Genomic DNA, 57,671 nt, shown 5'->3' with positions numbered 1-57,671 from the left:
CTTGTGGTATTGCAATTCTTTCTGCTGCAAAACCTATGGCGATTGACAGTATCGGCATGACGACTGTTCAAGCAGCCGCATTAGTTGGTGTCCTTGGTATCTTTAACGGTGCTGGAAGACTTGGTTGGGCTACGATATCAGATTATATTGGTCGGCCAAACACGTATACCACGTTCTTCGTCATTCAGTTAGTTCTGTTCGCTATTTTACCATTCACAACGAATGCGATTATTTTCCAAGTCATTCTAGCCGTGATCTATACATGCTACGGTGGAGGTTTCGCTTCGATTCCTGCATATATTGGTGATATTTTTGGAACGAGACAACTTGGTGCTATCCACGGATACATACTAACAGCTTGGTCAGCGGCTGGCGTGGCCGGACCGATGTTTGCTGCGTGGATGAAAGATACTACCGGAAGTTATGAAAGCAGTCTGCTATTCTTTGCCGGCTTATTCGTAGTCGCGCTTATTATTTCTTTACTCATTCGGGTCGATATTAAAAGACTACGCAATGAAAAAGAAGGTATTGTAGCGGTTCAGCCTGCTATTGCAGCAACAAAATAAAAAACACGAACGTCATTCTATTAACAGAATGATGTTCGTGTTTTTTATTTTTCAGTTTGTTTAAATGTATCTCCACCATTAATCGTTCCTAGTTCAAAACCGTGTTCGAACCAATAAGTTCGTTGCTTAGCTGTGCCGTGCGTGAAACTTTCAGGTACGACATATCCTCTTGCACGCTTTTGAATCGTATCATCACCGACTGCACCAGCTGCTGTAATCGCCTCTTGCAAATCTCCTTGTTCCAAATATCCTTGACCTTGTGCATGATGTGCCCAGACACCCGCAAAATAGTCTGCTTGTAATTCAAATCGCACTAAATACTTATTAAATTCTTCTTCGCTCATTTTTTGTCGCAACGGCATGACTTGATCAGAAATACCAAGCAATGTCTGCACGTGATGCCCTACCTCATGTGCCACTACATAAGCCATGGCGAAGTCTCCAGGTGCTTTAAATGACCCTTGCAATTCATCGTAAAACGATAAATCAATATATAATTTTTGATCACCAGGACAGTAAAAAGGACCTGCAGCTGCACTTCCGAAACCACATGCTGTATCTACTTTTCCAGAATACAGTACAAGGGTAGGATTTTCATACTGAATGCCCTCTTGAGCGAATAATTCTGTCCAAACATCTTCTGTATCTGCGAGTACTACCGAAACAAAATCGGCCAACACTTTATCTTGTTCCGTCTCTACGTACGGCTGATCTGGCACGGCTGAACTGCTATCCAATAAATCACCTGGGTTACCACCTAGAATAAGAAATAATATAATTCCAACGATACCAAGACCGCCACCGCCTAATGCGATAGCACCTCCGCCCCCACCGCTTCGCCCTCTTCGATCTTCGACATTCGAACTTTTTCTTCGTCCATCTGTTTTCACACTAACTCCCCCATTTCCTCTTCAGATAAGTTGAATTTTAAATATGTATATAGGTGCTACTTGATTACAATTTACCCATCTTTGCGAAGAAGCAAACAAGACAGCCATGCTAATTGAGTGAGCTATTTATTGTGAATTAGCAGAAAGCTATTCCACCTATTCGTTTTTTCATATATACTTTACTTTAGAGTTGTAAACTACTGAAGGAGTGATTTTGTTGAGTGATCAAAAGTCTGTCTATAATTTTAATGCGGGTCCATCTGCTCTTCCAAGCGAAGTTCTTGAAAAAGCACAAGCTGAATTGGTGAATTTCAAAGCTTCAGGAATGTCTATTATGGAAATGAGTCACCGCAGTGCAACTTATGAAGAAGTACATAATCAAGCCATTTCTCGTCTGCGTTCTTTATTCCAAATACCTGAAAACTATGAAGTGCTATTCCTGCAAGGTGGAGCAAGTCTCCAATTCGCAATGGTTCCAATGAACTTTTTGCCTGAAGGAAAAAAGGCGAGTTATATCATGTCCGGTGCTTGGTCTGACAAGGCGTTAAAAGAAGGAAAAACTATCGGAGAAGTCTACGAAGCAGCTTCTACAAAGGATTCAAATTATAATCATGTCCCTTCAACAGAAGAAATTAGATTTGAGGAATCTGATGCGTATGTTCACATCACATCAAACAACACGATCTTCGGTACACAATTCCACGAGTTTCCTTCAACTGGAAATGTTCCGTTGATTGCTGATATGTCCAGTGACATTCTATCAAGACCAATTGACGTTAGTAAATTTGGTATGATTTATGCTGGCGCACAGAAAAACCTCGGTCCTTCAGGCGTTACAGTTGCCATCATTCGAAAAGACTTGTTGGAAAATGCTAATAGCGAAATTCCAAGTATTTTAAAGTACAGCACGCATGCTTCAAGTAACTCTTTATATAACACACCCCCATCTTTCGGTATTTATATGTTGGGTGAAGTTTTGGGCTGGATGCAAGAACAAGGCGGCTTGGAACAAATCTCAAAACGCAACGAAGAGAAAGCTAATTTAATCTATGATGTGATTGATAACAGCAATGGTTTCTATACAGGTCATGCTGAAAAAGATAGTCGTTCATTGATGAATATTACATTCCGTGTAGCGGATGAAGAATTAGAAAAGCAATTTTTACAAGAAGCTAAAGAAGCAGGATTTGTTGGATTGAATGGTCACCGTTCGGTAGGTGGTTGCAGAGCCTCTGCATACAATGCTGTACCATACGCAGCATGTGAAGCATTGCAACAATTCATGCTTGATTTTCAAGAAAGTCATAAATAATCAAAAAAACCAGTACACTTTACATCAAAGTGTACTGGTTTTTCAATGTTTTCTAATTGAAAATTCTTTTGAAAAAGCCAATTGCAATGAACTGAACGTTTGGATATTCGAAAAATCCAATCCGAGCTCTGTTGATGCATGCGCAATTTCTGGACGGATTCCCGTAATCGTGCATTTCGTTCCTAATAGAGACAGCACTTTTGTAATTTGATAAATCTGCTGCGCTACCAATGTATCAATTACAGTAACTCCTGATAAATCGATAAATAAATGTTCGATATCAGATTCTAAGCTCTTCTCTGGGATGCTCTCCAACATAATACGAGCGCGTAGTTCATCCAAATCGCCAATCAAGGGAACAACACCAATCGTTTCGGTTATTTTGATGACTGGCGAACTTAACTCATTGATTAAACTTTGTTGAATATCGAACCTGCTATTGATGTATTCATTATACGTTTCTGCAAACTCAATATAAATTTGATCAAATGCATTATTAAGTGTTTCACTCCAGCGCACATAATCTTCAATCGTGATCTCATTTTCGTTTACGAAGTGAAATTCTTTTATGAAACGCCAATACGTTAAACGCACCTTACTTAATGCCTCAATTACATCTTCTATTGGAGTATTGCTGTTTACTCTACTAAGAGCTACGACAGAAGCCCATTTCTTTTTGTTTTTCTCAAAAATTTCCTGATCATCAAGTAAACTACTAGTGATAGTTAGATTCGTTAATTTGTTTTGTTCCCGAAGAGTTTCTTCCATTTTCGGACAAGCATTGAGTGAATAAATAGAGTCCTCTTCTACCTTTCTCATAGACAGCCAAGAAGTCGTAATTTCAGGTAACTTTGCCAATAAATATTCATATAGCTTAATATCAAGCTGTTTCATCTAACATCCTCCTGGATACGTTCATCGTTCTTATTGAATGTATAAAATTAATTGATTAGTATCAAAATCAAATATATTTAATATGATCCCAAATGCGGTTATGTATTTGTATATTGACTCATAATAAGTCGTACCATACTCTTTTTCATACTAAGCCATTGGATAAATATAAGATTCTTCGGAAGGATTAGGTAAGAACTTCCACGGTCTTGGAGATTCATTAGATTTTTCGGCATGGGCCTCTACTAAAAGATTATAAAAATCTTTTACCTTTTCTTTAGGAAAATCATAATATAGAACAGATTCATTTTTCTTTATAGGCTTCAAATTTTCTTGTATCCAATGGACAATCGGATGCTCAATAGGTGCCGAATGAACACGTCTTAAGTATTGTTCGGATTTCAATCCGTTTTGAATATATTCTTTCTCACAAAACGTCATATACAAAAATTTCATACATGCCTCTCCTTTGTAAAAGGTCTTATTCATAACAATTCATTTTACTAGTATACCTTATACAACACCTATTTATATAATTTCTTAATATTTTGTCCCACCGTCTCCATATTCTTCAAGTAGTTCCTCAAAACTTTTATTCTTTTCACGTTCTTTACGCTCTTGAATACGTTTTTCCTTTTCTTTTTCTAGTTTCGTTTCTTCTACAACCTTCATTTCTTGCTTCATCTCTTTTAACTTAGCTAATACATCCTCATCCATTAAATCTGAAAGTATAGGAGCAGAATGTTCTACAGTATTTCCCTTTTGGTTACTAGATGCTTTTCGTTGTTTCTTTGACATATTAATCACTACTTTCTGTATGATGATAGAATGGCCCTCTTTACTTTATCCAGTTAAATTTTAGGGGTTTTACATTGCTCTTCCCCACTTTAATTACGTACAATAGAATGAGGGAGGGATGTTTATGTCTAGCTTACCAAAAAACGTAACATTAATCGAGGTTGGCCCACGTGATGGCTTACAAAATGAAAAAAACAGTATTCCTACTGATCAAAAATTAGCTTTTATCCACGCTTTACAGCAGGCGGGGCTCCATGAAATGGAAGTCACTTCATTTGTATCGCCTAAGTGGGTTCCACAAATGTCCGATTCCATGGAAATTATGGCTAATATAAGAAAACAAGGCAGACAACTTGTTCTTACACCGAATGCACGTGGCGTCGAGAATGCTCTCAGAGCTGGTGCAGATAGCATGGCGGTCTTTGTGGGTGTCAGCGATACATTTAATCAACACAACATCAATCGCACCACTGAAGAGAGTGTTGAGACACTAAGACCAATTATAGATCAGCTGAAAAAAGATCATCATTTTGTCAGAGCTTGTATTTCAACCGCATTTCACTGTCCATATGAAGGCTTCATTCCGCAAGAACAAACACTCTCTCTTTGCAGGCAATTTGTTGATATGGGCGTGGATGAATTAAGTGTGGCAGATACAGACGGCATGGCAAATCCTTTGGCAAGTTTCACCCTATTTCAGGAACTGAAGCAACAGTTTCCAAATATTTTACTTACTGCGCATTTTCACGACACGCGCAAATTAGGTTTAGCCAATATTTATGCCTCTTTACAGGCGGGCGTTGATCGATTTGATACATCTGCTGGTGGTCTAGGTGGCTGTCCTTTCGCTCCTGGTGCTACAGGTAATGTTGCTACGGAAGATGTTTTATATTTATTGGAGTCTCTGAATATAGAAACAGGTGTTGATATGGACAAAGTATGCTTAGCTGTTGATGAAGTCGCACCCTATCTGTCACGTCCAATCGAAACAGCTATGTACAATTTATATAAAAGAAGAAAGTAAGAGGAAAGGAGAATTCTGTTGAAACGTAGAGTAGTGTATATTTTAGGAATCGTCTCCAGTATCATAACAGCGCTTCTTACTATTTTCGGTATTCTTGTCACCAATCGATTAATGTATTTAAAAACGAAAGACTCCGAATTCATTTTACAGCGTGAAATGATTGCGAAACGATTTGATCGCCAATGGTTTGAAACCGTTAGAAAAGATGATATTTGGATTCCTTCTCCTAATGGCTATAATTTACGTGCTATATTTTTGAGACCGTTAGATACAACAAGAACGGTTGTCATTTGTCATGGTGTAACAGAAAATAAAGTGAACTCGATTAAATACGCTCGTCTATTTGAACGGCTAGGATTTAATTCGGTCATTTTTGACCATCGTCGTCATGGTGATTCTGGCGGCAAAACAACAAGTTTTGGGTTTTATGAAAAGATGGACTTAAAAGAAGTTGTGAGGGCTATTCGTGAACGGGTAGGAAAGCGCGCTTTAATTGGCATCCACGGCGAATCTATGGGAGCCGCCACTACGCTGTTGTACGCAGGTACGTACGAAGATGAAGCCGATTTTTATATATCCGATTGTCCGTTTTCGGATTTCTCCGAGCAACTATTGCACATTATCCGGACAGAAATGCCTTTCAAGACTTCCATGAGCTTGCGAGTCGCCAATTTGTTTCTAAAAATTCGTGATGGCTATACATCTGCAGCCGTTTCGCCACGTGAAGTGATGAAGTTTATCGATAAACCTGTATTATTCATCCACAGTATGGAAGACACGTTCATTTTGCCCCATATGACAGAAGAGTTGTATGATTTAAAGGAAGGCGATAAAATGATGAAACTTTTCGCCAAAGGGGCACATGCCAAATCGTATAATGATAACCCAGATGAATATTTACAAACCGTACAACGATTTTTAAATCGATTTCGTTTATATTGAGAATTAAACAATTCTCTATAAAAAAAGCTCCGTGTTAGCAATTTTGCTGATCACGGAGTTTTGCTTATTTTTTTTTAGCTGGCTTGTCTTGCACCTTGTTCATCTGAGCCATCATTTGGTTAATTTTCTTTTGTGAAGGTTTCTGTCCCATTTGCATCATCATCATACGTAACATTTGCTCATTAATTGGCGGATTTTCCTTCAAATAATTCATCATATATTTACGTGCTATGAAAAAGCCGAGAGCTACTCCGCCGATCAAAGCGACGACGATCAATAAAATTGCTATCCATAAAGTCATTGTTGCCAAACCTCCCTCATTAAACATAGTTCAATTACATACTACCAAGAGAGATTATACAACATAGCACCAGTGAATAGCAATGACTGTACGCAAATTGTGCGGAAGTTTTTACATCATTGTATTTTCCAGTATCATGCGTTCTGAGTATTTAATAGGTTTAAGCCATCCGCATTCTTCCTGTTCATTCATGATTGCAAAAAAACGATCTGTTGAAGTAGATAACGCTACAAATAAATCTAAGTCTAGCATTCGAGAACCTTGGCAATACACTTGAATACTATGTGTCCCCATTTTAATGAATACCTCACCTTTAATTAAATGTGTTAATCGATATTCATTATGATAGGAATCCAGGTTATCAAAACTTTTCGCCAAATTATGCTGAATGATGGAATCAAGTTCTCTTTGATTTAACTGGTCACATAAGTATTCAATTTCCTGATAGTTTGTAGAAGGGCCAACCGTTAGAAGTTCAAATAACAAACGTTCACGCCCCATTATGAAGGATTGATAGGCTGACTTAATTTTAAATATTTCATACTTTCTCATAAAGAACACCTCCTGCTATCTATCATAGGACGTGTAGTAGATAAATCATGTCAGTTTGCGGAAAACTTCATCACTATTATTGTCGTAAAGCTGCGCAAAAAAACACACGACTCTTTAGAACTTAGAGTCGTGTGCCCAAAATAATTAGTTATTTAGTAAATTTTTCATTTCTTTAACAACGTTTTCTACAGTGAAGCCATATTTTTCAATGACTAAGTCACCTGGCGCACTTGCACCGAATGTGTCGATTGCCATGACAGTACCTTCATCACCAGAGTATTTATGCCATCCAAGTGAAGCACCCATCTCAATCGCTACTCTCTTCTTGATATTCTTTGGTATAACAGAATCTTTGTATGCTTGATCCTGCTTCTCAAAGAGATCCCATGAAGGCATTGAAACGACACTGACGTCGATATCTTGTTCTTTAAGTGCTTTCTGTGCTTCCACAGCAAGACTTACTTCAGAGCCGCTTGCTAGCAGTAAACCATCTGCTTGCTCTTTAACAGCAGGTGAAATGACGTACGCACCTTTTGGAACGTATTCCATAGCAAGCTCTTGTGATTTTGGCAATACTTCAAGATTTTGTCTAGACAATACCAACACAGTTGGTGTGTCTTTTGAAGTAGCAGCTGTATGCCAAGCGGCAGATGTTTCATTTCCGTCAGCCGGACGAATGATAGACAATCCAGGCATCGCACGTAATGAAGCCAACTGTTCAACAGGTTCATGTGTTGGGCCGTCTTCTCCGACTGCAACGCTGTCATGTGTAAAGACGTATGTCACAGGTAATCCCATTAGCGCTGAAAGACGAATAGCAGGTCGCACGTAATCGCTGAACACGAAGAATGTTCCGCCGAAAACTTTCACTCCGCCATGAAGAGTCATACCGTTAAGTGCAGTCCCCATCGCGAATTCACGTACTCCAAACCAGATATTCCGTCCCGAATAATCACTAGCGGAGAAATCACCCGTATTTTTAATTGTTGTCTTATTTGATCCTGCAAGATCCGCACTACCCCCAAATAAAGCGGGAACAGCTTTCGCTAATGCATTGATTGAATCACCAGACGCAGAACGTGTCGCCACAGAAGCACCTGCTTCATAAACTGGCATTTGGTCCTTTAAGTCAGCTGGAAGTTCATTTGCAATCGCTTGTTTAAATTGTGCAGCTAATTCTTTGTGTTCGTTTTGATAACTTTCGAACAAGTCATTCCATTGTTGCTCTGATTGCACGCCTAATTGATCTGTTGCTGAATTGAATCGGTCATAAACTTCTTCAGGAACATGGAAGTCTTCTTCGAACGTCCACTTATAATACTCTTTTGTAAGAGCCATTTCATCTTCACCTAGTGGCGCTCCATGTGCATCGGCCTTACCAGATTTGTTTGGTGAACCATAACCAATGACAGTTTTCACTTCAATGATTGTCGGTCCGCCTGTGTTGCCTTTTGCTGCTTCAATTGCATCTGAAACAGATTTTATATCATTGCCATCTTCTACTCTTGAGTAGTTCCAGCCATAGGATTCAAAGCGCTTTTTAATGTTTTCAGAGAAAGACATATCCAAGTCGCCATCTAAAGAAATATCATTACTGTCATATAATACGATCAATTTATCTAATTGAAGATGGCCAGCCATAGAAATAGCTTCCGCTGCTACGCCTTCCATTAGATCGCCATCACCACAAAGTGCGTATGTGTAATGGTCTACAATATCAAAACCTGGTTTATTGTACGTTGCAGCAAGATGTTTCTCTGCCATTGCCATACCTACAGACATACCAATTCCTTGTCCAAGAGGTCCTGTAGTCGCTTCCACTCCTGCTGTGTGTCCGTATTCCGGATGTCCTGGAGTTTTTGAATCCCATTGTCTGAAGTTCTTTAAGTCATCAATACTCAAGCCATAGCCGCTCAAGTGTAACAAGCTGTAAAGTAACATCGAGCCGTGACCCGCTGAAAGTACAAAACGATCACGATTGAACCATTGTGGGTTGGATGGATTATGATGCAAATGCTTCGTCCATAATGTATAAGCCATCGGTGCTGCGCCCATCGGTAATCCTGGGTGACCTGAATTTGCTTTTTCAATCGCATCGATTGATAATGTTCGGATTGTTGTTATTGCCAGTTGATCGATTTTTTCGGTCATGCTGTACATCCTTTCCGTCCTGTCTCATATGAGTGTTTTATAGTACATATTCCTACTCTAGTGTAGTCAATTCCAACGCTAATTACAATATTAATCCTTTACCTATCATCAATTTAGCGGTTTTTGGTTCGCACGAGCTTGTTTGACTTTTTCAGGTGTTACATCATTTCCTTCTGGATCCAACACTTTGACCGATTCAATTGTCTCACGCATACTTGAACGGAATGTTTCTAAGTATTCTTTTCTTAGTTGCGTTTGTTCTTTGGCTTCTTCAATCGATAATCCTGTTGTTTTCTTTTTTTTCGCAAGTTCATTGATACGTTGTATTTTCTTTTCTGATAGCATTATTAAAAGCCTCCATAAATAAGTCGTTTAGTAAAATGTAAACAACCTGGAGGAAAAGTGCAACCTATTAGTGTTGCTGTGTTATAAACTCCCTATACCTTCTATGAACCGTCGCTTTGCTAACCGCATGACCTAACCCATTTAATACAGTTGCAATTTCTTCGTATGTTAGACCTTTGTTGCGTAGTGAAACAATTTCTTCTATTGGAAGCTCAAGTCGCTCACGCCCTGGAGCTTGGTCGATATTACGTAAATTCTTCGAAGGATCATACCCTTTGTCAACAGCACGTTTCATCCCTCTACGTATTTTTGCATTATGTAATTTCCGTTGATATTCTTCTACGATTGCAAGAATTTCAAGCAACATCGTATCCATTTCATTCAGTTCTATCGTACCGTTAGAATGATTGGTAATTACAGTAGTCTCACTTTTAGCAATCACATGTAAAATTGCGACCCTTGCATTGCCTCGTCCTAACCGTGTTTCGTCTTGAATGAACAGTGCATCGACTGTGCCATCTTGGATTTGATCCAACATAGAAAGAAGACCTTCCCGATCCATGTCATAGCCACTTTGCCGATCTGTATAGATTCCAACACAATCATAAGATAACTCAGACGCTAATTTTTCAAGTTCTTCTTGTTGCCTAATAATAGATTGTTCTTGGGTCTCCTTTTCTGTACTCACACGGCAATAGATTACACATCTCTTTTCTGTCATCTGGATCCCTCTCCTACTTCAGCTACTCGGATATCTGTCTGTTTATCCATTTTAACAGGCACACGTAGTAATTCACCCGAAACGATTTGATCAGTAGGTAATTCATTTAATGAGCGTACTTGTTCGATCCAGTGGCTAGTTGGTATATCTTCAGAGTAGTTGGACGCTAGCTGCCAAAGTGTATCTCCTTCATTAATAACGATTTCCATATAGTGATCTTCTTCAGCCATTTTATCGAACTGAACCCAAGCGAATGAAACACAAACAGCTAATAATACTGCAAAATAATAATTATTTTTGATAAATTCTTTAATATACTCCATCATAATTCCTCCTCTATTTCCTGTATTTAGAATACACGTTCGGAATACTTGTTCTTAATTATAAGAGAACATACGATTCCATGTCAAGCAAAATTAGAACCTTTGTTTGATTAGTAGCCGAACACATGTTATACTATATTCAAAATAGTGGTTCAGTATTCCATTGCTCGTAAACTAGTAGAAGAGGTGAATCTGTTGAAGAAAATATCAAAAAGACAAGAAGAAATACTCGCTTTCATAAAAGATGAAGTTCGTTTAAAAGGCTATCCACCTTCCGTTCGTGAAATTGGAGAAGCTGTTGGACTGGCATCAAGTTCCACGGTTCACGGTCACTTATCAAGACTCGAGAGTAAAGGTTTCATACGCCGGGATCCAACTAAACCCCGCGCCATCGAGATCTTGGATCCAGAAGGATTGGATGAATTAAAAAGTGGTGTTATGCATGTACCATTAATCGGGAAAGTTACTGCTGGTAATCCAATCACAACAATTGAAAATATAGAAGAATACTTCCCATTACCAGATACGTTTGGTTCATCAGAAGATGAAATCTTCATGTTAGAAATTGTAGGAGATAGTATGATAGAAGCGGGAATTCTTAATGGGGACCGTGTAATTGTTAGACAAACACACTCTGCAAGTAATGGTGAAATTGTTGTTGCCATGACAGAGGAAGACGAAGCAACTGTTAAACGTTTCTTTAAAGAAAAAGACTATTTCCGGCTACAACCAGAAAACTCCTCCATGGAGCCGATCATTGTAGATAAGGTTTCTATATTAGGTAAAGTTGTTGGCGTATTCCGTATGATTCATTAATAAAAAAAGTGTATCGTGAAACCTAGAAGGTTTTCGATACACTTTTTATTTATACTAAGTTCTTTTCAAGCAACTGTTCCATAGAATCGAGCACAGCCGATTTTACATGCTCATAGGTCAAACCACCTTGAATATATGCTGTATAAGGTGGTCGAATCGGGCCGTCAGCTGTTAATTCAATACTGGACCCCTGAATGAATGTACCCGCTGCCATGATGACGTCATCAGCATAACCGGGCATATATGAAGGTTCCGGTGCGTACTGGGCATTGATTGGGGAATTTTGCTGGATCATCTGACAAAATGCAATCATTTGTTCCGCGTTCAAGAAATTAACTGATTGGATTAAATCCGTACGACGCTCACTGTAATGCGGTGTCGTGTCCATACCGAAACTGCCAAAAAATGCAGATGTGAAAAGTGCGCCTTTGACTGCCTGGCTTACTACATGCGGCGCTAAGAAGAATCCTTGATACATCTCCAGTAACGTGTCGAGTGACGCCCCTGCTTCGGCTCCAAGGCCTGGTGACGTCATACGATATGCACACTTCTCAACCAAGTCCTTCTTGCCCGCTATATAACCACCTGTTCTTGCTAATCCGCCACCTGGATTCTTAATAAGTGAACCTGCCATTAAATCAGCTCCAACTTCAACAGGCTCTTTCATTTCAACAAATTCTCCGTAGCAATTATCTACAAAAATCACGACATCTTCCTTCATTTTACGTACTTCCTTAATGATCGCTTCTATTTCATGGATTCTGAATGACGGATTGCTTGAATATCCTTTTGAGCGTTGAATGGCAACAATCTTCGTCTTAGAGGAAATAGCTTCTTTTGCTTTTGCGTAATCAACAGATCCATCTTCTTTCAAATCGATATGCTGATAGGATATTTGAAAGTCTTCCAATGAACCTGTATCTTTGCCGTTCCCCGAAATAATGGATTCTAATGTATCGTATGGCTTACCTGTTATGTAAAGCAATTCATCGCCTGGACGTAATATTCCAAACAAGCTGATTGTAATAGCGTGTGTGCCGGAAATAATCTGATTTCTTACGAGACAGTCTTCCGCCCCGAATACATCCGAATAGACTTGTTCCAACACATCACGGCCGCTATCATCATATCCATAGCCAGTAGAGCCTGATAGATGAAAGTCGCTTACTTGATTCTTTTTGAATGCTTGTAATACTTTTCTTTGGTTATAAAAAGCGATTTCTTCCATTGTCTTCACAAACGGAGCGATTTCTTCTTCTGCTTCTTGAGCTTTTAACAGTAATTTCTCATTAATTGGTGCGATTTGCATGTGTAGTACCTCATTTCATATTATCATCTTCTATTTTAGCAGATGGAATGCGTATGCCAAATAAAAGACAACAAAAAAACAGGCAAGCGCCTGTTTATTGTTCATCTTTTAAAATAACCGGTTTCGAAGGAGCATACGTAGAGATTGCATGCTTATAAATCAGCTGTTGTTTACCATCTGACTCGAGTAGAACGGTATAATTGTCATATGACTTGATTAGACCTTTCAATTGAAAACCGTTAAGCAAAAAGATTGTAACGAATGTGTTGTTCTTACGTAAAGAATTCAAAAACGTATCTTGCATATTTCCTTGTGCCATTCAATTGCCTCCTCATTCCTATTATTAAGTTATTCCCTACTTACTTCTGAAAATCCTTTATTATTTTACAAGTTGCTTGAAAAATTTCTTCCGTAGATTGATTAGCATTTACCCATTGAACCGGTAATTTATTACGGAAATAGGTAAGCTGTCTTTTCGCGTAATTACGTGTGTTTTTCATCACAGCTTCAATTGATTGTTCTTTCGTCAATTTTCCATCAAAGTAGGAGATCAACTCTTTATAGCCTATCGCCTGAACTGATTGCGTTTGACGAATTCCCTTATCCCATAATTGTTGGACTTCTTTAAACAAACCTGCTTCTACCATTTGTTCAACACGCAAATCGATTCTCTCATAAAGTAGTTCGCGGGGAAGATCAAGTCCAATAATCAACGAGCGATACATCGGCTGATTTCCTGACTGTTTTTCGTGATCTTGTTTTGTCAGACCAGTCACTTCAAGGATCTCAAGCGCACGCACAAGACGTCTGTGATTGTTTGGGTGTATTTTCTCCGAGCTTTTCGGATCTAACTCCGTCAGTCTTGCATGCAATACATCAGCCCCTTTTGCTTCAAGCTCTTGCTCCAGACGCGCACGCACTTCAGAATCAGCAGCCTGTTCTGTAAATCGATAATCGAATAGCACCGATTGTACATACATTCCGCTACCACCTACAATAATCGGCAATTTCCCGCGAGATTGAATATCTGCAATCCATTGTCTAACTGCCTGTTGATATTCCGCCACAGAAAACGACTCTGTCGGTTCTTTTACATCAAAGAAATGATGTGGAATTCCATTCATTTCAGATGCATGGATCTTAGCCGTACCGATATCCAGTTCTTTATAGACTTGCATAGCGTCTCCATTAATGATTTCTCCATTAAATGATTTGGCAAGCGCTGTACTTAGTGCTGTCTTCCCTGAAGCTGTAGGTCCTACTACTGCTAGTACATCAAATGGCAGATTCATGTTTTTTCATCCACTCCACTATAGTCGTATACACTTGTTTATAATTAGTTTCTTGTAGCATTTCATGTCTGCCGCCTTCAAACAGCTGAACAGTAACATGTCGTTGATTCGCTTTATCAAATTGTTTGGCTACTTTCCAAACACCCTTCGCTCGATTCCCAACTAAATCATCAGTTCCTGATAATAATAAAATGGGCAGTTCATTTGGAATATTTAACAAGAATTCAGGAGCTTCTATAGAGTTCATTCCTTCAAGCACCACACGGAACATTTGAGCAGTCGGCACAAACCCACACGCTTCATCTTCTTCATAATCGCTGACACTTACCGTATCGCGTGATAACCAAGAAAATTCACCTTCGTCTGGGAATTGTTTTGAATAATTACCGAAGACTAAACTGTTTAAAAGCTCATCTGGTTGCTCTTTCGGATATTTGTCTTCTCTATATGCAGCTAATGCAATCGCTGCATGCGCTGTAAGCTCAGAATTCGATCCAGTGCCCGATAGAACCACACCACTAAGCGTAGAACCATATAACTGAATATAGCGCCTCGCAACGAATGAGCCCATGCTGTGCCCTAGTAGCACTAACGGAAGTTCAGGGTTTTGTTGTTGATAGGCTTGGTTGACTTCAAATGTATCATCTACTAATTGATCGAATGTGGCAGATTGACCTAGATAACCATACGTATTACCGTTTTCGATAGCCGTCTTACCATGACCACGTTGATCGTGGAGCGTCACAACATATCCTTGCGATTGTAAATGTTTTGCAAAACGATCATACCGACGACTATGTTCCGCTAGTCCATGAATGATATGCACACGTGCTTTCGGATTCGTCGCTGGTGTATAAGCTCTACTGTACACTTTTGTACCGTCACGCATCTCTATCCATTGATCCGTCATGAGCTTACACTCCCTTTCGCTTCCGCTATTGCATTCTTCAAATCATTTTCGTGAATTGATTTCTCACTGTCCGTGTAGTGCAATAACGTAGCCATATAGTCTGTTACTTGTGCTGCCAATGATTCTACTACATCGATTTGAAAATACAGATCTCCTTTTCGGCGAATAAAGAAATCACTTGGTGAAGTAATCATTTCATAATGAATGCCATATAAAATCTCTGCACGTAAACTAACAGGCAACTCATTTTCCTCTGCTGAAACTACATGGGCAAATTGGAATACTTGATCACTATTTCTACCATAAAATGAAGCAAGACGTGCGCCTTGCTGTGAAGTTAAACCAAATTGGGATGCACGTTCAGCCTGTTGATGGATAAACTGTTGCAAATCCTCATCATTTTCGAAATCACTTCCGGACACACAGATGTTTTTAGTTTCACAGTGCTGGATAAAAGGCTTTTCTAATCGTTCGGCAATTCGATCCACTACGACTTCAGCCATCTGTCGGTAACCCGTTAACTTTCCGCCAGCAATTGTTAGCAGCCCAGGTGCCGTTTCCCACACTTCATCTTTTCTTGAAATTTCAGAAGCATCCTTGCCTTCTTGAGCAATCAGTGGACGTATTCCAGCCCATGTGGATTCTACATGATGACGTTGCAGATGAACACTTGGGAAAATTTGATGAACCGCATCAATAATATAATTAATATCTTCTTCTGTCGCTACGGGATTCTGTTTATCATCTGAGTAAAATGTATCAGTCGTTCCGATGTACGTCTTATTCTCTCGTGGAATAGCAAATAGCATTCGACCGTCTGAGTTATCAAAATAGATTGCTTGTTGCAGTGGGAATATGGATTGATCAACAACGATATGAACGCCTTTCGTAATATGCAATTGTTTCTTGTGTTGGCTACTAACCTTTTTCTGTAATTCATCAACCCATGGACCGGAAGCGTTGATGACCATTGAAGCCTTTACCGAAAACCGTTCGCCCGTCTGTTGATCACTTAAGACAGCTCCCACAATATGTTCGTTTTCAAAATTGAATTGTTCACATTTCATATAATTTAAACAAAGAGCACCTTTTTCTGATGCTTTCTTTAACACTTCAATCGTCAAGCGCGCGTCATCAGTTTGATATTCTACGTAATGTCCGCCGCCTTTTAAATTTTCTTTCTTCAACAATGGTTCAAGTTCAGCTGTTTCTTTTTTTGTTAGCATTTCACGACGTTCTGCATGCTTAACCCCTGCCAGTAAATCGTAAACGAGAAGGCCAACCGAAGTAGAATATTTGCCATACGTTCCTTTTTTATAGATCGGCAATAACATCGGCCTGGATTTCGTAATATTACGCGAATTGCGGAAAACGATTTCCCGTTCTTTCCCCGTTTCCGCCACGATCTTTACTTCAAATTGTTTTAAATAACGTAAACCGCCATGTATCAATTTTGTTGAGCGACTAGAAGTGCCTGCAGCGAAATCCTGCATATCAACTAGGGCAACCGAAAATCCTCTTGCAGCCGCATCTAATGCGATACCCGCCCCTGTAATCCCTCCACCGACAACTAATACATCGAATGATAAGTTTTTCAGGTTCTGAATTCTGCTTGATCTCTCTAATGTTGAAAACATAAAATCGCTCCTCTCTGACTTGCTTTGTTACATCACTCGTTTAAACATCTTCTCTAATTCATAGGTTGTAAAGTGGATTAACACAGGACGACCGTGTGGACATGTGTACGGATTGCGACAAGCACCAAGATCCGTGAGCAAACGTTCCATGTCTTCTTGTCTCAAATAGTAATTTGCCTTGATAGATTTTTTACAACTCATCATGATAGCACTTTCTTCGCGTAATTTCTCAACATCCACTTTTCGTTTCTCAAGCACTTGCTCTATCATTTCTTCAATGATTGAAGTAGCCTGTCCTTCAGGAAACCAAGAAGGATATTCTTTTACTGTATATGTGGCAGGACCAAATGATTCTAAAAACACACCGACTTCTTCCAGTGCGCTTTTGCATTCCTCAATCTTCACTTGTTCATCAGCAGAGTAATGAAAGACGAGCGGCAAAAGTAATTGCTGACGCTCACCTGAATCTACTTGACCAAGCTTCACCTTAAAATATTCATATTTGATTCTCTCTTGGGCTGCGTGCTGATCGATTAAATAAAACCCATCCTCATTTTGCGCAACAATATACGTTCCGTGAACTTGTCCTATAGGCACAATGGACGGAAAATGGTTTCCTTCTTGCTGCTCTTGTTCATACACAACAGGCTCTTCCGGTATAGATTCATCCCGCTGCTCAAAAATAGCTTCTGGAAATACCGATGTTGTCAGCTCTGTTTCAGGTTCTTCCGCGGGCATAATGGTCGGTGAAACTTCTAGACCACCTAATGGAACGCTCACTTCTGGACGGCGATAAGAAGGTGTCCAAATAGATTGCTGTTCAGAATCCCTTTTTATTGGCTTCTCTTTCTTTACCGCGTCAGGGATTATGGTGACTCCTTGAATCGCTTCTTTGATTGCATTTTTTATAAGAGAAAGTAATTCGCCTTCTTTACTAATACGGATATGGCGCTTTGCTGGGTGAACGTTAACATCCGTCAAAATAGGATCGGCTGTAATATCAATGACCGCAATTGGAAATCTTCCAATTGGTAAGTACGTATGCATCGCATCTATTGCTGCTTGCGTCCCCGCATAGCTTTTAATCCATCGCCCATTCATTAGAAGTGAAATATAGTTTTTCGAAGCACGTGTCATTTCGGGAAGTGTAATAAACCCCTTCACCTTGAAATCAGCATCCTCTTTTTGAAATGGAATCATTTTACGCGCAACTCCAACACCGTATATATCTGATAATACCCGTAATAAATCTCCTGAACCTGATGTTCTGAGAATTTCATGCTGATCGTGCGTTAATGAGAAGGATATGTCAGGGTGACTCAGTGCTAATCGGTTTAATAAATCAATGGTATGTCCCAGCTCCGTTTGAATTGTTTTCATATATTTTAAGCGTGCTGGTGTATTGAAGAATAGATGTTGTATGAGAAAATCTGTCCCTTTTCGTAAAGCACCTGCTTCATATTTCAGTACTTTCCCACCTTCAATCTCTACTACAGCACCATCTTCACCATTCGATGTCCATAATGAAACTTTCGACACAGCCGCAATACTCGCTAATGCTTCTCCGCGAAATCCAAGGGTACGGATACGAAATAGATCATGTTCATTGGATATTTTACTAGTAGCATGCCGTTCAAAACAGCGGATAGCATCGTCTTCAGACATACCGTTACCGTTATCGGTTACGCGAATAGAAGAGAGTCCCGCTTCTACTAGAGATACTTCTATTTTTGTACTCTGCGCATCAATCGCATTCTCCACTAGTTCCTTGACGATTGAAGAAGGACGCTCCACTACTTCTCCCGCTGCGATTTTATTGGCCAAGGTGTCATCCATAATGTGAATTTGATTCATCCCATTCACTCCTTCTTGTCTTGCATCAAACGTTCTTTCCATTCCATTAATTTTTGCATTGTCTGCATGGGTGTCATGTTCATCAAATCTATCGCTTCTATCTCTTCAAGCAACGTTTGTGTTTCTGGTGAAAAAATCGGTTCGCTAGTGGTATCAAAGAAAGCCAGTTGCTCCGATACAGAAGAAGCCCCTTTAGTTGTACTGTCTTCTTCAAAACGCTGTAGCAATGTTTTCGCACGTCCGACTACATCTGCAGGGAGACCTGCAAGTTCAGCTACATGGATTCCGTAGCTTCGATCGGCTGCACCTGGTAATACTTTGTGTAAGAACACAACTTTACCATTTTGCTCTTTGGCTGCAACATGAACATTCAGCAAGCGATCCAACACATCTTCTAATTGGGTCAATTCATGATAATGCGTAGAAAACAGTGTATTGGCACCAATTTCTTCGTGGATATATTCCATCATTGCTTGTGCAAGTGCCATCCCATCATATGTTGAAGTGCCGCGTCCGATCTCGTCAAACAATAACAAGCTGTGAGACGACGCATGTGCAAGTGCATATTGAGACTCCATCATTTCCATCATAAATGTACTTTGGCCAGACGCTACATCATCTGCTGCGCCAATCCTCGTGAAAATTTGATCTGTAATAGGCAATATAGCCTTTTCACAAGGTACGAAACAACCGATTTGCGCCATCACTACAGTCAGTGCTACTTGGCGCATATATGTACTCTTACCGGACATATTTGGACCTGTTATGAGCAGCATATTTTCATCTTCAGCAAGCGTGCAGGAATTTGGAATATATAGAGAATGATTCATCATTTTCTCTACGACAGGATGCCGGCCATTTTGTATATCGACTGCTTTCCCTGCATGGAATTCGGGTCGAACGTATTGATTTTTCTCCGACACTTTCGCAAATGCTAGAAGTACATCCAGTTCACTGATGACAGCAGCCAGTTGTTGAATTCTTTGTACGTCTCCTTTTACTTGTTCACGAATGGATTGGAACAATTCAAGTTCTAATGTCTGGCTGTCTGCTTCCGCATTTAGAATTAGCTCTTCTTTTTCTTTTAACTCTGTTGTTATATATCGCTCCGCATTGGCGAGTGTCTGCTTGCGTTCATAGCGTGACAGATCAGCTAAATGAATATTGGATTTTGTAATCTCAATATAATAACCAAATATACGATTATAGCCGATTTTTAACGTTTTAATCCCCGTCAGCTGCCGTTCTTTTTGCTCGAGCTGCGCTAACCAATTCTTTCCGTTACGTGACGCATCCCGAAGCTCATCCAATTTCTCATGATAGCCGTCTAGTATTAATCCACCATCTTTGGCTGATATAGGTGGGTTAACTGCGATTGCATCCGTTAGTAATTGAAAAGTTTCTTGACACGGGTCCATTTTCTCAGCAAACTGTTGCAACATTGGACGTTTAGATTCCTTCAGTAATTGTTTAAGTTTCGGTATATGAGACAATGAATTCCTTAACTGTGCCAAGTCACGAGCGCTCGCACTGCCCATAGAGATTCTTCCAGCAAGTCGTTCCACATCATAGACGTCATGTAATTCTTCCAGTAGTTCTTCACGTAAGAAATATTCATCAATTAAGTTATTTACAGTTTCCAGACGATTTTCAATCGCCTGACGCTGAGCTAGCGGCTGGTGAATCCACATGCGTAATTTTCTTGCCCCCATCGCCGTAACGGTTTCATCCAATACCCAGAACAATGTACCTTCTTTTTTTCCAGAACGAATGGTTTGTACAAGTTCTAAATTCCGCATTGAGTTCGCATCGATCGATAGTTTTGTATTTTTCTCTATATAGATAAAAGGACGAATGTGACCGAAAACCATTTTCTGCATACGCAACAGATACGATTGTAATTTGCGACAAGCTTCTTGTAGTTCTACCGGCAAATGTTCATATGTGTCGTGACCAATCGATCCCGAATGCTCTGTGTCTTCAATCGAAAGCATAATTTCCCGACTTTCGAACAGTTCTGCGAAAATGACATGAAGTTGCTCATCTACAATAATCTCCTTCATGCCAAGAGCTTCGATTTCAGCAAGCAGTGTACGCTCACTTCCTTCTATTAGTTCTACTTTTCCTTCGCCTGTACCCACATCTAGATAAGCTAATGCATAACATTGATTACCGAGACTATCGACGGCACCGATAAAATGATTGGCTTCTGTGTCAATCGTTTTACCTTCTGTTAATGTGCCAGGTGTAATCACTTTGACTACTTCACGTTTAACAATTCCTTTTACCGATCGCGGGTCTTCCATTTGCTCGCATATCGCTACTTTATAACCTTTATGAATTAATGTTTCAATATATCCTGTGGCGGAGTGATACGGAATACCGCACATTGGTATACGATCACGTGCGCCTGAGTCCCTACTCGTTAATGTGATTTCTAATAATGCAGATGCGTTAACAGCATCCTCAAAAAACATTTCATAGAAATCTCCCAAACGGAAGAATAAAAACGCGTCCGTATATTGTTCTTTAATTTTCAAATATTGTTGCATCATTGGTGTATGTTCAGACATGGTAAACCCTCTTTTTCTCGCTCATTTTCTATACATTATACCAAACCCCCTTTGAGTTAACGAATCAAAAGGGGCTGAGGTATTTTAAAATGTAGAAGGGATGTAATGAATTGAATACAAACTACTTTAAAAACAACAAAAAAACATCTCGGTTGTTAACGGCCCGAGATAGTTTTCAATCTTGAAAATCGGTATTCTGTTATTAAAAATAAACAATTGGCCGAACAGCTCCAAATAAAGTAAGCTACCAACTTTAATGACATATGATTGTGCTGTCTATACTGCAGAAATCACTGTGAACGGAACAGCAAGTGTTACTACATAATAAGGGGCTACCGGTTTCAAAAACATTTTGACTAGGCGATACTCTCCTGGCATGAGGGTCACACCTATTATTTCCACGGAAAACAATTGATGAATCACCTTTGCCGGTGCAATTAAACGACCCAAATTAGTGAACTGTGGATTTTCATAAAACACAAAATCTGAATGTGCCAACGTATACCATTCGTTATTTTTCAGTATTTCTATATGATAGTATTCGCCATATTCATAACTAATTTGGCTATCATTTCTTAATGTCGTGTGGAATATCGGCATACCTTCTTTATATTGTTGTGCCGAAATCGATAGCGTCAGACCACTTCTACTTGCCCCTAATTCTTGTTCAGGAGAAGGAGCCGAAAGAGTTTGCATATCATTTCCTTTGCTACATGCTGACAGCATCATTAGAAGTGCTGGAATTATAAACCATTTTATTTTCACCATAGGATCTCCTCCTATCCTAAGGCTACACCCATTACCGCAAAGTAAACTTGATACAGATCATTTTTATTAACGTATAGCAAATAAAAAAAAGCCGGTGAAACTCCCGGCTTTAAAATGGTGAATCTTTACGCTGAGGCGGTTGATGCGGTCTCTCTTTATTCGGAACCTCTTTATTCTTTTTATCTTCCATCACAATAGAAGAAGATTCAGCTTCTAGTATTGGCCATTCTTCATCGTACGGATGTGGATGAATCGTTACAGATACTTTTGTTTCACCAATCATCTCAACCAATAACTCTCTTTCAATTGAAATCGAGAAGTTTTGTCCGCATTCAGAAATACTAGCTTCTGTACAATTCGGATGCTGTAATACTGTGACAATCGTTTCCTCTTTTGCTGATGTCGGCTCATCGCGATAATGCAATGCAATCTTATCTTTATAAGGAATCGATTCAGTAAAGACGGAAGTTTTAGAATGATCATGGTGTGAGTACCAAACATTCACATCAAAACTACCGGTCACTTCCACGTACTTACCAACTTTCTTTGCTTGTTGCGTGTGATTGATCACCCAACAGCCCAATATACTTGAAGGACGATTAGGTGGCTTCAGCATCTCAGTAGACTCTGATCGATGCTTCCCTTTGGCAATAACAGCTTTAGTCACAATTTGTCTTAAGTTTTTCAGTTTTCTTCCTCCTTCTTTGGCTTCTATCCATCCTATGCAACAGCAGCCCAGAAATTGAAAAAAATCGGCAAGGAATTTTCTCCTTAGCCGATTTATTATTTAAGACAATGATTTTTTCTGTGTATTTTCTACGTATGAACCTGTTTCACCACGTAAAAGGTCGCCGCCAGTAGACTCGATAATTTCATCCGTTACACTGTTCGCAATCGTATTAGATACCAATTGTAGTAAATCATTCACTTCATCTTGAGACTGTTTGAACTCTTGTACCAATGGAATCGCATCGATTTCAGCTTGGACTTGATCAATTTTCTTCTCAATTGCTTTTAAAGCGCGTTCTTTTTCATAGTTTTGGAAATTTACTGCCTGCGTTTGAAGTGATTTCATACTAGCGATTTTTTCACGTACTTTTTGATTTTCATTAATTTGTGCTTCTGCACGTTTATAAAACTCGACTTCTTCTGTATTTGCCAACATATGTGCCAAATCGCGTGCTTTTTGTATGATTTCGTCTTTTGTAAATTTCTTCTCCATTATCCTATCACCTTTTCTTTCTGGACTACTCCGATGAATTCACCATTGAGCGACCATGATTTTGCTTCTACTATTTGCACTTCTACGATCTCACCGATTACAGAACGTGGGGCTACAAAATTAACCAACTTACTTTTTTCTGTATAGCCCGCTAGTACGTCAGGATTCCTTTTACTTTCTCCTTCAACTAGCACTTTAACAATTTGTCCCTCATATGGCTTCATAGCCTCTGCAGACATATCGTTCACTAGTTTAAGAAGTCGTTGCAAACGTTCCTTCTTCACTTCCATTGGTATATTATCTTGCATCTTTGCAGCTGGTGTTCCTTCACGGGGTGAGTAAATATACGTGAACGCCATATCAAAACCAACTTCGCGATAGAGGGACATTGTTTCTTGAAATTGTTCTTCGGTTTCATTTGGGAATCCCACAATAATATCCGTCGTGAGCGATAGATTAGGAATTGCGGTTCTAATCTTATCGACTAGCTCCAAATAGCTTTCCCGAGTATATTTACGAGCCATAATCTTTAGCATATCAGATGACCCCGATTGTACTGGCAAATGAATATGGTCAACTAAATTTCCGCCTTTTGCAAGAACTTCGATTAAATGATCATCGAAGTCACGAGGATGACTCGTCGTGAAACGAATTCTTGAGATATCAATCAACCGCAATTCATCCATCAAATCACCTAATCGATAGGTGATATCATCAAAATCTTTACCGTATGCATTGACGTTTTGACCAAGCAAAGTGATTTCTTTATATCCTTCAGCAGCCAACTGACGAACTTCTTGAATGATGTCTGACGGTCGTCTGCTACGTTCTTTACCACGCGTATACGGTACGATACAGTACGTACAGAACTTATCGCAGCCATACATAATATTAACCCAAGCTTTGATTTTTCCATTACGCACTTTAGGCAAGTCCTCGATCACGTCGCCCTCTTTTGACCACACTTCAATAACCATCTCTTTAGACATGTATGCTTCATGTAAAATGTTCGGTAGGCGATGAATATTATGTGTACCAAAAATCATATCTACTTGATCATACGTTTTTAAAATTTTATTTACAACGGATTCTTCTTGTGACATACAACCACATACACCGATCAGTAAATCTGGGTTTGTCAGTTTAAGTGGTTTGTAGTGGCCCAATTCTCCAAATACTTTATTTTCTGCATTTTCACGGATTGCACATGTGTTTAGTAATATGACATCTGCTTCTTTTACATTGTCAGTTGCATTATAACCTAACGCCATTAAAATGCCTGCAATCACTTCCGTATCGTGTTCATTCATTTGACAGCCAAAAGTACGTATGAAGAATTTACGGCCTTGTCCCATTCCTTTAAAGCGTTGATCTATTTGAAAGTTATCGTGATATTCCACTTCTTCTTTCCCGCGTTTTTTTGCGTCTTTCAGAGAAGGCCCGCTGTAGACAGACTCGAAATATTTGCTATAGTCTTTTTCTGTGATGTTTGATTTCGATTTGTTTTCTGCTACGAGTCCAGCTTGCAAGCGCTGTTCTTCATTCATTGCAGTAGCCCCTTTCTATTACTTATCGGGAAATAAGCATACATGATGTTATTATACTGAAGTTTTGATTGATATGACAGCAAACGGTTAAATTGTCGCTGGTTTGTCATGAAAAAGGAGATGCAATGAATATATCAGAGCATCTTTTTGCTTGATGGTGGGCATTTGAAAGTAATAAGGAAAAAGAGAGTGAGTTTTTTAATGCGAGGGGGTAGAAGCTCCAGTTGGCGGACGCTTTCCCATGGGCCTGCGGGAAGAGCCGTAACGAAGAACGGCTTTTGCGAGTAAAAGCGAAGTGTTAGGAGCTTGTCTTTGCATTCAATCCCCTACTATCTGCCACCAGACAACAAGTATATTATTTCATAAAAAAAAGAGCTATCTTCAGTTGTCATTTAAACTAATGACGACTTGGACAGCTCTTTTTTATATTCTACTTACGTTCCTTTTTTTCGACGAGAAGTTTGAGTGCAGTCCTAGCTTCCCCGTTGATTTCGATATCGGTGAAAGCAGGCGCGCAAATTAGGTCGCCTCCACTTGGTGCTACGAATCCTCTAGCGATTGCAATTGCTTTTACTGCTTGATTTAATGCTCCAGCTCCGACCGCCTGGATCTCGGCAAAGCCTTGTTCACGAATAACCGCAACTAATGCTCCTGCTACTGAGTTCGGATTTGAGCGAGAAGATACTTTCAAGGGACTCACGATATTTCCTCCTTATTTTGCAATGTCTATGGAACGCGTATATTCCATACAACATCCTATGATAAGGAAGGAGGTTTTAGACACTTGGAAAATTAGTTTTTAAACGGATGATCTTCGTTAATTCTAATACGCTCAATTTTGAGAGCTTTACCAGTTTTATCATCCAATTCTACGAACATTCCGTTAAGCTGTGGTCTTCCACTTTTCGGTACTTCAAATCGAGTGGGCAAGTTCGTATAGAAACGATACAATACATCTTCTTTTTTCATTCCTAATATCTCATCGTATGGACCCGTCATGCCTGCGTCAGTTAAATATGCAGTTCCTCCTGGAAGGATTCGCTCATCGGCGGTTTGCACATGTGTATGTGTTCCGACAACGACTGATGCTTTGCCGTCCAGATGCCAGCCCATCGCAATTTTTTCACTCGTTGCTTCTGCGTGAAAATCTACAAAAACGAGTGGAGATGTTTGCAAAGCTTCTTCTAGTAGTTCATCCGCTTTGGCGAATGGATCATCGTGTGGCGGTAAGAATGTTCGACCATGTAAGTTGATAACTGATAAAGTAACACCATTCTTTGTAATGGACGTCATGCCTTTACCAGGAGCTTGATCAGAAAAATTCGCAGGTCGGATCAAGTAATCCACTTCATCTATAAAATCATAAATTTCACGTTGATCCCATGTATGATTACCCATTGTGATGACATCTACTCCAGCATGTAATAAATCATGATAAATTGATTTTGTAATCCCTCTGCCTGAAGCTGCATTTTCTCCATTTGCGATAATGACATCGGCTTGATATTTACGTTTTAAACGTGATAAGTAATCAATTACCATTTCTCTTCCCATAGATCCAACGATATCTCCAATAAAAATTACTTTCATCTGTAACAACCTCTTTCCAAAATGAAAACAGCTTCCAAACGAACCGGAAGCTGTTTTGTGTTAGGTATTATTTTGCATATTCTACTGCACGGGTCTCCCGTATGACCGTCACTTTAATATGCCCTGGATAGTTTAATTCTTCTTCGATTTGTTTTCGTATATCACGTGCTAAGCGATGTGCGGTAATATCATCGATCTGTTCGGGGCGGACAATGATACGCACTTCCCGTCCTGCCTGAATGGCAAATGACTTCTCCACACCTTCATATGATTCCGAAATTTCTTCGAGTTTTTGCAAACGTTTTATATAGTTTTCTAATGTTTCACTTCGTGCACCTGGTCTTGCTGCAGATAATGCATCCGCTGCTGCGACTAGCACTGCGATAACAGATGTTGCTTCTTCGTCACCGTGGTGAGAAGCAATACTATTGATGACAACCGGATGTTCTTTATACTTCACTGCAAGCTCTTTACCGATCTGCACGTGACTTCCTTCTACTTCATGATCGATAGCTTTACCGATATCGTGAAGTAAACCGGCCCGTCTAGCAAGTGTAACATCTTCACCCAACTCAGCTGCAAGCAAGCCTGTTAAGTATGCTACTTCAATGGAGTGCTTCAAAACATTTTGTCCGTAACTTGTACGGAAGTGTAGACGACCCAAAATTTTGATCATATCCGGATGTAAATTATGAACACCCACATCGAATGTAGTTTGTTCTCCTTTTTCGCGAATCAGCTCGTCCACTTCTCTTCTAGACTTGTCGACCATCTCTTCGATACGTGCAGGGTGGATACGACCATCCTGAACTAATTTCTCAAGAGCTAATCTTGCTGTCTCTCTACGAACCGGATCAAAACCAGATAGGATAACTGCTTCTGGCGTATCGTCAATAATCAAATCAATACCCGTAAGTGTTTCGAGTGTACGAATATTTCGCCCTTCACGACCAATGATGCGACCTTTCATTTCATCATTCGGTAAATTAACGACGGAGACTGTTGTTTCTGCCACATGATCTGCTGCAAATCGTTGCAGTGCCAATGAAAGGATTTCCCGTGCTTTACGCTCGGATTCCTCTTTAGCCCGTTGCTCGGATTCTTTCGTCATGACTGCAATATCCGTAGAAAGCTCTTCTTCTACATCTTCCAAGATGACGCGTTTTGCTTCATCTCTTGTTAAGGAAGAGATTCTTTCCAGTTCGGTCTTCTGTGTAGTAACAAGTTCTTCCGCTTTGCGTTCCATCTCTTCAATATGCTGTTGTCTTTCTAATAGCGCATCTTCTTTGCGCTCTAGACCTGCTTCTCTTTTATTGAGCGCATCATCCTTGCGATCAAGGTTTTCTTCACGCTGTAAGAGACGGTTTTCTTGTTTCTGTAATTCCGTCCTTCTCTCACGGACTTCTGTTTCTGCTTCAATCCGCAGTTCGTGAGTTTCATCTTTCGCTTCTAACAGTGCCTCTTTCTTCACTGACTCCGCTTCACGCTTCGCCTCTTCGACGAGTTGGTTGGCAGTATGCTTGGCACCAGTCACTTTTGAATCATTCACATTCTTCAATATAAAAAAGCTAACAACTGCACCGACGATGAGACTTAGCAAAACGGAGATGAGTATTTCAATACCCATTGAGGTCACCTCCTCCTGCTTATTCTTTTCTTTTCAGTCGGCTCGTATAATCAATTTTGCCATGGCGGTTATATTCACGTTACTTGTTACCAGGGTTTCCTGGTAATGTCCCGACGATCTGTGAAAACGCCGAAGGCCTAACTTAATCCAACGGGTAGTAGAAACCCTGCTGTTTCGGGACTAATTTTTATTGTTGTCACTACTTTTTACTTATCTTTTTATTTTGCTGAATTAAGTTAAATCAACATACTGCCAAAAACAATTGATTGGTTTGTTAAATATAGGACGTATATAATACGCCACTTTAATTGTATAGTTGTATTTTTATTGTGTCAAGGAATGATGGAGGAAAAATGATCCTACAGTCGCTTTTGTATTGTTTAACTGAGTCTTTCCACTTTCATTTCTATTGATTCATTTAAATGACCATTAATTTTCCCGGAAAGCAGAAAATATGTTAAACAAGTAGATGGTGATTATATACGTCGAACCTAGAATTTAGTGTGCTTTGTAGTGCGTTGGTTTTATAAAAGAATTAGTTTATCTTATGTAGTTCTATATAAAATTGCATTGGTTCAACTTCAAAAAAACCGCCAATAGAAATTGGCGGTTTACATGCATAACTTACTTCTCTTCTGGTAGAGATAGTAAGTCATCAAGCTCATCTTCATCATCACCGTGCGCTGCAATCACATAGTTTGTAGCATTTAAACCATATGATTCACGAATCTTCCCTGCAATTTCGTCACGCATTTTTAGATTTTCTTTCAAGAATTGTTTCGCGTTTTCACGGCCTTGTCCCAAACGCTCACCTTCATAAGAATACCAAGCACCGCTTTTTAGTACTACTTCCAATTCTGAACCTAGATCTAGAATTTCACCTTCTTTTGAAATTCCTTCACCATACATAATATCTACTTCTGCCGTACGGAATGGAGGTGCGACTTTGTTTTTCACAACACGGATTCTTGTCTTATTACCCATGATATCATTACCTTGTTTAATTGCTTCGCCTCTACGAACTTCAAGACGAACGGAAGCATAGAACTTCAGGGCACGTCCACCCGGTGTTACTTCAGGGTTACCGAACATCACGCCTACTTTTTCACGAATCTGGTTGATGAATACTGCAATCGTATTTGATTTATTAATTGCACCAGAAAGTTTGCGCAAGGCTTGTGACATTAAACGAGCTTGCAAACCAACGTGTGCGTCACCCATTTCACCTTCAATTTCAGCTTTAGGTACAAGAGCAGCTACTGAGTCCACTACGACGATATCTACTGCACCTGAACGTACAAGAGCTTCTGCGATTTCCAAAGCTTGCTCGCCTGTGTCGGGTTGAGATAATAATAATTCATCGATGTTAACTCCTAGCTTTTGTGCATAGACAGGGTCTAACGCATGTTCCGCGTCAATAAATGCCGCTGTACCGCCACTTGCTTGTACTTCTGCAATTGCGTGCAAAGATACAGTTGTTTTACCTGAACTCTCTGGTCCATATATCTCAATTACTCGTCCGCGTGGATATCCACCTATTCCTAAGGCCGCATCCAGTGCTAATGAACCTGATGATGATGTATCGATTTGAAGATCTGTCTTTTCACCCATTTTCATGACAGAACCTTTACCAAATTGTTTCTCTATTTGTTTTAACGCCATATCTAAAGCCGCTTTACGATTGCTCAATTACAATTCCTCCTCAAACTCTTTTTCTACTCTTATTATACCTTTTTTCAATACAATACACAAGAATTAAACGAACGGGTATTCGATAAATTAATAAAAGGAATTGAAAAAAAGATACAAAATACTAGGATGAATTGAATTTTGGTAGCTAAATCGACTTGGAAATTCAATACTTCAATTCTTTTTTCTCTCTCATCATCTGAATTAAATAATGTAATGCGAACTGTACAGAACGCATACGGTTCGTATTACGTGAACCTGATAATTGAAGCTTGTAAGATGCCGTCTTCATTCCTTCTATTGCAATGCCGATCCAAACGGTACCTGGTGGCTGACCATCATGTGGTTCAGGACCAGCTGCACCTGTCAGACTAATTCCAATAGTAGTTGAACATCTCTCCTTGATACTTTCGGCCATTGCTTCTGCACATTCGGAACTAACCACGCCGTGAAAATCAAGCAATGACGGCAAGATACCCAATTGTTCGATTTTCATCTCTTTATTGTAGACTACAACGCCGCCTTTTAGCGCATTTCCAATTCCCGGTTGTGAACCAAGTTCCGCCATAAACATCCCCGAAGTCAAACTCTCCGCTGCTGAAATTGACCAGTCATTTTGCAGCAATAATTCAGTTGTTTTGGAAGCCAGTGTATCATCATCTACACCATAGATAAACTCCCCTACAATAGCACGGATTTCCTGCTCTACAGGTGAAATCAATTTTTGAGCTTCTTCTTCCGTTTTGGCTTTTGCAGTAATACGCAACTTAACCATTCCTGGTGAAGCGAGCGGTGCGATGGTAGGGTTTGTCTGTTTTTCTAATAAAGACTGGAGACGCACTTCCAATTCAGACTCACCAATTCCTTGCAATTTCAATACTTTAGAGGATATTATGTCCTGTTTACCGTACACACCAAGCAAGTACGGAATCGCTTCATGTTCAAACATAGGTTCCATTTCGTGAGGTGGTCCAGGTAACAAAATATACTGCTTATCTGCCTTGCCAATAGCAATACCCGGAGCCATACCATTACGATTCGGCAATACCGTAGATCCTTTTAAAACGAGAGCCTGCTGCTTATTATTTTCTGTCATTACTTTCCCGACATGATCGAAATATTTTTCAATAGTTTTCATCGCTTCTTCGTTAGATACCAGTTCACAACCTAATTCATGTGCAATAGTTTGTTTCGTGAGATCATCTTTAGTCGGACCTAACCCTCCACTAAATATGAGGATATCTGCACGTTGTTGCGCCAGTTTGATCGACTGGGACAAGCGTTCAGGATTATCTCCTACTACGGTATGATAATATACATCAATTCCAGCCTCAGCCAATCTTCCTGATATGAATCGTGCGTTGGTATTCGTGATTTGCCCCAATAGAAGCTCTGTTCCTACTGCAATTATTTCTGCTTTCATGAATACATTACTCTCCTCACATTGACTCGACTAAAATTTTACGATTTTTAACGAAGTAATCTACACCTGACCATACAGTAAATACTAATGCAATATACAACATGATAGTTCCGAACGGAATGCCCAATGCTTCGAAGAAAATGTTATGCAATAAAAGAAAAGAAATTGCCAATAGTTGCGCCACTGTTTTAATTTTACCTAACTGGTTGGCAGCTACTACTTCCCCGCCACCCGCTAAAATCAAACGTAATCCTGTTACCGCAAATTCTCTACTGATAATAATGATGACAATCCATGCAGGGGCTGTACCCATTTCCACTAATAAAATAAAAGCGGCTGAGACCAGTAATTTATCTGCCAATGGATCCAAAAACTTACCCATATTAGTTACTAAGTTGTTTTTTCTGGCTAAGTATCCATCTAGCCAGTCAGTTGTCGAAGCTACGATGAAGATAATTGCGCCTACCAAATGTTCGACAGGCATTTCTACTCCCCCGAGACGAATCATTCCCCAGCCAAAATCAACTGCAAGAAACAGGATGAAAATAGGAATCATAAAGACCCTGGAGAGCGTAATTTTATTTGGTAAATTCATTACATGTCCACCTTTCTAACGATTAAGTCCATTTATTAACAATAAAATAGTCACCCCTTGAGATGACTATTTTTCTATGGCTTTTTTAATACAATGTTTTGTGGAACGAGATCTGTTGGATAATCTACTCGCTGACCGTTAACTGTCAGTTCTGCGTTTTCATAATTCCCAACACGGATTCTCAAACTTTCTGCATCGTTTGCTTCAATTTCAATTGTTTCGCCTTCTTGTAATACACGGGCACCAGCTGGTTGTGGCATTCGTTCTTCTCCATTTTGATCCGTTACTGAAATCCAAGAATTACCCGTAGTCTTAATGACTAATTTGATAGTTTCAGGATCAGACAATTTGTATATAGACGTTTCTCCCGAAGTGGAAGCGTGTTCGAACGGTTGTTTTGGTTTTTCGATTTCAACAGGATCTGTTTGTGGATCCGTTACCACATTTGAATTCGACCCCAATGAGTCACCATCCATCGCTGGATCTGCTGCTTTGTCTTTTAACAATGTATAAACAATAACAAAAATCATAATGATAAATAGTGCAACAATAATTTTCGGCATTGCCTCTTTTAATGTGTTATTCTGTTTCGAACCTGCACTACGTTGCATAGTTGCTGGCACAACTTTCTCTTGCTCTTCTTGTACAGCAGTTTCATACTCGTCTTGATAAAGAGTCAGTATTTCCTCTGCATTCAAGTCCACCGATTCTGCATACTGTTTAATAAAAACACGAACGTAGAAAGCCCCTGGAATGACTTGAAATTCTTCATTTTCAATTGCTAACAGATAACGCTGTTGAATTTTCGTACTGTCTTGCAAATCTTCCAGCGTCAGTCCTTTTGATATTCTCGCTTCTTTCAAACGAGCACCTATTCCGATCAAATTCAACACCTACCTAATTCATCTCAATCAATTAAACATATTAAAGCCACCCATAGGACTACGGTTAGAAATAGGATCATTCTTTTCCAGAATGTCGTATGTGATTTCCTGATCTACTGTAGTCCGTAACTCTATGATTATATCAAAGTCATCGATTGTATATTCCGATTGCTTCACAAACATATCTGGATGTTCGACAACTTTAATCGTAGGCAAGCCCATAATTTCGCGTACTAATTGCATATGACGTTCATCTGATGTTTTTCGTGTTACGATACCATCTAGTATAAAGATGTTATCATCTGAAAACTCATCTCCCATCATACTCGTTCTAACTGTTTGCTTAATCATTGTGGAGGATAAAAACACCCATTTTTTATTGGCACACACACTTGCCGCCACTACAGATTCTGTTTTACCTACTCTCGGCATTCCTCGAACGCCAATTAGCTTATGACCATCTTGTTTGAAAATCTCCGCCAAAAAGTCCACTAAAATCCCAAGCTCGCTTCTTATGAATTGGTATGTTCTTCGGTCTTCGGTACCGCGCTGAATATAATGTCCATGACGAACAGCCAATACATCACGTAATTTCGGTTCTCTAATCTTATGGATGACAATCGCATCCATAGTAGAAGCAATCAACTCGAAACGTTTAATTTGTTGATCATGATCAGTGTGGACAAGCATACCGCGGTATCTTCCATCCACCCCGTTGATGGTTACAATATCGACTCGCAACATACCGAGTAAGGAAGCAATATCCCCTAGTAATCCAGGACGATTGACTTGCAACTCATATTCGACATACCATTCTCCCATTCAACACACTCCTTCATAAAACTACTTTTTTCCAGAATGCACAAGTCTGCACTTAGTTCTATAATAGCGGATTGCTAGAGTGATGAAAAGAAAAAAAGAAAAGGACATCACGTATCGTCCCTTTCCCAAGGCCTTAGATATACCAGCCACCATTTATTTGAATAATTTCACCTGTCATATAATCTGCTTTACCACTCAGCATAAATTCCACCATATTCGCTATTTCCTGCGGTGTTCCGACTGACAATAGCGGAATCTGATCCAGTACCATCTGCCGCTCTTCCGCAGTAAACTCCTGATTCATACGGGTATCGATCCATCCTGGTGCAATCGCATTCACTCGTATACCAGAATATGCAGCTTCCTTCGCATACGCTTTAACAAAGGCATGCTGTGCACCCTTAACTGCGGAATACATTACTTCGCCAGCTGCACCTGCACTTCCCCAAATTGAGCCAATAAACGTAATATAGGAAACTTCATGCTTACGCAGTTTTTCGGATAACAACGCGATTAATCGTGCTGGATTCTGCATATGAACTTGCCACAATTCCAGCATATCCATTTCGCTCGTATCTGATAATAATTTTACGACAGCTTGACCATTAGCTACAACGATCGCTTGAATGCTTAGAATGCTCGCTGCCAGTTTTTCAGCGGCTTCAGCCACTCTGAAGTCAGCTTGCACACTGCGAAATTGCTGATCCGGATATGTCTCTTCCAGCTCTGTTCTCAATACATCCACCTGATGTTTTCTTGTATTATAATGTAAATACAAAGACCATCCCGCTTCTGCCAGTTGCTTACAAATTACTTCCCCTATGCCGCCAGATGCTCCTAAAACAAGTGCAAATCTTGACTGGTTCATTGAGTCTTAGGTGGTAATACTTTGAAAATTGTATAGCTACTGTTATCAGAGAAAGTGGCAAATGCCTTTTTTAACTTATCCATTGATAGTGTTTCTAAAGTTGGTACCACATCGAATAAATTCATATTATTAAATTCATATCGTGTATATTGATTCGCGATGAATTCAATGGAGTTTAAAGAGCGCATAAATTGCCCGATTTTCTTTCTGCGCATTCTGTCCAAATCTTCTTCTTGCACTGGCCAATTTGTTTTTGCATCTTTAATGGTATGACGAATTAATTCTTCCAAGCGCTCCGGCTCATCTGTATCGGAACCAACCATTGCAAAACCATATCCTTCTTCCAAAGAGAATTCATATGAAAACGATTCATCCACTAAACCTTCCGCGTTTGCTTTTTCATAAAATGCAGATGTACGACCGAATAAACTATCTAGTACGAGGTTTGCTGACAATTCCATTTCAAGCATTTCTTGGCCCTGTAGCTCTGTCTTGGTACATTTCATACCGATATTCAACTTAGGTTTTGAAACATCCATCGTCAAAGTACGTTCAGGCACATCCACTTCTTTCGATTCGGATGGGAATTGGCGTTCGATTGCTTCAGGTTGATCGAATGATTTTTGCGCTTGATCTTCTTTGACAAATGCCATCATTTCCTCGGGTTTTACTGCTCCCACGATAAACAGCAACATATTGGATGGATGATAGAACGTCTCATAGCAAGTGTATAAATGTTCAGCTGTTATGTCCTGAATAGACTCAACAGTACCCGCAATGTCGATTTTCACGGGATGGTTTTCATAAAGGTTTTCAATTGTACCGAAATATAGTCTCCAATCAGGCTGATCGTCGTACATAGTAATTTCCTGGGCAATGATTCCTTTTTCTTTATCGACAGTTTGCTTTGTGAAGTATGGTTGTTGAACGAAGTCAAGTAATACTTTTGTATTTTCTTTTAGTTTATTCGTTGCAGAAAACAGATAAGCAGTTCTACCAAATGTAGTATAAGCATTTGCAGAAGCGCCGTTTAAGCCAAACTTCTGAAATACATCTCCATCTTCCTTTTCAAACATCTTATGCTCAAGGAAATGGGCAATACCATCAGGCACTGTGATAAATTCGTCTTTGCCATGCGGTTTGAACGTACGATCAATAGATCCATACTTTGTTGTGAACGTTACAAATGTTTTAGAAAATCCACGCTTTGGTAGAATAACTACTTTCAAACCATTATCTAATGTTTCAGTGTAGATTTTCTCTTGTAGTTGATCAAAATTTACTTCTTTCATTCGGAAACATCCTCCTTACCTGAAAGCAAATACACAATTTCTAATTGAACTGTATTCGCCATGTCCTTTATATCTTCCAATGTGACGGATTCCCACTTTTCGATAAGTCGATCTGCAGTGAAGTTCTCGTCCAATTCTTTATATTGATCATAAATTTCAATCTGACTACGAGCCGAATCATTTGCGCTCAAAATACTATTTTCAAGAAGAGCGATTGTTTGATTCAGTTCCACTTCTGTACTTTCCCCATTCTGTAGTGAGGTCAGTTGCTCAAGAATTAGTTTTACAGCTTTCTCTTCTAAGTCCGCATCAATACCTGCTGTGACGTAGACTATACCGTAATGCGAAGCAAATGCACTATTCGCATAGTATGCCATGCTTTCTTTTTCCCGCACATTCATGAACAATTTACTGTGAGCGAAGCCACCGAAAATACCGTTTGTTATTTGCATCTTATGATAGTCAGGATGATGGAAAGAAACAGGCGTATGGAATCCAAGATGAAGCTTACCTTGTTTCATATCTTGCTGTTCTCTAATTGTATTCACTGAATCCGACACTTTTACTTCAGGTAAATCCAGTTGCTCTTCTGCATCACGTGCAGTAAATGGTAGGAATTGCTTAATTTGCTCAATAATATATTTTTCATCTACATCTCCTACTACATAAATATCAATCAAATCGTTATTGATCATATCTTCATATGTAGTATAAAGACTTTCCTTTGTAATTTGAGATACAGCTTCTTCTGTGCCGTAAGCAGAAATAGATGCAGGATGATTGGGTCTCATGATTTCAAGCATGCGCTTCTGAGCGAAGCGCGTTTTGTCGTCATAAATAGAACGAATCCGATCGCGGACATTGCGTTTTTCTCTATCCGTGACATCCGGATCAAATGCTTTATTCGTTACGTTAGGATCGAACACTACAGAACGAATTAATTGCCATAATTGCTTAAAGATATCTTCACCTGCAAAAAACTCATCGTTTACACACTCTGTATAAAGCGAAACTATATGCTGCGAACTTCTTTTCGAAACGTCAGTAAATAATACCGTACCGTACAATTCGTCCAGTGCTTTGCGCATGGAACTCATTGTTGGGTACTGCTTCGTTGAATTTTCCATCACATTCGCCAACACCGTACGTTCAGAAGCTTTCTGCTGATCCAGTGGTGCTTTCCACTTAATTGTCACATTAACCGTTTTGAACTGTTCCGTTTTCCGTATATACAAATGTACGCCATCTTGTAATTTTGTTTTATTGAACATACAAACACCTCGTTTACCTTATTATATGTAATCCTAGTCTCACTATACATTTAAGCCCGCCATTTGGAAAATGATACAACTCTTTCTAGTGCTGATGGTGGCGTTTAGCTGCGACAGACACTGGAAGATGTAAAAATAAAGGCGCCTTTTGCCTTTATCTTTACATCTGAAGTGATCCGAGCAGCTGCCACCATTCAGCCGGATGTTGCTAGTGCTGAGAGCGCTGTTTAGCCTCGATCGGCACTGGAGGACTTAAAAATAAAGGCGTACTTTGCCTTTATCTTAAATCTACACATGACTTTTCAGGACATTTAACTAAAAACTTTCTATAACAAACTTAGAAAAGCTATCTGAAGAGTATGCGTCTCCAGATAGCTTTTATAACTTTTATCGATTTCCTTTAACGTACGGCTTACCAAGTGCTTTCGGTGCTTTTGCTTTTCCAAGGAATCCAGCAAGAGCTAGTATAGTCAAGACGTAAGGGAAGATGTGGAAATAAACTGCTGGAATATCAGCTAGTAACTTAATACTTGACGAACTAATCGCAAGTGCCTGGGCAAATCCGAAGAATAACGCAGCTCCCATTGCACCCAGCGGATGCCACTTTCCAAAAATCATTGCAGCTAAAGCCATGAACCCTTGACCATTGATAGTCGCATGCCCAAAATCATTTGTGATGGTCTGTGAATAAACTGCTCCACCAATTCCCGCCAGTCCACCTGAAATAATAACTGCAATATAGCGTATTTTCGTTACTTTAATTCCCATTGTGTCTGCAGCCATAGGATGTTCTCCTACAGATCGCAGACGTAGACCAAACGGTGTTTTGTAAATTACGAACCATGCGATAATTGCAGTAGCAATCGCTATAATAGAAGACCCATATACTAATTTGAAGAACATCGGTCCGATAATCGGAATATCTTCCAAATACGGCACGTTAAATCTAGGAATTTTTTGTTGAATGAAATCTGTTTGTCCTTTACCAAAAATCATTTTCACGGAAAATAATGCAATGGCAAGACCTAACATGTTTATCGCAACACCTGAAACTACCTGATCCGCTCTGAAGGAGATAGAAGCTACTGCATGAAGTGTTGCAAATAGTGCTGAAACAAGCATAGCAACAAGTAATGCGAGCCAAGGTGTCCAAGCGCCAAAGGTATCCGCGAAAAATAGATTGAACAGAATACCGATGAATGCACCCATGATCATAAGACCTTCCAAACCGATATTGATAACACCGGATCGTTCAGAGAAGACACCGCCAATTGCTGTAAAAATAAGAGGGGCTGCTGAAGCAATTGTTATAGGTATGATGAAATATAATACGTCTAACATGTCACTTCGCCTCCTTCTTATTACGTAAACGTATGAGTCCTACACGGATGATGTATCCGCAGGCTACAAAGAAAATAACCAATGCAATAATAATCGAAACAATTTCTACAGGAATTCCTGCTTCGTTCGGCATATTATTCGCTCCGTATTTCAAAGAACCGAATAACGTAGCACCGAAGATGACACCGAGTGGCGTATTTGCTCCAAGCAAGGCTACGGCAATTCCATCAAAACCGATCCCTGTAAAGCCGCCCATTGAAGACATGTTACCAAACGTACCAAGTGCCTCCATTGCACCACCAAGTCCAGCGAACGCGCCAGAGATGACCATTGCGAGAACAATATTCTTATTAGCGCTCATCCCAGCATAGCGCGCTGCGTGTTCGTTATACCCAACAGACTTCAATTCAAATCCAGTTTTAGTTTTCTCTAAAATGAACCACATGACGATCACCATAGCCAGAGCTACAAATATTCCGTAGTGCAATGTGGAGTAGTCCGTTAGATTAGATAAGAACTCTGACCGGAGTGAGGCTGATTCATGGATACGCTCCAATTTGAATCCACCACCGGAAAGTGTTTTAATTAATGCGTTAACCACATGTAGGGCAACATAGTTCATCATAATAGTGACAATAACTTCATGTACTTTCAATGTAGCTTTTAAAATACCTGGTACTAGTCCCCATAATGCTCCTGCAGCTGCTGCCGCAATGAGCGCGAATGGTAAGTGAATGATTTTGGGAAGATCAAATGCCATCCCTACGTAAGCCGCAGCAAACCAACCTACGATCAATTGTCCTTCTACCCCAATATTGAAAAGTCCAGTTCTAAATGCGAATGCTACTGCAAGCCCTGCAAGGATGTATGGACTGATCTGACGAATCGTTTCACCTATCGCATAAGAATCACCAAAAATACCATTCCATAATGCTATATAGCCTGTGATGGGATTATAGTCACTGATCAGCATCACGATCGCGCCTACCAAGAGTCCTAAAAAGATCGAAATCACTGGGACCAGTATATTGATCACTCTATTCGACATGATGTTCATCACCATCCTTCGTAGCAGCTAGTACCTTTTTCTCAGCAACATCTTTTGAATGGCCTGCCATCATCAACCCTAATGCTTGTTCCGTAGTTTCTTGCGGAATTACCGTGCCTACAATAGTTCCATCATAAATAACTGCGATTTTATCAGAGACGTTCATGACTTCATCTAATTCAAACGTAATGAGTAAAACCGCTTTTCCACTGTCACGTTGTTCAATCAGACGACGATGAATAAACTCAATTGCACCAACGTCCAAACCACGTGTTGGTAATGCGGCAATCAGTAAGTCTGGATTTCTCAAGACTTCTCTTCCGATGATCAGCTTTTGCTGATTTCCTCCGGATAACGCTCTCGCTAATTCGTGTGTACCTTGAGTCCTTACATCAAATTCCTTGATTAGTTCTTCCGCTTTTTTATTAACAACTTTATAATTCATAATACCGCCTTTAGATAACGGTTCATGATAATACGATTGAAGAGCAGCATTATATGCAACTGAAAAGTCTAATATAAGCCCATGTTTATGACGGTCCTGAGGAATATGTCCAATACCAGTCTCTGTAATTTTTCTTGGCTTTTTATTGGTTACATCTTCTTCATTAATATAAATATTTCCACTTTTCACTTTCGTCAATCCAGTAATTGCTTCGATTAATTCGGATTGACCGTTACCGTCAATGCCGGCAATCCCCACTATTTCACCACGTCGTACAGAAAGGTTAAGGCCTTTTAACTTGGCAACACCTCGGTAGTCATTTACTTGTAGATTTTCTATCTTTAATACTTCTTCAGTCGGATTGGATGGACCTTTTTCCGTTTTAAATGTGACTTGACGTCCTACCATCAACGTCGCCAACTCTTCGGGATTCGTTTCTGATGTGATAACAGTACCGATTCCTTTGCCTTTGCGGATGACAGTTACTTTGTCTGAAACGTTCATAATTTCCGCCAATTTATGGGTGATCAAGATGATTGATTTTCCTTCTGCTACAAGTTTTTTCATGATATTCAATAATTCATCAATTTCCTGAGGTGTTAATGATGCGGTGGGTTCATCAAATATTAAGATATCTGCCCCACGATAAAGCGTCTTCAGAATTTCGACACGTTGTTGCATACCTACAGAAATATCTTCTATTTTGGCGTACGGATCAACGTCAAGTCCATACATCTTGGAAATATCCGCAACTTTTTTCGCGGAATCCTTAATGTTGATAATCCCTGATTTAGTTGGTTCACTGCCTAAAATAATATTCTCGGTAACAGTTAAATTCTCCACCAACATAAAATGCTGATGCACCATCCCAATTCCTAGATCATTTGCTACGTTTGGATCAGTGATTTCTACTTTTTCGCCATGAACACGAATTTCGCCACCATCCGGTTGATATAAACCAAATAATACGTTCATTAAGGTAGATTTACCAGCACCGTTTTCACCTAGCAATGCATGAATCTCGCCTTTTTCCAGTTGTAATGTAATATGATCGTTTGCATAGAAATTCCCGAACTTTTTTGAAACATCTAGCATCTCAATTACATAATCCATCCCAATCACTTCCTTGCCCATAATAGAATTCAATAAATTAAAACAACACAATTCTTATCTTCAATAATACGTGATAAAGCCCCTATATGAAAAGTTGAAAGCGTTGCTATTTATTAATAAATAGCCTGCCGATATTATTTAGTATATTTTATTATTAATCTTAGAAATTAATAAAATAAAAGTTCCAGAGCAAATACTAAGAACCTTTATTTTATTAACTTAATGAAATGAAGGCCGGATATGAAACCGGCCTTCATCTGTTTAATGACCTTATTTCTTCTTTTCTACAAACTCAGGTACTTCAATTTCGCCATTTGCAATTTTTTGTGCATGTTCATCAATTTGATCCAACACGTCTTGTGGAATCGCTCCACGTGAATCAGCAAGACCTAAACCATCATCTTGAAGACCATATACTTTTGTTTCCCCACCTGGGAAGTTACCAGCCATTGCAAGATCAGCAATGTCTTTAACTGCTACGTCAACACGCTTCAACATAGATGTTAGTGTAACGTTGTCATCTCCAACTTTACCTTCTTCATACTGGTCAGAGTCTACACCAATAACCCAAACGTATGCATCTTTATCTGCTTGCTTACGCTCTTTTGCTTCTGAGAATACACCGTTGCCTGTTCCACCAGCAGCGTGGAAAATAATATCTACGCCTGAAGAATACATACGGCCTGCCTCAGCTTTACCAAGTTCTGCTTTATCAAACGCACCTACATATTTTGAGTCTACTTTAATTTCAGGCTTCACTGCTTTTACGCCTTCAAGAAATCCAGCTTCAAAACGCTCGATTACAGGATTGTCCATACCGCCGATGAAACCAACCTTATCTGACTTTGTCATTAATCCAGCTGCCACCCCAGCTAAGTATCCTCCTTCTTGTTCTTTAAAGAGGATGCTAGCTACGTTTGGAGCATCTACTTCACCATCAATAATTGAGAATTGAGTATCTTTTTGTTGAGCTGCAATATCTTCAATTGCATCTTCCATCAAGAAACCTACTCCGTAAATTAAGTTGAAATCACGACGAGCCAAGTTATTTAGATTTGTTGTATAATCTTCTGGGCCAGTTGACTGAAGGTAATCGTATCCACCAGTTCCCTTTTCCCATCCTTGATCTTCCCCGAATTCTCTTACACCTTTCCATGCAGATTGGTTGAATGATTTATCATCGATACCTCCAACGTCAGTAACCATAGCAACTGAGAATTCGCTTTTCTCACCGCTATCTCCCGTTGCTGGCTTTTCACCTGCATCGTTTTTGCCTTTATCGTCAGAGCCACATGCTGCTAACATCGTACCTGCGGCTAGCACCAAAGACATTGCTAGACCAAACTTTCTTTTTTTCATCAATAATGACCTCCCCTTGATAATTTTGGTATTATGTTAGGACGCTATACGTCTTATACCCCGCAACATTACTTTATATCTGGAATCTCGTTTTAAAAATAATCATTTGATTAGACTATTCAAAATTCCATTACCTTGCACGTTACATAGTATGATAACGCTTTCTGTTCTGCTTACTATTGAATGTCACACTCTATTTCAATAGCCCAAAATGATAATTTCCTTCTACCTTCACTATAACATTTACTTAGGTAGAAGGAAATATCTAGCCATAATCACGAATAACTTTGACTAATCAAAATAAAGACGAATGAATCCTTACATTTCGAACTCAGACTTAGTGAGTAGTACGTGTCTTGGTTTACTGCCCTCAGGCGGTCCAACGACTCCCCGTGCTTCCATTTGATCCACAATACGTGCAGCTCTGGCATAGCCGACACGGAACCGCCGCTGAATCATGGAGACGGAAGCAGTCTGCATATCTACTACCATCTGTACCGCCTCATCATATAAATCGTCAGTTTCTTCATGCGGTGCTAACACTTCTACTTCAGTTGGAATCATCTCTTCCTGATACTGAGCTTTTTGTTGCTCGATCACGAAATTCACTACCGCTTCTACTTCTTCATCCGACACAAATGCGCCTTGTATACGTGTCGGTTTTGAAGCGCCAGCAGGAAGGAACAACATATCTCCACGACCCAATAACTTCTCTGCACCGCCACCGTCTAGAATAGTTCGCGAATCGATGGCAGATGATACGGCAAATGCAATCCGAGAAGGAATATTCGCTTTGATGATACCCGTGATCACATCCACACTTGGACGCTGTGTAGCGATAATTAAATGAATACCCGCGGCTCTTGCCATTTGTGCCAAACGCGTGATGGAATCTTCAACATCACTTGACGCTACCATCATTAAGTCTGCCAGCTCATCGACGATGACGACGATATACGGCATGCGTGGGTGTTTCTCGTCATGATCTTCATTCCATTGTTCAATGTGATTGTTATACCCTTCAATATTTCGAGTACCTGTATGGGAGAATAATTCATACCTACGCTCCATCTCAGACACAATACGTTGTAATGCTTGGGCCGCTTTTCTTGGATCTGTGACTACCGGTGCCAATAAATGTGGAATCCCGTTAAAGACATTCAGCTCTACCATCTTGGGATCAATCATCATCATTTTCACTTCATGCGGTTTTGCTCGCATGATGATACTCATAATTATGCCGTTGACACAGACACTCTTACCGCTACCTGTTGCCCCAGCAATTAATACGTGTGGCATCTTATTAAGTTCAGTCATCATCGCTTGTCCAGTCACGTCACGGCCTAAACCTACAAGCAACTTGGCACCCGGTGGACTATTTTCTTTTGATTCGAGCACTTCACGTAAACTAACCATTGCCACTGCATTGTTTGGAACTTCAATCCCAACCGCTGATTTACCAGGGATAGGTGCTTCAATACGAATGCCACTAGCCGCCAATGCCAATGCAATGTCATCCGCCAAACTAACAATACGACTTACTTTTACACCCGTATCAGGCAGAATTTCATATTTGGTGACTGCTGGTCCGAGATGGACTTGTGTCACGCGCGCTTTGACTCCAAAGCTCAGGAACGTTTTCTCGAGTTTCTTTGCGTTCGCCTGAATCAAATCATATTCACCAGACTGATCGCTCGTTACAGGCGGCTCTAGTAGATTAGTTGATGGTAAAATATACGCTTCATTTTCTTGTTCTCCACCCATTACTGGATAATCTGCTGCAGGATCTTTAGGATCTATCGCAGGTGTTTCATTCGCTTGTGTTTTTATTTCTTCTGTATGTTGCGGTTCTGCGGCTTTTTCTATTTTGGCTGTGAAACTAGAAATAATCGGTTCACTAGCAGGTTCTATATACTCTTGAACCGTTTGCGTTTCAGCAGGCTTTTCAACTTTAGGCTTACTCTTCCTATTGGTCCGAGCACTTTCTTTTCTCTTTTCTTCAGGAGACTTAACAGTTTTCTTTTCACGAGCTGCCCACTTCTTTTTTATATCACCAATAAAGATAGGTGTTTGCTCCACCAAAAATGGAATCAGTGCTTTTCCTGTCAACAGGATAATACCAATGAGCAGTAGCAACACGCCCGCTACAGTAGCGCCCGAGGAATCCACTAATGAATAAAACATCGCGAACAGCACAGCGCCTAGCATGCCGCCACCGAGCGTCCCTGTCTGATCATGGATCCCATCATTGGTAATGAGGACTTTCCATGTTTCCTTAAGTGCAGAATTCGACATCAATACTTTACTTTCATACAATGTTTGAAATAAATGTACATGACTAAATAGCAACATGCTTCCTAAAATAAATAAGCAGCCGATAACTATTCGGTGCTTATATCCACCGATCTGTCTCTTAACCATAAAGATCAAGGCTTGCACTATAATCAAAAATGGCAATGCTACATACCAATTACCTAATAAAAATCGGGAAAATGCCGATAAACCTTGGCCTATGATGCCGAATTCAAAGATCATAATTATCGCAATACCAATCAATACAACACCAAGTATTTCAAACCAGAGCGGTTGCATTTGACTTTGCTGATTTTTCTGTTGTTTTTTCTTAGCGGGTGCTCTCTTTTTAGCTCGTTTTTTTGCCATTTGCCAACCCCCTTTCTGAAAAAAAGATTTCCAGCCAGGAAGGCATGGAAATCCAATTGTTATTTAAATCGTCAACAAACGGTATAGATTAGTATTCCATGATGATTGGAATAATCATCGGACGACGTTTTGTCTGCTGATATAAATACGAACTTAATGTTTCGCGGATCTCTTGTTTAATGTTTGTCCATTCAAACGTTTCTTTATTCACATATTTCTCAACAATCTTCGTAATCAATTTCGTCGCTTCTTCAAACAACTCTTCTGATTCGCGAACATACACAAAGCCCCTAGATACGACTTCAGGACCTGCTGCAATTCGTTTTTGTTTTCGATTCAAAGTTACAACGACTGTAAAGATTCCATCTTGTGATAAAAGCTTGCGGTCGCGCAATACGATATTTCCTACATCTCCTACACCAATACCATCAATCAAAACATTGCCCGCCTGAACTCTACCTGCCATACGAAGCTTTTCGTTCTTGAATTCAACGATGTCTCCTTTATCCGCGATGAAGATGCGGTTTTTAGGTAGACCCACTTCTTGAGCAAGTTTGGAGTGTGCAATTAACATACGGTATTCACCTTGAATTGGAATAAAGTATTTCGGTTGCATCAAGTTGAGCATCATTTTCAAATCTTCAGCTGAACCGTGACCGGATACGTGTACATTGCGTGTGGACGTCAGTACAGTCGCTCCAGCTTTAGCTAGTTCATTCATCATCTTGTACATGGAAGTTTCCATGACAGGAGAAGGTGTGAATGTGATCAATACCGTATCTGAACTTTTGATATTGATTTCTCTATGATGTTTACGAACGATTTTCTCCAAAGCATCAAGTGGCTCACCTTGGTTACCCGTTACAATAATAACGATATCTTGATCATCGTATTTTTCCATGTCTTTCACTGGAATGACTACATCTTCTTCTACTTGTAAATAACCTAATTTCAATCCGACTTCAAAGTAGCTCTCCAAACTTTTACCAACAACTGCAACTTTCTTTTTCTTAGCTGCCGCCTGATCTAGTACTTGTTGAATCCGTATAAAGTTAGATGCATACAACGCCACTAAAATTCTACCTTGTGCTTCGTGGAACGTTTTAGAAAGTCGTTTTACAATCACAGATTCAGATGTCGTATAACCTGGACGCTCTGCTTCTGTAGAATCGGACATCAAGATAAAGACGCCTTCTTCACCAAGTGTAGCCATTTTCGCAAAATCAGGGCGATATTTGCCTTTTGCTGCTTGGTCAAATTTAAACTCACCTGTATTGACGATTGCGCCCTCACTTGTGTGGAATACAATCCCTAGAGAATCAGGGATGCTGTGAGTTGTGTAAAAGAATGTCACATGCGTGCGCTTGAAGTTCATGCGGCTTTTGCTTGTCACTTCAAAGAATCTAACATTAGATGGTGCTGGCATTTTCTTTAAATGTTCTTTCGCTAACGCTAATGTCAACTTTGTACCGTAGACAGGTGCTTGTACTTTTTGTAATAAGTATGCAATTGATCCAATTGCATCTTCATGACCGTGCGTTAGGAAGATTCCTTTGACCCGATCTTTATTTTCTTCCAGATATGTCATATCAGGTATTACGAAGTCAATACCTAGCATTTCCGTTTCAGGGAACATTAATCCGGAATCCATAATAAATAGTTCATCGTCAATTTCAACGACGTACATGGACTTCCCGACTTCTCCTACTCCACCTAGTGGAATCACTCTAATTAATTCATTTTGTATTTTCGTCACATTGTTTCCTCCTATATTCTATTCCCGCCCACAACGACTAAACCCCATTATACGAGATAGTAGGTGTTCTGTACAAACAAAAAAAGCCGGATTGGTCGTCCGGCTTTTGTTTATTACAGAATCCGTGTTCTTTTTTCAAAATTTTCAAGTGCAATGTCAATCATTGCCGCTTCACTTGCGTCCATTTCAACAAGTGGTAACCGAACACCACCTGTTGCTACGCCTATCTTTTCCAACGCATATTTTACGGGTACTGGATTCGGTGTTAAGAACAATGCCCGAAATACCGGTAATAATGAACGATGAATGTCAGCGGCTTCTTTTGTGTCACCATTTTGGAAAGCTTGGATCATTTTCTGCATTTCATTGCCTACAACATGTGAAGAAACTGAAATAATCCCTCTACCGCCAATTGAAAGCAAAGGTAATGTCAATCCATCATCACCACTGTATACTTCAAAATCATCAGCGGTTCCTTCAATGATTTCCGCCATTTGCTCTAAGTTTCCACTTGCTTCTTTAATCGCTTTGATATTATCGATTTTTGATAATGCTATAACAGTTTCGGGAAGCAAATTGACGATGGAGCGACTTGGAATATTATAAAGCAAAATAGGCAATGCCGTAACGTGCGCAATCGTTGAGAAATGTGCATACATACCTTTTTGGTCAGGTTTATTATAGTAAGGCGTCACAAGCATGATCCCGTCAGCTCCTGATAGCTCAGCAGCCTTCGTCAGCTCGATTGATTCAGCTGTATTGTTTGACCCTGTACCTGCAATTACAGGTATACGCTTATTCACTACTTTCACTACAAAATCCAGTAATTCCTTCTTCTCAGTGACAGTAAGCGTGGGTGACTCACCCGTCGTACCACTGACGACGACAGAATCTGTCCCATTCGCAATCAAATGCTCAAGCAGAGTTGCTGTTTGAGCGTAATCAATCATACCGTCAGGAGAAAAAGGAGTGACCATTGCTGTTCCTATATTTCCAAGTTGCACATAGATCATTCCTTTTCATTAGCATTCTTGATTCGCCTATACGATTTATTTGATAAGTGCCTCAGCGATTTGTACAGAGTTCAGTGCAGCACCTTTTAATAAGTTATCGGATACGATCCAGAGATGGAAGCCTTTAGGGTTATCCAGATCTTTACGGATTCTTCCGACAAATACTTCATCCTTATCTTCTGCATAAAGTGGCATCGGATATAGTTGTGAAGCTGGATCATCTTGAAGTACAATACCCGGCGCATTTTCCATCAATGACTGGATATCTTTAACCGTGACATTCTCTTGATCGATTTCAATATAAACTGATTCCGAATGTCCAGACACAACAGGAAGTCTGACACAGGTAGCTGCAACTGCCATATTTTGATCACCAAAGATTTTCTTCGTTTCATTGATCATCTTTAGTTCTTCCAATGTATAGCCAGACTCGTCAAATGAGTCAATTTGTGGAATTGCATTAAACGCAATAGGATAATGATTCTTTGCTGAAGCCGAAGGTAATACTTCCGCTTCTATTTCACTACGATTCACAAACTGTTTGCTCTGCTCTTCCAATTCTTCTATTGCTTCAACACCAGCGCCTGAAACTGCTTGATAAGTAGATACGATCAGCTTGCTAAGACCATATTGATCTTTAATAGGCTTAAGTGCTGCTACCATTTGAATTGTAGAACAGTTTGGGTTCGCTATGATTCCTGAATGATTCTGTAATTCTTGAGGATTCACTTCAGGAACTACGAGCGGTGTGTTAGGGTCCATACGGAATGCACTTGTATTATCAATTACTACTGCTCCACTTTTCACTGCATCTTGTGCAAACTTTTCAGAGATACTCCCACCTGCACTAAAGAATGCAATGTCAATACCTTCAAAAGCATCCGGTGTCGTTTCTTGTACAATGTACGTTTTTCCACCTGCTTTGATTTCATTGCCTGCCGAACGTTTGGATGCAAGTAACTTAATCGAAGTTGCAGGAAAATTACGTTCCACCAATTTCTCAAGTATTTTTGTTCCTACCGCTCCCGTTGCGCCGACAATTGCAACATTAACATTCTTCATCTATATCTTCCTTTCAATGATTAACAAGTATTATTTGGGACAGTTGGTAATGTCCACGTCTCGTTAATTGTTATTGAACGAATTATAACATATTTTGCGGTATTTAAAAATCTATTTTCATGCATTATTATGAATTATTAGTAAGGGTTGCAATTGTTTGCTTTGTATTGCAGAAGCCACAGTAGTAGGTAGTAATGAGAAGTCCGATATTAAAGAGTTCGGTTTTTTTATACAGTCATCTTGACCGAACGGAATAAAAAAGACATGTTTCATATTTAATAACTTCATAAGATTCATGCCATTGAGACCTAGTGCATCATTAGTCGAAATTCCGAGTACTACCGGTTTTCCGTTTCGCAAAGTCGCTTTTGCTGCCATCAATACTGGTGAATCAGTAGCAGCATTGGCGAATCTACTCATTGAGTTACCTGTAAGTGGCGAAATAACCATGCAGTCAAGTGGATTGGACGGACCGAATGGTTCTGCTTCAACGATACTCGTCACTACTTTCTCTCCTGTCGCCTCTTCTATTCGTTTGATCCATTCTTCACCTGTACCAAAACGTGTAGCAGCATGGAGGACTGAATGTGTAATGATTGGAACAACGATCGCTCCTTCTTTTTGTAAAGAATGAATCATTGGAAGTAATTGGTCATACGTGCAGTGTGAAGCAGTGATTCCTAATCCGATTCGTTTTCCTTTGAGCATTTAGTTCCCCTTTCGTCTATACTCATTCTCAAAACCGCGTCAACCAAGACAGCTGCCGCGTCCTTAGGAAAGTGCTTCCCAGGCAATTTGAGGTGTATTGTATAGTATTCAGAGGAATCTCCCTGCTTTAGGCACCCAGGTGCTGAAGACACATCAAAAACAGGCACAGAACCACTTTGTTTTATATCTAGCCACTGGGCTGGAACCGTATTCACTAAGTAGCCGTTTGTGAACATAGTCGTTTCATTCAGCTGCAGCGTGTTATAACCTAGTACTCCTGCTTCTGCTAACTGTTCTTCTGAACGGGCAACTACAGTGACAGTAGCTTGCAATTGGTGCAATGTATGCGCAATTGCTTTGCCAACCCTTCCAAATCCCGCAATATAAAAATGCTTACCTGCAATTTGCCGCTTCGTTTGCTCATAAAAAATATGGACGAAGGCTTCTGCAGTCAATTGAGCATTTCTCCAAATGAACTGTTCTTTTTCCAAATAATTAGTATGCCGAATGCTTTTTTCAACTAGCTCTTGTCTCCATACCGCAGACGTATTGCCAGAATAAACAGAAGAGCCTTCTTTCAAATAGTCGACGGGTATGCTTTGTTTCATCGACAGCAACGGAAGTAGAAGACAATCTGGCTTTGTTTCTAACAGAATCTTCTTCAACTGGTCGTCAAAGGTATCCGTTGAAATATACACACTGTCAATTCCCGATTCCACTAATAGTTCATTCGCTATCCGCAACCGTTGATCTGTGCCTACTACAAGCCATTTAGTCATAGCCTTCTACCTCCTTTTTGTTTAGTTCATGCGTTTTTCCAAATAAAATTCGATCTTCGCCTACCAGCACAATTTCATGCCACGGAATGTATTCGATAATATTCTGATCTTTTTGCCGAAAAAGTGTTTTTCCTAACTTTTTGCGGATTTCAAATCCAATAATGGCTCCAGTTTTACGGTCAAAAAGTAAATCTGTTTCTGCTAGAAAGCCATATCTCATACCTTCTTCTACTTGTATCAGCTCTTTTTGTGCCAGCTCTGATAATCGCATGGAAGTCCTCCTTCATATTAGATCTCTATCATCTTATGTGTAGGAAGCGAGAAGTCGACTAGTTCTGTAGTTTTTTAAATTGCTGAATATTGGTTTTAGGCGCGATAATTGATGTGGCGCGTTTACTTTCTAACATTTGCTGGCCAAGTCGATAGACACTTCGCTTTTCAACGTTTTCAATATGATTGACCACTTGTTCAATTGTTTGATGCTTACCAAGCACTAATTCATTGCGACCATTTCTATACATGCGTGATTCAGAACTTTCTAAACCGAGCACAAAGCTACCTTTTAGCTGTTCCTTAGCATTTCTTAACTCTTTATCTGTCAAACCATCATGTAGCACTTCACCTATAACTTGATCGATTGTACGATAGGTTTCTTCGAAGTTCTCAGGAGAAGTTCCACAATAAATCACAAAGGAACCAGCGTTTTCATATGCAGCATAATAGGTGTATACCGAATACGCCAGTCCACGGTTTTCTCGGACTTCCTGAAACAATCTAGAAGACATGGTTCCCCCGAGTATACTATCGAATAAACTTAACTCATAAATTTTATCATGAGTAGAAGGTAAGGACGGATAACCAAAACAGACATGAGCTTGTTCAATATCTTTTGCTTTGATAATTTGTTGAGCAGTGAAATTCGGAACTCTTTCTTCATGCAATAAAACAGGAGCTTGTTCCTTGCTTTGATAATTTCCAAAGTTTGCTTCAATCAATTTAATCAATCGTTCATCATAATTTCCCGCAATCGAAATGACCAAGTTTTCAGGTCGATAGTGTTTCACCATGAATTGTTCAACCATTTCTTTTGTGAAAGACTTGATGGTTTCGATTCGTCCCCCTACCGGTCTTCCAATTGGATCTTCCGGAAACATTGCTTCCCATAATCTTTCATCTACATCTTCGTCAGGCATATCTTCAACTGAAGAAATTTCATCTAATATGACGGATTTTTCTTTTTCCATCTCTTCTTCTTTAAACTTTGAATGGAAAAACATATCAGCTAGAACAGTCAGTGCGTATGAGGCATGATGACTTAAAACTGTAGTGTAATAGCAAGTCATTTCTTTAGAAGTAAACGCGTTAAGATCGCCTCCAATCTGATCGAATTGTTCGGCAATCATTCGCGCACTTCTTGTATCTGTTCCTTTAAATAGCATATGCTCTATAAAGTGAGCGATTCCCTCTTGCTCTTTTGTTTCATTTGCTGAACCTGCATGTACCCAAATACCGATCGCTACGGACTGTACATGGGGCATCTTTTCATGAATAATACGAACACCATTTGAACAATTATACTTTTGTATCATAGACTTCACTCCTTATGTAAAGTACAAAAAGCCTCCTTCGCCGCAACTTGTGCAGGAAGAGGCTTTTTGAATAATTCATTTGATTACTCTTTGCTAGCTTGTTCTTTTTCTTTTTCTTCTAGAATGACTACTTTACGTGAAAGATTGACTCGACCTTGTCTGTCGATTTCAATTACTTTTACAAATAGCTCATCATCTAATTTAAGTACATCTTCCACTTCTTTCGTGCGTGCTTCTTGAATTTCAGAAATATGAAGCAAACCATCTTTGCCAGGGAAGATTTCTAAGAATGCGCCAAATTTCTCAATACGTTTAACTTTTGCCAAGTAGTACTCGCCTACTTTTGCTTCACGTACGATATTTTCAATCATCTTCTTAGCTTTCTCATTCATTTCAGAGTTTGGTGACGAGATGTAAACCGTTCCGTCTTGCTCTGTATCGATTTTCACTTGAGTTTCTTCGATAATTTTATTGATTACTTTACCGCCAGGTCCGATTACATCACGGATTTTGTCTGGTTTAATATGAATCACTATAATTTTCGGTGCATATTCAGACAATTCTTCACGTGTTGAAGAAATTGTTGTCAACATATGATCAAGAATTTTAATACGGCCGATTTTTGCTTGCGCAAGAGATTCTTCTAAAATCTGACGAGATAATCCGTCGATTTTAATATCCATTTGAAGTGCAGTGATACCTTTACTTGTACCTGCTACTTTAAAGTCCATATCGCCTAAATGATCTTCCATTCCTTGAATATCCGACAGAATAGAATAATCTTCATCCTTTTTGATCAAGCCCATAGCAATTCCTGCTACTGGTGCTTTAAGTGGTACGCCAGCATCCATCATAGCCATTGTAGAGGCACAGATCGATGCTTGTGAAGAAGAACCATTAGACTCCAATACTTCTGCAACGAGACGCATTGTGTAAGGGAATTCTACTTCATCCGGAAGCATAGGCTGCAACGCTCGCTCTCCTAACGCACCGTGACCAATTTCACGACGGCCAGGACCACGAATTGGTCCTGTTTCCCCAACACTAAAGTTTGGGAAGTTATAATGGTGCATGAAGCGCTTAGACTCATCTGAGCCTATACCATCAATAATTTGGTTTTCACCAAGCGCACCTAATGTACATACGCTTAGCACTTGCGTTTGTCCACGTGTGAATAATGCGGAACCGTGAGAGCGAGGTAGTAGACCCGTTTCAGAAGATAATGGACGTATTTCGTCAAGTCCACGGCCATCTGGGCGTACTTTGTCGACTGTAATCAGACGGCGTACTTCATCTTTCACCATTTGCTCTAGAACTGCTTTCACTTGCTTGATTGTAGTTTCATCTGCTTCGATTTCTGTATAATGCTCAAGAACGGATGCTTTCACTTCATTGATCGCTTCTTCGCGTGCATGCTTCTCTTCAGTTTGTATCGCTGTTATTAATTCTTTTTCACAACGATCTTTCACTTCTTTACTGATGTCTGTATCCAATTCGAATAACTCAATCTCAAACTTTGGCTTACCGATTTCAGCTATTATCATTTCTTGGAATTCGACTAATTTCTTAATTTGATCATGACCAAACATAATTGCTTCTAGCATGATATCTTCAGTCACTTCTTTAGCTCCTGCTTCTACCATGTTGATTGCATCTTTTGTTCCTGCTACGACCAAATCAATTTCAGATGTTTCAAGTTGGCTAGGTGTAGGATTAACGATGAATTCTCCATCGATGCGACCTACTTGAACACCTGCAATCGGACCATCAAATGGAATATCCGAAATGGAAAGAGCTAATGAAGAACCGATCATTGCCGAAATCTCAGATGAACAATCCTGATCTACAGACATAACAAGTGAAATAACTTGAACATCATTACGGAAGCCGTCTGGGAATAAAGGTCTAATTGGACGGTCAATTAATCGACTAGTCAATACCGCATTTTCTGAAGGACGCCCTTCACGCTTAATAAATCCACCCGGAATTTTACCTACTGAGTACATACGTTCCTCATAATTTACTGTTAGGGGGAAGAAATCTAAAGGCTTCGGCTTTTTAGAAGCAGTCACCGTAGAAAGTACTGTTGTTTCGCCATAACGAACGAGCACAGCACCATTAGCTTGCTTTGCAAGTTGGCCGGCTTCGATTGTTAGCGTACGTCCAGCCCAATCGAGTGTATAAACTTTTTTCTGTTCTGACATTGTAGAACTCCTCTCTATTGTAAAACTTTCTACATCTAGTATGTAATTAGTAATAGTGTATCAAAAGTGACACATTTATGCGAAATATATTATCTTTAGTCCATAGAAAAAAGCGGGCAAAGCCCGCTTTTCAGTCTTATTAACGGCGTAAGCCAAGTGATGCAATAAGATCACGGTAACGTTGAACGTTAGTTTCACGTAGATATCTCAATAGACGACGACGTGTACCAACCATTTTGTACAAACCACGACGTGAGTGGTGATCTTTCTTGTGCGTACGTAAGTGGCCGTTCAAGTTGTTGATCTCTTCAGTAAGGATAGCAATCTGAACATCAGCCGATCCAGTATCATTTTCATGAGTCTTGAATTCGTTGATCAATTCAGCTTTGCGCTCTTGTGTAATAGCCATCCTTTTCACCTCCTAAATAAAAGTATCCCCGTCTCCCGAGCAAACGTTGGTGACTCGTGTTGCCAAGAAGAGGTTCGTGTATTGAACACTATTGTATCATATCACGGCATTATGTCAGTTGCAACAACCAACTAGTCGATTAATAAGTCCTTTGCCGTTTGTTTGTCTTTGCCAATTTGTGTTTTCAATGCATCAAGCGAATCGAATTTTTGTTCTGAACGTATGCGGTGTAGCCATTCAATCGCTATTTGCTGTCCGTAAAGATCCATGTTTACATCAAGGAGATGTACTTCAGCCGTAGGAATACGATGTTCTGGATCATGAAATGTCGGCTTCACGCCCATATTACAAACTCCACGATACCAGGTATCTCCGATTAGACAACGCACAGCGTATACCCCATTGGCGGGAACGATATGTTCTTCAGCTGTTTGAATATTAGCCGTAGGAAAACCCAATTGACGCCCTCTTTTTTCACCATGTATCACTTCACCGAATGTACGGAATGGCCGCCCAAGAAGCACTGCTGCGGCCTCTACATCACCATTAGATAACAACTGTCGAATTTCAGTCGATGAGACTTTATATTCTTCATTAAATGTTACTTTAGAAATGACCGTAGTGCCGTACTTCCCTTCTGACAGTTCCTGCATGTCTTTCATCGTACCTAAACCCTTCGAACCGAACGTAAAATCAAATCCTGCCGTCACATGCTTAACATTGAGTCCTTTAATAAAGATGTCTATGAATTTTTGCGGCGAAAGACTAGCCAGTTCCCAATCAAAGCTAACGATGAATAACGCATTCACTCCGAGCGACTCGAGTACTCGGTTTTTTTCTTCAGCCGGTGTAATATAGCCAATATTCTTTCCCGAAAAGAGTTGCGATGGATGAGGATCGAATGTCATGACAGCCGTTTTTATCGCTAATTCATCTGCAACTTTTTTTGCACTACGGATGACTTCCTGATGTCCTTTATGTACACCGTCGAAAAATCCAATAGCTAAAGAATAAGCATGTTGTTGTTCAATTTCTACCTGATCTGGATATCGTAATCTGTAGATTTCCATTTCTATCTCTCCTTACTCACTAGCCAGTAGCATTTTTTCTGGTTTCATTAATCCAGGCTTTGTTGGGTGGTTTTGATAGATCGCCAATACGCGACCCTCGAACATCATCATGATGGAAGGGTGATCGTTGAGCAGTGGTACTGCTGGGAGCACTTGACCATTTCGTATGGATTCTACTAAAGATTCTTCCAGTTCTAGCTGTGGAAATTCAGTCAACACGTCTTCGATAGGACGCAAGATGGTCTGCACTTGTCCTTGGTCCATTATTTGCGCTACTTCAGCTAAAGTTTTACAATGGGATTCATTAAAATTACCCGAAACGGTACGGATTAAAGAATGCATATGTGCTGGATATCCGAGAAGTTCACCAATTTGCACTGCTAGCGTTCGAATATAAGTTCCTTTTCCACATCGTACTCTAATGGAAAATGTCACTTCTTCACCAGTAAACGATTGTTTCTCATCCAATAAATCGATTTGATCGATCTGCACTTTACGAATCGGTCTTTCTACTTCGATGCCTTTCCGCGCGTATTCATACAGTCGTCTGCCGTTTACTTTTACCGCTGAGTACATAGGAGGGATTTGTGTAATTTCCCCTGTCAATTGCTCTAGTGCTTCCATAATTTGCTTCTTCGAGAATTCCTTATGTGTCAAATCACTAGCGACCGTCTCACCTTGCGCATCCTCAGTTTCTGTTGAGCGGCCTATCGATACAGTAGCAATATATTCTTTTCCCGCATCGGTAATATAAGAAGCCACTTTTGTAGCTCTTCCTATGCAGATGGGCAAAACGCCTTCTACTTCAGGATCCAACGTACCGGTATGACCTACTTTTTTCGTCTTTAATATTTTCCGAAGTTTAAAGACACAGTCATGCGATGTCATGCCCTTCTCTTTCCATAAAGGCAAAATCCCGTTCATCCTATCCCTTCTTCCTAAATTCATTCAGAAATACTTGCTCTATGTAAGAAGAGAGGAAGCCATACCGCGTAAGCGACTATGAACTTCCTCCTCATGTTTATTGTTCGTTTTCATCATTTACTTTGCGGATTAAGCTTTCGATCCGGTTACCGTAAGCAACTGATTCATCGATTTCAAATTCGATTTCAGGTGTTTTACGCAAACGAATTCTCTGACCAATTTCTGATCGTATGAAACCTTTCGCTTTAGAGAGCCCAAGTAACGAATCTTCCTTTTCTTTATCTGTCCCTAAAACAGATATGAAAATCTTCGCTTGTTGCAAGTCTCCAGTAACATCTACACCCGTAACAGTTACAAAACCGATACGTGGATCTTTAAGTTTTTGGCCGATGATATCGCCCAATTCTTTTTTCATTTGTTCAGCTATACGATTAGCACGCACTGACATGGCAATTCACCTCGTTCTTCGCTCATAAGTAGTCAACTGTACACGCGGTCATTTCCCAATCAGGATTGGATTCAAACAGACGAATCGCACGTCTTACTTCTCGTTCTGCTGCGTCTTTCGAAGATGCAACAGCAACTAAAGCAAAAGTGGTACGTTGCCATAAATCCTGATGATCAATTTCTGCAACAGATACATTATAGGAATTTTTCACCCGATCTCTCATCCGGTTCAGCACTGATCGTTTATCTTTTAACGAAGCTGCTGACGGGATGTAGAAAGAACATTCCGCGTAAACAATCATACTCGCTTGATTTCTTCCATAATGTACGCTTCGATGATATCTCCTTCTTTGACATCATTGAATTTCTTAATGGTAATTCCACATTCATAGCCTTTTGCGACTTCTTTTGCATCATCTTTGAAACGCTTCAATGTATCAAGTTCGCCTTCAAAGACTACAATGTTATCGCGTAATACACGAACGCCAGCATCACGAGAGATCTTACCATCGATTACATAGCTTCCTGCAATCGTACCGATCTTCGATACTTTAAATGTTTCACGAACTTCCGCCTGACCAATTACCTTTTCTTCATACTCAGGATCAAGTAATCCAGTCATAGCAGATTCAATTTCTTCAATTACTTTATAGATGACACGGTGTAGACGGATGTCTACGCCTTCTGCTTCCGCAGCCCGTTTTGCATTGGTATCAGGTCGTACGTTAAACCCAATAACGATTGCGTTGGACGCAGCAGCCAATGAAATATCGGACTCATTGATAGCACCTGCACCAGTGTGGATGATTTTAACGTTAACGCCTTCAACTTCGATCTTCATTAGAGAAGCCGCCATTGCCTCAACCGCACCTTGTACATCTGCTTTAACAATCAAGTTCAATTCTTTCATTTCACCTTGTTTCATTTGGTCAAAT

Annotated in this window: 56 protein-coding genes (2 of these 56 only partly in view); 5 read left to right on the top strand and 51 right to left on the bottom strand. The window is 39.9% G+C overall.

Features of this window, described 5'->3' with window-relative positions; all coding sequences use genetic code 11:
• A protein-coding gene (locus CSV76_RS01445) for an L-lactate MFS transporter (RefSeq protein WP_099624543.1) crosses the window boundary here: on the top strand, positions 1-566 show its 3' portion. The gene continues 715 nt to the left of window position 1, outside the view; only the last 566 of its 1,281 coding nucleotides appear in the window; the start codon falls outside the window, past its left edge; its stop codon occupies positions 564-566.
• Between the two features lie 44 nt (positions 567-610).
• Here the strand turns inward: CSV76_RS01445 and ypfJ are convergent, their stop codons facing one another.
• Positions 611-1,456: a KPN_02809 family neutral zinc metallopeptidase gene (gene ypfJ / locus CSV76_RS01440; protein ID WP_099624542.1), complete on the bottom strand. Its 846-nt coding sequence runs from the start codon at positions 1,454-1,456 to the stop codon at positions 611-613.
• A 214-nt stretch (positions 1,457-1,670) separates the two neighbouring features.
• Here ypfJ and serC point away from each other — a divergent pair, with 214 nt between their 5' ends.
• Positions 1,671-2,768, top strand: a complete 1,098-nt coding sequence (serC, locus tag CSV76_RS01435) for a 3-phosphoserine/phosphohydroxythreonine transaminase (protein ID WP_099624541.1) — start codon at positions 1,671-1,673, stop codon at positions 2,766-2,768.
• A 42-nt stretch (positions 2,769-2,810) separates the two neighbouring features.
• Here the strand turns inward: serC and CSV76_RS01430 are convergent, their stop codons facing one another.
• From CSV76_RS01430 to CSV76_RS01420, 3 genes are all read right to left on the bottom strand, one after another.
• Positions 2,811-3,662, bottom strand: a complete 852-nt coding sequence (locus tag CSV76_RS01430; protein ID WP_099624540.1) for an STAS domain-containing protein — start codon at positions 3,660-3,662, stop codon at positions 2,811-2,813.
• Positions 3,663-3,812: 150 nt separating this feature from the next.
• The gene (locus CSV76_RS01425; protein WP_099624539.1) at positions 3,813-4,118 is read right to left on the bottom strand and encodes a hypothetical protein; all 306 of its coding nucleotides are present in this window, start codon (positions 4,116-4,118) and stop codon (positions 3,813-3,815) included.
• A gap of 84 nt (positions 4,119-4,202) precedes the next feature.
• On the bottom strand, positions 4,203-4,460 hold the full coding sequence (locus CSV76_RS01420) for a YqkE family protein (RefSeq protein WP_099624538.1): 258 nt from the start codon (positions 4,458-4,460) through the stop codon (positions 4,203-4,205).
• 124 nt (positions 4,461-4,584) lie between these two features.
• Here CSV76_RS01420 and CSV76_RS01415 point away from each other — a divergent pair, with 124 nt between their 5' ends.
• Positions 4,585-5,484: a hydroxymethylglutaryl-CoA lyase gene (locus CSV76_RS01415; protein ID WP_099624537.1), complete on the top strand. Its 900-nt coding sequence runs from the start codon at positions 4,585-4,587 to the stop codon at positions 5,482-5,484.
• An 18-nt stretch (positions 5,485-5,502) separates the two neighbouring features.
• Complete coding sequence (locus CSV76_RS01410) at positions 5,503-6,426, top strand: alpha/beta hydrolase (protein WP_099624536.1); 924 nt, start codon at positions 5,503-5,505, stop codon at positions 6,424-6,426.
• A 64-nt stretch (positions 6,427-6,490) separates the two neighbouring features.
• On the opposite strand, the gene CSV76_RS01405 is transcribed toward CSV76_RS01410, so the two are convergent.
• The 6 genes from CSV76_RS01405 to yneA form a co-directional block, all read right to left on the bottom strand.
• Positions 6,491-6,727 (bottom strand): YneF family protein, encoded by a 237-nt coding sequence (locus CSV76_RS01405; RefSeq protein WP_083035511.1) that lies wholly within the window; start codon positions 6,725-6,727, stop codon positions 6,491-6,493.
• A gap of 111 nt (positions 6,728-6,838) precedes the next feature.
• Positions 6,839-7,279 (bottom strand): sporulation inhibitor of replication protein SirA, encoded by a 441-nt coding sequence (sirA, locus tag CSV76_RS01400; RefSeq protein WP_085428723.1) that lies wholly within the window; start codon positions 7,277-7,279, stop codon positions 6,839-6,841.
• Between the two features lie 144 nt (positions 7,280-7,423).
• Positions 7,424-9,430: a transketolase gene (gene tkt / locus CSV76_RS01395; RefSeq protein WP_099624535.1), complete on the bottom strand. Its 2,007-nt coding sequence runs from the start codon at positions 9,428-9,430 to the stop codon at positions 7,424-7,426.
• A gap of 108 nt (positions 9,431-9,538) precedes the next feature.
• Positions 9,539-9,775 (bottom strand): DUF896 domain-containing protein, encoded by a 237-nt coding sequence (locus tag CSV76_RS01390; RefSeq protein WP_085428721.1) that lies wholly within the window; start codon positions 9,773-9,775, stop codon positions 9,539-9,541.
• Positions 9,776-9,842: 67 nt separating this feature from the next.
• On the bottom strand, positions 9,843-10,496 hold the full coding sequence (locus tag CSV76_RS01385; protein WP_085428720.1) for a YneB family resolvase-like protein: 654 nt from the start codon (positions 10,494-10,496) through the stop codon (positions 9,843-9,845).
• Positions 10,493-10,819 carry a cell division suppressor protein YneA gene (gene yneA, locus CSV76_RS01380; protein WP_158232726.1) on the bottom strand — a complete coding sequence of 109 codons (327 nt, stop codon included), beginning with the start codon at positions 10,817-10,819 and terminating at the stop codon, positions 10,493-10,495. Before yneA ends, CSV76_RS01385 begins: the two co-directional genes overlap by 4 nt.
• Before the next feature lie 195 nt (positions 10,820-11,014).
• Here yneA and lexA point away from each other — a divergent pair, with 195 nt between their 5' ends.
• Positions 11,015-11,635, top strand: coding sequence for a transcriptional repressor LexA (lexA, locus tag CSV76_RS01375; RefSeq protein ID WP_085428718.1), 621 nt, complete (start codon positions 11,015-11,017; stop codon positions 11,633-11,635).
• Between the two features lie 49 nt (positions 11,636-11,684).
• On the opposite strand, the gene CSV76_RS01370 is transcribed toward lexA, so the two are convergent.
• The 41 genes from CSV76_RS01370 to infB form a co-directional block, all read right to left on the bottom strand.
• Complete coding sequence (locus tag CSV76_RS01370) at positions 11,685-12,944, bottom strand: methionine gamma-lyase family protein (RefSeq protein WP_085428717.1); 1,260 nt, start codon at positions 12,942-12,944, stop codon at positions 11,685-11,687.
• Positions 12,945-13,038: 94 nt separating this feature from the next.
• Entirely contained in the window at positions 13,039-13,263 is a 225-nt protein-coding gene (hfq, locus tag CSV76_RS01365; RefSeq protein ID WP_085428716.1) for an RNA chaperone Hfq, read from the bottom strand.
• Between the two features lie 40 nt (positions 13,264-13,303).
• Positions 13,304-14,236, bottom strand: coding sequence for a tRNA (adenosine(37)-N6)-dimethylallyltransferase MiaA (gene miaA, locus CSV76_RS01360; protein ID WP_099624534.1), 933 nt, complete (start codon positions 14,234-14,236; stop codon positions 13,304-13,306).
• A complete protein-coding gene (locus tag CSV76_RS01355) occupies positions 14,220-15,146 on the bottom strand; it encodes an alpha/beta hydrolase (RefSeq protein WP_099624533.1) in 927 nt (308 codons plus the stop codon). Before CSV76_RS01355 ends, miaA begins: the two co-directional genes overlap by 17 nt.
• Positions 15,143-16,783, bottom strand: a complete 1,641-nt coding sequence (locus CSV76_RS01350; RefSeq protein ID WP_099624532.1) for a glycerol-3-phosphate dehydrogenase/oxidase — start codon at positions 16,781-16,783, stop codon at positions 15,143-15,145. The genes CSV76_RS01355 and CSV76_RS01350 overlap by 4 nt, the downstream gene beginning before the upstream one ends.
• Before the next feature lie 27 nt (positions 16,784-16,810).
• Positions 16,811-18,637, bottom strand: coding sequence for a DNA mismatch repair endonuclease MutL (gene mutL, locus CSV76_RS01345; RefSeq protein ID WP_099624531.1), 1,827 nt, complete (start codon positions 18,635-18,637; stop codon positions 16,811-16,813).
• A 5-nt stretch (positions 18,638-18,642) separates the two neighbouring features.
• Positions 18,643-21,210 carry a DNA mismatch repair protein MutS gene (mutS, locus tag CSV76_RS01340; RefSeq protein ID WP_099624530.1) on the bottom strand — a complete coding sequence of 856 codons (2,568 nt, stop codon included), beginning with the start codon at positions 21,208-21,210 and terminating at the stop codon, positions 18,643-18,645.
• Positions 21,211-21,486: 276 nt separating this feature from the next.
• Entirely contained in the window at positions 21,487-21,978 is a 492-nt protein-coding gene (locus CSV76_RS01335) for an immunoglobulin-like domain-containing protein (protein ID WP_099624529.1), read from the bottom strand.
• A gap of 109 nt (positions 21,979-22,087) precedes the next feature.
• Positions 22,088-22,645, bottom strand: a complete 558-nt coding sequence (gene cotE, locus CSV76_RS01330; RefSeq protein ID WP_085428709.1) for an outer spore coat protein CotE — start codon at positions 22,643-22,645, stop codon at positions 22,088-22,090.
• Between the two features lie 120 nt (positions 22,646-22,765).
• Positions 22,766-23,200: a YlbF/YmcA family competence regulator gene (locus CSV76_RS01325; RefSeq protein WP_085428708.1), complete on the bottom strand. Its 435-nt coding sequence runs from the start codon at positions 23,198-23,200 to the stop codon at positions 22,766-22,768.
• Positions 23,200-24,747: a tRNA (N6-isopentenyl adenosine(37)-C2)-methylthiotransferase MiaB gene (miaB, locus tag CSV76_RS01320; protein WP_099624527.1), complete on the bottom strand. Its 1,548-nt coding sequence runs from the start codon at positions 24,745-24,747 to the stop codon at positions 23,200-23,202. The genes CSV76_RS01325 and miaB overlap by 1 nt, the downstream gene beginning before the upstream one ends.
• 430 nt (positions 24,748-25,177) lie before the next feature.
• Positions 25,178-25,447: a stage V sporulation protein S gene (locus CSV76_RS01315; protein WP_085428706.1), complete on the bottom strand. Its 270-nt coding sequence runs from the start codon at positions 25,445-25,447 to the stop codon at positions 25,178-25,180.
• Positions 25,448-25,539: 92 nt separating this feature from the next.
• Entirely contained in the window at positions 25,540-26,337 is a 798-nt protein-coding gene (locus tag CSV76_RS01310; RefSeq protein ID WP_085428705.1) for a TIGR00282 family metallophosphoesterase, read from the bottom strand.
• A gap of 67 nt (positions 26,338-26,404) precedes the next feature.
• Positions 26,405-27,964: a ribonuclease Y gene (gene rny, locus CSV76_RS01305; protein WP_085428704.1), complete on the bottom strand. Its 1,560-nt coding sequence runs from the start codon at positions 27,962-27,964 to the stop codon at positions 26,405-26,407.
• Positions 27,965-28,588: 624 nt separating this feature from the next.
• Positions 28,589-29,653, bottom strand: a complete 1,065-nt coding sequence (recA, locus tag CSV76_RS01300; RefSeq protein ID WP_085428703.1) for a recombinase RecA — start codon at positions 29,651-29,653, stop codon at positions 28,589-28,591.
• Positions 29,654-29,819: 166 nt separating this feature from the next.
• A complete protein-coding gene (locus CSV76_RS01295) occupies positions 29,820-31,076 on the bottom strand; it encodes a competence/damage-inducible protein A (protein WP_099624526.1) in 1,257 nt (418 codons plus the stop codon).
• A 16-nt stretch (positions 31,077-31,092) separates the two neighbouring features.
• Complete coding sequence (gene pgsA, locus CSV76_RS01290) at positions 31,093-31,671, bottom strand: CDP-diacylglycerol--glycerol-3-phosphate 3-phosphatidyltransferase (RefSeq protein WP_085428701.1); 579 nt, start codon at positions 31,669-31,671, stop codon at positions 31,093-31,095.
• Between the two features lie 74 nt (positions 31,672-31,745).
• Positions 31,746-32,561 carry a helix-turn-helix domain-containing protein gene (locus tag CSV76_RS01285; protein ID WP_158232725.1) on the bottom strand — a complete coding sequence of 272 codons (816 nt, stop codon included), beginning with the start codon at positions 32,559-32,561 and terminating at the stop codon, positions 31,746-31,748.
• 21 nt (positions 32,562-32,582) lie between these two features.
• Positions 32,583-33,377: a DUF3388 domain-containing protein gene (locus tag CSV76_RS01280; RefSeq protein ID WP_085428699.1), complete on the bottom strand. Its 795-nt coding sequence runs from the start codon at positions 33,375-33,377 to the stop codon at positions 32,583-32,585.
• 133 nt (positions 33,378-33,510) lie between these two features.
• On the bottom strand, positions 33,511-34,245 hold the full coding sequence (ymfI, locus tag CSV76_RS01275) for an elongation factor P 5-aminopentanone reductase (RefSeq protein ID WP_099624525.1): 735 nt from the start codon (positions 34,243-34,245) through the stop codon (positions 33,511-33,513).
• Positions 34,242-35,537: an EF-P 5-aminopentanol modification-associated protein YfmH gene (gene yfmH / locus CSV76_RS01270; RefSeq protein WP_099624524.1), complete on the bottom strand. Its 1,296-nt coding sequence runs from the start codon at positions 35,535-35,537 to the stop codon at positions 34,242-34,244. Before yfmH ends, ymfI begins: the two co-directional genes overlap by 4 nt.
• Complete coding sequence (yfmF, locus tag CSV76_RS01265; protein WP_099624523.1) at positions 35,534-36,808, bottom strand: EF-P 5-aminopentanol modification-associated protein YfmF; 1,275 nt, start codon at positions 36,806-36,808, stop codon at positions 35,534-35,536. The genes yfmH and yfmF overlap by 4 nt, the downstream gene beginning before the upstream one ends.
• 387 nt (positions 36,809-37,195) lie before the next feature.
• Entirely contained in the window at positions 37,196-38,149 is a 954-nt protein-coding gene (locus CSV76_RS01260; protein ID WP_085428695.1) for an ABC transporter permease, read from the bottom strand.
• A 1-nt stretch (position 38,150) separates the two neighbouring features.
• Positions 38,151-39,197: an ABC transporter permease gene (locus CSV76_RS01255; protein ID WP_085428694.1), complete on the bottom strand. Its 1,047-nt coding sequence runs from the start codon at positions 39,195-39,197 to the stop codon at positions 38,151-38,153.
• Positions 39,187-40,755 (bottom strand): ABC transporter ATP-binding protein, encoded by a 1,569-nt coding sequence (locus CSV76_RS01250; protein WP_085428693.1) that lies wholly within the window; start codon positions 40,753-40,755, stop codon positions 39,187-39,189. Before CSV76_RS01250 ends, CSV76_RS01255 begins: the two co-directional genes overlap by 11 nt.
• Before the next feature lie 270 nt (positions 40,756-41,025).
• The gene (locus tag CSV76_RS01245; protein ID WP_085428692.1) at positions 41,026-42,114 is read right to left on the bottom strand and encodes a BMP family lipoprotein; all 1,089 of its coding nucleotides are present in this window, start codon (positions 42,112-42,114) and stop codon (positions 41,026-41,028) included.
• 318 nt (positions 42,115-42,432) lie between these two features.
• Positions 42,433-44,775 carry a DNA translocase FtsK gene (locus CSV76_RS01240; protein ID WP_099624522.1) on the bottom strand — a complete coding sequence of 781 codons (2,343 nt, stop codon included), beginning with the start codon at positions 44,773-44,775 and terminating at the stop codon, positions 42,433-42,435.
• An 88-nt stretch (positions 44,776-44,863) separates the two neighbouring features.
• Entirely contained in the window at positions 44,864-46,531 is a 1,668-nt protein-coding gene (locus tag CSV76_RS01235) for a ribonuclease J (RefSeq protein ID WP_085428690.1), read from the bottom strand.
• 113 nt (positions 46,532-46,644) lie between these two features.
• On the bottom strand, positions 46,645-47,544 hold the full coding sequence (gene dapA / locus CSV76_RS01230) for a 4-hydroxy-tetrahydrodipicolinate synthase (protein ID WP_199173023.1): 900 nt from the start codon (positions 47,542-47,544) through the stop codon (positions 46,645-46,647).
• A 36-nt stretch (positions 47,545-47,580) separates the two neighbouring features.
• A complete protein-coding gene (gene asd, locus CSV76_RS01225; RefSeq protein WP_085428688.1) occupies positions 47,581-48,606 on the bottom strand; it encodes an aspartate-semialdehyde dehydrogenase in 1,026 nt (341 codons plus the stop codon).
• 117 nt (positions 48,607-48,723) lie between these two features.
• Complete coding sequence (locus CSV76_RS01220; protein WP_099624520.1) at positions 48,724-49,314, bottom strand: dipicolinate synthase subunit B; 591 nt, start codon at positions 49,312-49,314, stop codon at positions 48,724-48,726.
• Positions 49,287-50,093: an NAD-binding protein gene (locus CSV76_RS01215; protein ID WP_085428686.1), complete on the bottom strand. Its 807-nt coding sequence runs from the start codon at positions 50,091-50,093 to the stop codon at positions 49,287-49,289. Before CSV76_RS01215 ends, CSV76_RS01220 begins: the two co-directional genes overlap by 28 nt.
• Positions 50,086-50,364 carry a YlmC/YmxH family sporulation protein gene (locus CSV76_RS01210; protein WP_085428685.1) on the bottom strand — a complete coding sequence of 93 codons (279 nt, stop codon included), beginning with the start codon at positions 50,362-50,364 and terminating at the stop codon, positions 50,086-50,088. The genes CSV76_RS01215 and CSV76_RS01210 overlap by 8 nt, the downstream gene beginning before the upstream one ends.
• 58 nt (positions 50,365-50,422) lie before the next feature.
• Positions 50,423-51,682 carry a M16 family metallopeptidase gene (locus CSV76_RS01205; RefSeq protein WP_099624519.1) on the bottom strand — a complete coding sequence of 420 codons (1,260 nt, stop codon included), beginning with the start codon at positions 51,680-51,682 and terminating at the stop codon, positions 50,423-50,425.
• A gap of 83 nt (positions 51,683-51,765) precedes the next feature.
• Complete coding sequence (gene pnp, locus CSV76_RS01200) at positions 51,766-53,886, bottom strand: polyribonucleotide nucleotidyltransferase (protein ID WP_085428683.1); 2,121 nt, start codon at positions 53,884-53,886, stop codon at positions 51,766-51,768.
• A gap of 139 nt (positions 53,887-54,025) precedes the next feature.
• Positions 54,026-54,295 (bottom strand): 30S ribosomal protein S15, encoded by a 270-nt coding sequence (gene rpsO, locus CSV76_RS01195; protein WP_029053162.1) that lies wholly within the window; start codon positions 54,293-54,295, stop codon positions 54,026-54,028.
• A gap of 131 nt (positions 54,296-54,426) precedes the next feature.
• Positions 54,427-55,365 carry a riboflavin biosynthesis protein RibF gene (gene ribF, locus CSV76_RS01190; RefSeq protein WP_099624518.1) on the bottom strand — a complete coding sequence of 313 codons (939 nt, stop codon included), beginning with the start codon at positions 55,363-55,365 and terminating at the stop codon, positions 54,427-54,429.
• Positions 55,366-55,377: 12 nt separating this feature from the next.
• Positions 55,378-56,289: a tRNA pseudouridine(55) synthase TruB gene (gene truB, locus CSV76_RS01185; protein ID WP_085428681.1), complete on the bottom strand. Its 912-nt coding sequence runs from the start codon at positions 56,287-56,289 to the stop codon at positions 55,378-55,380.
• 97 nt (positions 56,290-56,386) lie between these two features.
• A complete protein-coding gene (gene rbfA, locus CSV76_RS01180; RefSeq protein ID WP_029053165.1) occupies positions 56,387-56,737 on the bottom strand; it encodes a 30S ribosome-binding factor RbfA in 351 nt (116 codons plus the stop codon).
• A gap of 22 nt (positions 56,738-56,759) precedes the next feature.
• On the bottom strand, positions 56,760-57,038 hold the full coding sequence (locus tag CSV76_RS01175; RefSeq protein ID WP_085428680.1) for a DUF503 domain-containing protein: 279 nt from the start codon (positions 57,036-57,038) through the stop codon (positions 56,760-56,762).
• A protein-coding gene (infB, locus tag CSV76_RS01170; protein ID WP_099624517.1) for a translation initiation factor IF-2 crosses the window boundary here: on the bottom strand, positions 57,035-57,671 show its final stretch. 1,649 nt of this gene lie beyond the right edge of the window; the window shows 637 of its 2,286 coding nt (coding positions 1,650-2,286); the start codon falls outside the window, past its right edge; its stop codon occupies positions 57,035-57,037. The genes CSV76_RS01175 and infB overlap by 4 nt, the downstream gene beginning before the upstream one ends.

Origin of the sequence: Sporosarcina sp. P17b (assembly GCF_002743115.1) — a bacterium.
Lineage (GTDB): Bacteria > Bacillota > Bacilli > Bacillales_A > Planococcaceae > Sporosarcina > Sporosarcina ureae_C.
The sequence above is the reverse complement of the archived record's forward strand: the minus strand, read 5'-3'. Positions and strand labels throughout refer to the sequence as shown.

What these genes read in the sequence shown, in the direction of transcription:
- rny (WP_085428704.1), bottom strand. Translation starts at nt 27,964, where the DNA reads ATGGGTATTGAAATACTCATCTCCGTTTTGCTAAGTCTCATCGTCGGT.
- pnp (WP_085428683.1), bottom strand. Translation starts at nt 53,886, where the DNA reads ATGTCAGAACAGAAAAAAGTTTATACACTCGATTGGGCTGGACGTACG.
- miaB (WP_099624527.1), bottom strand. Translation starts at nt 24,747, where the DNA reads ATGAATGAAGAACAGCGCTTGCAAGCTGGACTCGTAGCAGAAAACAAA.
- CSV76_RS01260 (WP_085428695.1), bottom strand. Translation starts at nt 38,149, where the DNA reads ATGTTAGACGTATTATATTTCATCATACCTATAACAATTGCTTCAGCA.
- CSV76_RS01210 (WP_085428685.1), bottom strand. Translation starts at nt 50,364, where the DNA reads ATGCGATTATCAGAGCTGGCACAAAAAGAGCTGATACAAGTAGAAGAA.
- CSV76_RS01295 (WP_099624526.1), bottom strand. Translation starts at nt 31,076, where the DNA reads ATGAAAGCAGAAATAATTGCAGTAGGAACAGAGCTTCTATTGGGGCAA.
- dapA (WP_199173023.1), bottom strand. Translation starts at nt 47,544, where the DNA reads ATGATCTATGTGCAACTTGGAAATATAGGAACAGCAATGGTCACTCCT.
- CSV76_RS01385 (WP_085428720.1), bottom strand. Translation starts at nt 10,496, where the DNA reads ATGACAGAAAAGAGATGTGTAATCTATTGCCGTGTGAGTACAGAAAAG.
- CSV76_RS01175 (WP_085428680.1), bottom strand. Translation starts at nt 57,038, where the DNA reads ATGATTGTTTACGCGGAATGTTCTTTCTACATCCCGTCAGCAGCTTCG.
- pgsA (WP_085428701.1), bottom strand. Translation starts at nt 31,671, where the DNA reads ATGAATTTACCAAATAAAATTACGCTCTCCAGGGTCTTTATGATTCCT.
- CSV76_RS01335 (WP_099624529.1), bottom strand. Translation starts at nt 21,978, where the DNA reads ATGGTGAAAATAAAATGGTTTATAATTCCAGCACTTCTAATGATGCTG.
- rbfA (WP_029053165.1), bottom strand. Translation starts at nt 56,737, where the DNA reads ATGTCAGTGCGTGCTAATCGTATAGCTGAACAAATGAAAAAAGAATTG.
- CSV76_RS01420 (WP_099624538.1), bottom strand. Translation starts at nt 4,460, where the DNA reads ATGTCAAAGAAACAACGAAAAGCATCTAGTAACCAAAAGGGAAATACT.
- CSV76_RS01350 (WP_099624532.1), bottom strand. Translation starts at nt 16,783, where the DNA reads ATGTTTTCAACATTAGAGAGATCAAGCAGAATTCAGAACCTGAAAAAC.
- hfq (WP_085428716.1), bottom strand. Translation starts at nt 13,263, where the DNA reads ATGGCACAAGGAAATATGCAAGATACGTTTTTGAATTCTTTACGTAAG.
- CSV76_RS01250 (WP_085428693.1), bottom strand. Translation starts at nt 40,755, where the DNA reads ATGGATTATGTAATTGAGATGCTAGATGTTTCAAAAAAGTTCGGGAAT.
- CSV76_RS01255 (WP_085428694.1), bottom strand. Translation starts at nt 39,197, where the DNA reads ATGTCGAATAGAGTGATCAATATACTGGTCCCAGTGATTTCGATCTTT.
- CSV76_RS01220 (WP_099624520.1), bottom strand. Translation starts at nt 49,314, where the DNA reads ATGCTCAAAGGAAAACGAATCGGATTAGGAATCACTGCTTCACACTGC.
- CSV76_RS01310 (WP_085428705.1), bottom strand. Translation starts at nt 26,337, where the DNA reads ATGAAAGTAATTTTTATTGGAGATATCGTTGGATCTATGGGAAGAGAA.
- CSV76_RS01280 (WP_085428699.1), bottom strand. Translation starts at nt 33,377, where the DNA reads ATGGGAGAATGGTATGTCGAATATGAGTTGCAAGTCAATCGTCCTGGA.
- yneA (WP_158232726.1), bottom strand. Translation starts at nt 10,819, where the DNA reads ATGGAGTATATTAAAGAATTTATCAAAAATAATTATTATTTTGCAGTA.
- rpsO (WP_029053162.1), bottom strand. Translation starts at nt 54,295, where the DNA reads ATGGCTATTACACAAGAGCGCAAAGCTGAATTGATCAACGAATTCAAG.
- miaA (WP_099624534.1), bottom strand. Translation starts at nt 14,236, where the DNA reads ATGAATCTGCCATTTGATGTACTAGCAGTAGTAGGACCTACAGCTTCA.
- CSV76_RS01205 (WP_099624519.1), bottom strand. Translation starts at nt 51,682, where the DNA reads ATGATACAAAAGTATAATTGTTCAAATGGTGTTCGTATTATTCATGAA.
- CSV76_RS01405 (WP_083035511.1), bottom strand. Translation starts at nt 6,727, where the DNA reads ATGACTTTATGGATAGCAATTTTATTGATCGTCGTCGCTTTGATCGGC.
- CSV76_RS01430 (WP_099624540.1), bottom strand. Translation starts at nt 3,662, where the DNA reads ATGAAACAGCTTGATATTAAGCTATATGAATATTTATTGGCAAAGTTA.
- CSV76_RS01240 (WP_099624522.1), bottom strand. Translation starts at nt 44,775, where the DNA reads ATGGCAAAAAAACGAGCTAAAAAGAGAGCACCCGCTAAGAAAAAACAA.
- CSV76_RS01390 (WP_085428721.1), bottom strand. Translation starts at nt 9,775, where the DNA reads ATGCTATCAGAAAAGAAAATACAACGTATCAATGAACTTGCGAAAAAA.
- CSV76_RS01425 (WP_099624539.1), bottom strand. Translation starts at nt 4,118, where the DNA reads ATGAAATTTTTGTATATGACGTTTTGTGAGAAAGAATATATTCAAAAC.
- CSV76_RS01415 (WP_099624537.1), top strand. Translation starts at nt 4,585, where the DNA reads ATGTCTAGCTTACCAAAAAACGTAACATTAATCGAGGTTGGCCCACGT.
- yfmF (WP_099624523.1), bottom strand. Translation starts at nt 36,808, where the DNA reads ATGTTCAATAAAACAAAATTACAAGATGGCGTACATTTGTATATACGG.
- truB (WP_085428681.1), bottom strand. Translation starts at nt 56,289, where the DNA reads ATGAACGGGATTTTGCCTTTATGGAAAGAGAAGGGCATGACATCGCAT.
- CSV76_RS01215 (WP_085428686.1), bottom strand. Translation starts at nt 50,093, where the DNA reads ATGACTAAATGGCTTGTAGTAGGCACAGATCAACGGTTGCGGATAGCG.
- ribF (WP_099624518.1), bottom strand. Translation starts at nt 55,365, where the DNA reads ATGGAAATCTACAGATTACGATATCCAGATCAGGTAGAAATTGAACAA.
- mutL (WP_099624531.1), bottom strand. Translation starts at nt 18,637, where the DNA reads ATGAATCAAATTCACATTATGGATGACACCTTGGCCAATAAAATCGCA.
- yfmH (WP_099624524.1), bottom strand. Translation starts at nt 35,537, where the DNA reads ATGAAAGAAGTAAATTTTGATCAACTACAAGAGAAAATCTACACTGAA.
- mutS (WP_099624530.1), bottom strand. Translation starts at nt 21,210, where the DNA reads ATGTCTGAACATACACCAATGATGCAACAATATTTGAAAATTAAAGAA.
- asd (WP_085428688.1), bottom strand. Translation starts at nt 48,606, where the DNA reads ATGAAGAATGTTAATGTTGCAATTGTCGGCGCAACGGGAGCGGTAGGA.
- CSV76_RS01370 (WP_085428717.1), bottom strand. Translation starts at nt 12,944, where the DNA reads ATGCAAATCGCACCAATTAATGAGAAATTACTGTTAAAAGCTCAAGAA.
- ymfI (WP_099624525.1), bottom strand. Translation starts at nt 34,245, where the DNA reads ATGAACCAGTCAAGATTTGCACTTGTTTTAGGAGCATCTGGCGGCATA.
- CSV76_RS01325 (WP_085428708.1), bottom strand. Translation starts at nt 23,200, where the DNA reads ATGGAGAAGAAATTTACAAAAGACGAAATCATACAAAAAGCACGCGAT.
- CSV76_RS01245 (WP_085428692.1), bottom strand. Translation starts at nt 42,114, where the DNA reads ATGAAAAAAAGAAAGTTTGGTCTAGCAATGTCTTTGGTGCTAGCCGCA.
- CSV76_RS01355 (WP_099624533.1), bottom strand. Translation starts at nt 15,146, where the DNA reads ATGACGGATCAATGGATAGAGATGCGTGACGGTACAAAAGTGTACAGT.
- tkt (WP_099624535.1), bottom strand. Translation starts at nt 9,430, where the DNA reads ATGACCGAAAAAATCGATCAACTGGCAATAACAACAATCCGAACATTA.
- sirA (WP_085428723.1), bottom strand. Translation starts at nt 7,279, where the DNA reads ATGAGAAAGTATGAAATATTTAAAATTAAGTCAGCCTATCAATCCTTC.